The organism is Methanocalculus taiwanensis, assembly GCF_024372745.1.
Taxonomy (GTDB): domain Archaea; phylum Halobacteriota; class Methanomicrobia; order Methanomicrobiales; family Methanocorpusculaceae; genus Methanocalculus; species Methanocalculus taiwanensis.
Genome location: NZ_VOTZ01000006.1, coordinates 1 through 57,671 on the forward strand (window position 1 = coordinate 1; position 57,671 = coordinate 57,671).

At 51.6% G+C, this 57,671-nt stretch carries 56 protein-coding genes; 32 read left to right on the forward strand and 24 right to left on the reverse strand.

All coding sequences use genetic code 11. The annotated features are described in order from the left end of the window. The 5 genes from FTO68_RS03800 to FTO68_RS03820 all read left to right on the forward strand — a co-directional run. Positions 1–332: DUF1670 domain-containing protein (locus FTO68_RS03800; protein ID WP_255332051.1), on the forward strand; the 332-nt coding region annotated here is incomplete at its 5' end. A 501-nt stretch (positions 333–833) separates the two neighbouring features. After that, complete coding sequence (locus tag FTO68_RS03805) at positions 834–1,838, forward strand: DUF4367 domain-containing protein (protein WP_255332052.1); 1,005 nt, start codon at positions 834–836, stop codon at positions 1,836–1,838. 122 nt (positions 1,839–1,960) lie between these two features. Further along, positions 1,961–2,923 carry an alpha/beta fold hydrolase gene (locus FTO68_RS03810; protein WP_255332053.1) on the forward strand — a complete coding sequence of 321 codons (963 nt, stop codon included), beginning with the start codon at positions 1,961–1,963 and terminating at the stop codon, positions 2,921–2,923. A gap of 472 nt (positions 2,924–3,395) precedes the next feature. Further along, the gene (locus FTO68_RS03815; RefSeq protein ID WP_255332054.1) at positions 3,396–4,286 is read left to right on the forward strand and encodes an alpha/beta fold hydrolase; all 891 of its coding nucleotides are present in this window, start codon (positions 3,396–3,398) and stop codon (positions 4,284–4,286) included. A gap of 231 nt (positions 4,287–4,517) precedes the next feature. Then, positions 4,518–5,042, forward strand: coding sequence for a shikimate kinase (locus FTO68_RS03820; protein ID WP_255332055.1), 525 nt, complete (start codon positions 4,518–4,520; stop codon positions 5,040–5,042). A gap of 128 nt (positions 5,043–5,170) precedes the next feature. Here the strand turns inward: FTO68_RS03820 and FTO68_RS03825 are convergent, their stop codons facing one another. Beyond that, the gene (locus FTO68_RS03825; RefSeq protein ID WP_255332056.1) at positions 5,171–5,812 is read right to left on the reverse strand and encodes a hypothetical protein; all 642 of its coding nucleotides are present in this window, start codon (positions 5,810–5,812) and stop codon (positions 5,171–5,173) included. Positions 5,813–6,090: 278 nt separating this feature from the next. Between FTO68_RS03825 and FTO68_RS03830 the strand changes: the two genes are divergently transcribed. Both FTO68_RS03830 and FTO68_RS03835 read left to right on the forward strand, forming a co-directional pair. Beyond that, positions 6,091–8,133, forward strand: a complete 2,043-nt coding sequence (locus FTO68_RS03830; RefSeq protein ID WP_255332057.1) for a sensor histidine kinase — start codon at positions 6,091–6,093, stop codon at positions 8,131–8,133. Positions 8,134–8,247: 114 nt separating this feature from the next. Continuing rightward, the gene (locus tag FTO68_RS03835) at positions 8,248–9,774 is read left to right on the forward strand and encodes a transglutaminase-like domain-containing protein (protein WP_255332058.1); all 1,527 of its coding nucleotides are present in this window, start codon (positions 8,248–8,250) and stop codon (positions 9,772–9,774) included. A gap of 28 nt (positions 9,775–9,802) precedes the next feature. Here FTO68_RS03835 and FTO68_RS03840 read toward each other — a convergent pair whose 3' ends face one another. The 4 genes from FTO68_RS03840 to wtpA (FTO68_RS03855) form a co-directional block, all read right to left on the reverse strand. After that, a complete protein-coding gene (locus FTO68_RS03840) occupies positions 9,803–10,384 on the reverse strand; it encodes an HD domain-containing protein (protein ID WP_255332059.1) in 582 nt (193 codons plus the stop codon). Between the two features lie 114 nt (positions 10,385–10,498). Then, positions 10,499–11,575: an ABC transporter ATP-binding protein gene (locus FTO68_RS03845; protein ID WP_255332060.1), complete on the reverse strand. Its 1,077-nt coding sequence runs from the start codon at positions 11,573–11,575 to the stop codon at positions 10,499–10,501. Beyond that, the gene (locus FTO68_RS03850) at positions 11,562–12,374 is read right to left on the reverse strand and encodes an ABC transporter permease (protein ID WP_255332061.1); all 813 of its coding nucleotides are present in this window, start codon (positions 12,372–12,374) and stop codon (positions 11,562–11,564) included. Before FTO68_RS03850 ends, FTO68_RS03845 begins: the two co-directional genes overlap by 14 nt. A 31-nt stretch (positions 12,375–12,405) precedes the next feature. Beyond that, positions 12,406–13,437, reverse strand: coding sequence for a tungstate ABC transporter substrate-binding protein WtpA (wtpA, locus tag FTO68_RS03855; protein WP_255332062.1), 1,032 nt, complete (start codon positions 13,435–13,437; stop codon positions 12,406–12,408). 399 nt (positions 13,438–13,836) lie between these two features. Between wtpA (FTO68_RS03855) and FTO68_RS03860 the strand changes: the two genes are divergently transcribed. Genes FTO68_RS03860 through wtpA (FTO68_RS03885) form a run of 6 tightly spaced genes read left to right on the forward strand, consistent with a single transcriptional unit; the run spans position 13,837 to position 24,312 of the window. After that, complete coding sequence (locus FTO68_RS03860) at positions 13,837–18,168, forward strand: molybdopterin-binding protein (protein WP_255332063.1); 4,332 nt, start codon at positions 13,837–13,839, stop codon at positions 18,166–18,168. 17 nt (positions 18,169–18,185) lie between these two features. Further along, the gene (locus FTO68_RS03865) at positions 18,186–19,553 is read left to right on the forward strand and encodes a hypothetical protein (protein ID WP_255332064.1); all 1,368 of its coding nucleotides are present in this window, start codon (positions 18,186–18,188) and stop codon (positions 19,551–19,553) included. Positions 19,554–19,611: 58 nt separating this feature from the next. After that, the gene (locus FTO68_RS03870; RefSeq protein WP_255332065.1) at positions 19,612–21,912 is read left to right on the forward strand and encodes a PEGA domain-containing protein; all 2,301 of its coding nucleotides are present in this window, start codon (positions 19,612–19,614) and stop codon (positions 21,910–21,912) included. A 20-nt stretch (positions 21,913–21,932) separates the two neighbouring features. Further along, positions 21,933–22,766 carry an argininosuccinate synthase gene (locus FTO68_RS03875; RefSeq protein WP_255332066.1) on the forward strand — a complete coding sequence of 278 codons (834 nt, stop codon included), beginning with the start codon at positions 21,933–21,935 and terminating at the stop codon, positions 22,764–22,766. Positions 22,767–22,770: 4 nt separating this feature from the next. Continuing rightward, complete coding sequence (locus FTO68_RS03880) at positions 22,771–23,328, forward strand: molybdopterin-dependent oxidoreductase (protein ID WP_255332067.1); 558 nt, start codon at positions 22,771–22,773, stop codon at positions 23,326–23,328. A gap of 54 nt (positions 23,329–23,382) precedes the next feature. Next, entirely contained in the window at positions 23,383–24,312 is a 930-nt protein-coding gene (gene wtpA, locus FTO68_RS03885) for a tungstate ABC transporter substrate-binding protein WtpA (protein WP_255332068.1), read from the forward strand. A gap of 208 nt (positions 24,313–24,520) precedes the next feature. Here wtpA (FTO68_RS03885) and FTO68_RS03890 read toward each other — a convergent pair whose 3' ends face one another. From FTO68_RS03890 to FTO68_RS03905, 4 genes are all read right to left on the reverse strand, one after another. Further along, on the reverse strand, positions 24,521–25,060 hold the full coding sequence (locus FTO68_RS03890) for a nitrite/sulfite reductase domain-containing protein (protein ID WP_255332069.1): 540 nt from the start codon (positions 25,058–25,060) through the stop codon (positions 24,521–24,523). A 6-nt stretch (positions 25,061–25,066) separates the two neighbouring features. After that, entirely contained in the window at positions 25,067–26,266 is a 1,200-nt protein-coding gene (locus FTO68_RS03895) for an RNA-guided endonuclease InsQ/TnpB family protein (RefSeq protein ID WP_255332070.1), read from the reverse strand. Then, positions 26,267–26,674: an IS200/IS605 family transposase gene (gene tnpA / locus FTO68_RS03900; RefSeq protein WP_255332071.1), complete on the reverse strand. Its 408-nt coding sequence runs from the start codon at positions 26,672–26,674 to the stop codon at positions 26,267–26,269. 151 nt (positions 26,675–26,825) lie between these two features. Further along, a complete protein-coding gene (locus tag FTO68_RS03905; protein WP_255332072.1) occupies positions 26,826–27,164 on the reverse strand; it encodes a J domain-containing protein in 339 nt (112 codons plus the stop codon). A gap of 29 nt (positions 27,165–27,193) precedes the next feature. On the opposite strand from FTO68_RS03905, the gene FTO68_RS03910 reads away from it, so the two are divergent. After that, complete coding sequence (locus FTO68_RS03910) at positions 27,194–27,772, forward strand: class I SAM-dependent methyltransferase (RefSeq protein WP_255332073.1); 579 nt, start codon at positions 27,194–27,196, stop codon at positions 27,770–27,772. 20 nt (positions 27,773–27,792) lie between these two features. Here the strand turns inward: FTO68_RS03910 and FTO68_RS03915 are convergent, their stop codons facing one another. After that, positions 27,793–28,134, reverse strand: coding sequence for a hypothetical protein (locus FTO68_RS03915; protein ID WP_255332074.1), 342 nt, complete (start codon positions 28,132–28,134; stop codon positions 27,793–27,795). A gap of 35 nt (positions 28,135–28,169) precedes the next feature. Next, positions 28,170–29,480, reverse strand: coding sequence for a condensation protein (locus tag FTO68_RS03920; RefSeq protein WP_255332075.1), 1,311 nt, complete (start codon positions 29,478–29,480; stop codon positions 28,170–28,172). 126 nt (positions 29,481–29,606) lie between these two features. Here FTO68_RS03920 and FTO68_RS03925 point away from each other — a divergent pair, with 126 nt between their 5' ends. After that, a complete protein-coding gene (locus FTO68_RS03925; RefSeq protein WP_255332076.1) occupies positions 29,607–30,257 on the forward strand; it encodes a ferredoxin family protein in 651 nt (216 codons plus the stop codon). Here FTO68_RS03925 and FTO68_RS03930 read toward each other — a convergent pair. After that, on the reverse strand, positions 30,254–30,736 hold the full coding sequence (locus FTO68_RS03930; RefSeq protein ID WP_255332077.1) for a peroxiredoxin: 483 nt from the start codon (positions 30,734–30,736) through the stop codon (positions 30,254–30,256). The two genes, FTO68_RS03925 and FTO68_RS03930, sit on opposite strands and share 4 nt — an antisense overlap. Positions 30,737–30,828: 92 nt before the next feature. On the opposite strand from FTO68_RS03930, the gene pth2 reads away from it, so the two are divergent. Then, complete coding sequence (gene pth2 / locus FTO68_RS03935; RefSeq protein WP_255332078.1) at positions 30,829–31,191, forward strand: peptidyl-tRNA hydrolase Pth2; 363 nt, start codon at positions 30,829–30,831, stop codon at positions 31,189–31,191. A 35-nt stretch (positions 31,192–31,226) separates the two neighbouring features. Beyond that, positions 31,227–32,453, forward strand: a complete 1,227-nt coding sequence (gene truD, locus FTO68_RS03940) for a tRNA pseudouridine(13) synthase TruD (RefSeq protein ID WP_255332079.1) — start codon at positions 31,227–31,229, stop codon at positions 32,451–32,453. A gap of 41 nt (positions 32,454–32,494) precedes the next feature. On the opposite strand, the gene sppA is transcribed toward truD, so the two are convergent. Both sppA and FTO68_RS03950 read right to left on the reverse strand, forming a co-directional pair. After that, positions 32,495–33,283, reverse strand: a complete 789-nt coding sequence (gene sppA / locus FTO68_RS03945; protein WP_255332080.1) for a signal peptide peptidase SppA — start codon at positions 33,281–33,283, stop codon at positions 32,495–32,497. Beyond that, complete coding sequence (locus FTO68_RS03950; RefSeq protein WP_255332081.1) at positions 33,280–33,969, reverse strand: dihydrofolate reductase family protein; 690 nt, start codon at positions 33,967–33,969, stop codon at positions 33,280–33,282. The genes sppA and FTO68_RS03950 overlap by 4 nt, the downstream gene beginning before the upstream one ends. Before the next feature lie 77 nt (positions 33,970–34,046). Here FTO68_RS03950 and FTO68_RS03955 point away from each other — a divergent pair, with 77 nt between their 5' ends. Continuing rightward, positions 34,047–34,679: a CDP-alcohol phosphatidyltransferase family protein gene (locus FTO68_RS03955; RefSeq protein WP_255332082.1), complete on the forward strand. Its 633-nt coding sequence runs from the start codon at positions 34,047–34,049 to the stop codon at positions 34,677–34,679. Here FTO68_RS03955 and artA read toward each other — a convergent pair. After that, positions 34,651–35,481, reverse strand: a complete 831-nt coding sequence (artA, locus tag FTO68_RS03960; protein WP_255332083.1) for an archaeosortase A — start codon at positions 35,479–35,481, stop codon at positions 34,651–34,653. The two genes, FTO68_RS03955 and artA, sit on opposite strands and share 29 nt — an antisense overlap. A 103-nt stretch (positions 35,482–35,584) precedes the next feature. Between artA and FTO68_RS03965 the strand changes: the two genes are divergently transcribed. The 4 genes from FTO68_RS03965 to mreA all read left to right on the forward strand — a co-directional run bounded on the left by FTO68_RS03965 (position 35,585) and on the right by mreA (position 39,046). Beyond that, complete coding sequence (locus tag FTO68_RS03965) at positions 35,585–35,899, forward strand: transcription factor S (RefSeq protein WP_255332084.1); 315 nt, start codon at positions 35,585–35,587, stop codon at positions 35,897–35,899. Between the two features lie 155 nt (positions 35,900–36,054). Next, entirely contained in the window at positions 36,055–37,941 is a 1,887-nt protein-coding gene (gene acs / locus FTO68_RS03970) for an acetate--CoA ligase (protein WP_255332085.1), read from the forward strand. A 58-nt stretch (positions 37,942–37,999) separates the two neighbouring features. Beyond that, a complete protein-coding gene (locus FTO68_RS03975) occupies positions 38,000–38,560 on the forward strand; it encodes a TATA-box-binding protein (protein ID WP_255332086.1) in 561 nt (186 codons plus the stop codon). Between the two features lie 108 nt (positions 38,561–38,668). Beyond that, the gene (mreA, locus tag FTO68_RS03980; protein ID WP_255332087.1) at positions 38,669–39,046 is read left to right on the forward strand and encodes an MreA family transcriptional regulator; all 378 of its coding nucleotides are present in this window, start codon (positions 38,669–38,671) and stop codon (positions 39,044–39,046) included. Here mreA and rpiA read toward each other — a convergent pair. Continuing rightward, entirely contained in the window at positions 39,043–39,705 is a 663-nt protein-coding gene (rpiA, locus tag FTO68_RS03985) for a ribose-5-phosphate isomerase RpiA (protein ID WP_255332088.1), read from the reverse strand. The genes mreA and rpiA overlap by 4 nt on opposite strands. A gap of 28 nt (positions 39,706–39,733) precedes the next feature. After that, entirely contained in the window at positions 39,734–40,525 is a 792-nt protein-coding gene (gene surE / locus FTO68_RS03990; protein ID WP_255332089.1) for a 5'/3'-nucleotidase SurE, read from the reverse strand. A 78-nt stretch (positions 40,526–40,603) separates the two neighbouring features. On the opposite strand from surE, the gene FTO68_RS03995 reads away from it, so the two are divergent. Then, on the forward strand, positions 40,604–41,488 hold the full coding sequence (locus FTO68_RS03995; RefSeq protein WP_255332090.1) for an ATP-grasp domain-containing protein: 885 nt from the start codon (positions 40,604–40,606) through the stop codon (positions 41,486–41,488). Beyond that, complete coding sequence (locus FTO68_RS04000) at positions 41,485–42,393, forward strand: hydantoinase/oxoprolinase family protein (protein WP_255332091.1); 909 nt, start codon at positions 41,485–41,487, stop codon at positions 42,391–42,393. The genes FTO68_RS03995 and FTO68_RS04000 overlap by 4 nt, the downstream gene beginning before the upstream one ends. A gap of 44 nt (positions 42,394–42,437) precedes the next feature. Here the strand turns inward: FTO68_RS04000 and FTO68_RS04005 are convergent, their stop codons facing one another. Next, on the reverse strand, positions 42,438–43,046 hold the full coding sequence (locus FTO68_RS04005) for a hypothetical protein (protein WP_255332092.1): 609 nt from the start codon (positions 43,044–43,046) through the stop codon (positions 42,438–42,440). Positions 43,047–43,399: 353 nt separating this feature from the next. On the opposite strand from FTO68_RS04005, the gene FTO68_RS04010 reads away from it, so the two are divergent. Then, positions 43,400–44,257 (forward strand): formate/nitrite transporter family protein, encoded by an 858-nt coding sequence (locus FTO68_RS04010; protein WP_255332093.1) that lies wholly within the window; start codon positions 43,400–43,402, stop codon positions 44,255–44,257. A gap of 20 nt (positions 44,258–44,277) precedes the next feature. Further along, positions 44,278–44,817, forward strand: a complete 540-nt coding sequence (locus FTO68_RS04015) for a nucleotide-binding protein (protein ID WP_255332094.1) — start codon at positions 44,278–44,280, stop codon at positions 44,815–44,817. A 1-nt stretch (position 44,818) separates the two neighbouring features. Here the strand turns inward: FTO68_RS04015 and FTO68_RS04020 are convergent, their stop codons facing one another. From FTO68_RS04020 to FTO68_RS04035, 4 genes are read right to left on the reverse strand one after another with little or no spacing between them, the layout of a single operon-like run. Then, entirely contained in the window at positions 44,819–46,417 is a 1,599-nt protein-coding gene (locus FTO68_RS04020; RefSeq protein ID WP_255332095.1) for an ATP-binding protein, read from the reverse strand. Continuing rightward, positions 46,395–47,369 carry a DNA double-strand break repair nuclease NurA gene (locus FTO68_RS04025; protein WP_255332096.1) on the reverse strand — a complete coding sequence of 325 codons (975 nt, stop codon included), beginning with the start codon at positions 47,367–47,369 and terminating at the stop codon, positions 46,395–46,397. The genes FTO68_RS04020 and FTO68_RS04025 overlap by 23 nt, the downstream gene beginning before the upstream one ends. Continuing rightward, the gene (locus FTO68_RS04030; protein ID WP_255332097.1) at positions 47,366–50,533 is read right to left on the reverse strand and encodes an AAA family ATPase; all 3,168 of its coding nucleotides are present in this window, start codon (positions 50,531–50,533) and stop codon (positions 47,366–47,368) included. Before FTO68_RS04030 ends, FTO68_RS04025 begins: the two co-directional genes overlap by 4 nt. Beyond that, positions 50,530–51,663 (reverse strand): metallophosphoesterase family protein, encoded by a 1,134-nt coding sequence (locus FTO68_RS04035; protein WP_255332098.1) that lies wholly within the window; start codon positions 51,661–51,663, stop codon positions 50,530–50,532. The genes FTO68_RS04030 and FTO68_RS04035 overlap by 4 nt, the downstream gene beginning before the upstream one ends. An 85-nt stretch (positions 51,664–51,748) precedes the next feature. Between FTO68_RS04035 and FTO68_RS04040 the strand changes: the two genes are divergently transcribed. Next, entirely contained in the window at positions 51,749–51,928 is a 180-nt protein-coding gene (locus tag FTO68_RS04040; RefSeq protein ID WP_255332099.1) for a hypothetical protein, read from the forward strand. Position 51,929: 1 nt separating this feature from the next. After that, entirely contained in the window at positions 51,930–53,111 is a 1,182-nt protein-coding gene (gene pscS / locus FTO68_RS04045) for an O-phospho-L-seryl-tRNA:Cys-tRNA synthase (protein ID WP_255332100.1), read from the forward strand. Here the strand turns inward: pscS and thiI are convergent. After that, positions 53,094–54,269 (reverse strand): tRNA uracil 4-sulfurtransferase ThiI, encoded by a 1,176-nt coding sequence (gene thiI / locus FTO68_RS04050; protein WP_255332101.1) that lies wholly within the window; start codon positions 54,267–54,269, stop codon positions 53,094–53,096. The genes pscS and thiI overlap by 18 nt on opposite strands. Positions 54,270–55,054: 785 nt before the next feature. On the opposite strand from thiI, the gene FTO68_RS04055 reads away from it, so the two are divergent. The 4 genes from FTO68_RS04055 (at position 55,055) to FTO68_RS04070 (ending at position 56,843) form a co-directional block, all read left to right on the forward strand. Continuing rightward, positions 55,055–55,291, forward strand: a complete 237-nt coding sequence (locus FTO68_RS04055; RefSeq protein ID WP_255332102.1) for a type II toxin-antitoxin system HicB family antitoxin — start codon at positions 55,055–55,057, stop codon at positions 55,289–55,291. Then, complete coding sequence (locus tag FTO68_RS04060) at positions 55,288–55,521, forward strand: type II toxin-antitoxin system HicA family toxin (RefSeq protein WP_255332103.1); 234 nt, start codon at positions 55,288–55,290, stop codon at positions 55,519–55,521. The genes FTO68_RS04055 and FTO68_RS04060 overlap by 4 nt, the downstream gene beginning before the upstream one ends. A 717-nt stretch (positions 55,522–56,238) precedes the next feature. Beyond that, positions 56,239–56,448 (forward strand): hypothetical protein, encoded by a 210-nt coding sequence (locus FTO68_RS04065; RefSeq protein WP_255332104.1) that lies wholly within the window; start codon positions 56,239–56,241, stop codon positions 56,446–56,448. Next, the gene (locus FTO68_RS04070) at positions 56,445–56,843 is read left to right on the forward strand and encodes a type II toxin-antitoxin system VapC family toxin (RefSeq protein WP_255332105.1); all 399 of its coding nucleotides are present in this window, start codon (positions 56,445–56,447) and stop codon (positions 56,841–56,843) included. The genes FTO68_RS04065 and FTO68_RS04070 overlap by 4 nt, the downstream gene beginning before the upstream one ends. A gap of 179 nt (positions 56,844–57,022) precedes the next feature. On the opposite strand, the gene FTO68_RS04075 is transcribed toward FTO68_RS04070, so the two are convergent. Next, positions 57,023–57,325: a hypothetical protein gene (locus FTO68_RS04075; protein WP_255332106.1), complete on the reverse strand. Its 303-nt coding sequence runs from the start codon at positions 57,323–57,325 to the stop codon at positions 57,023–57,025. Positions 57,326–57,671: the final 346 nt, after the last annotated feature.

A 57,671-nucleotide genomic window follows, 5' to 3' on the forward strand; every position in this document is an offset into this window, starting at 1 on the left:
ATATCCGGGAATATCAGGCTGAACATGGGGTTATCCTGCCCTATCGTGGGACAATCCATGATATCGGTCCATCGCTCACGCATAAGAAAGTGATTATCGAGAAGTTCCTCCAGAACATTCCAACACCCGATATTGCACGGATGACTCAACACACTGAGGAGGCCTGTGACCGATATATCAAGTCATTTAAGAAGGTGAGGATGTTGTATGGGAAGATGAAACAGGTAGAAATTGCTCGAACACTGGAAATGAGCGAGCGATTGGTTCAAGAGTACGTCCATCTCATTGAAGAGCAAGAGCATAAAAAGGAGGAAGTTAATCATGTTAGTTGAACAGATTTCAAGAGCCTCTGACATATGTCGTCATTTTTATTTGTGAATACCTCTTTTTATCATATCAACCCGCCCAAACCCCACCTCTCCCAAAAAAACCTTACCCAACAGAAAAAGATCTCTTGTACTAGTACTGCTCACAACAATAACACGATAACACCCGGATCGGAAAATCACTCACACCCTGCCGCTCTTACTTATATTCCCCTAAATCAAACAGAAGAGGCAGAAACGGAAAGAATGAAAGGACGGGGTTCTTTCCGGATGAGGGAGTGGAACCTCTTTTTCTATAACCTGCTGAATAACACTAATATCACGATAGGACCTGTTGTCCGGCAGTTCCATCCCCCCTCACCCCTTTTTTCCGGCAAACCCCATCAAACCCCATTCACCCAAAAGAACTATCGTATCTTTTCACCAATCCCCTGACATCTGATACTACTCACGAAAAAAAGCAATATGAAAACCCACAAAAAATAGCCAAAACCCGAGAATAACCACATGACCCGAAACCTCCTCACTACTTTCATCCTCATCCTCCTCACAGCCGCCTGCCTGCTGTCAGCGGGGTGCACCGTGCCTGCGGGGCACACTTCCGGAGACACCGCACCGGCAAATGTCCCCAACACACCAGATAACGGCACCGGGGCGGAGATCTCCCCCACCCCCACGGGACCCAATTTCAGGATCACACCGCTCTTCTTCACCTCCCTGCATACCATGCAGAGAACACTCGATCCTGAGATCTGCCTTTCCCTCCCCGGCTATCTCCCGGAGGGGTATCTCTTTTCAGACGGTGCCTGGGCGCCAACATCAGATACGGGCTGGCGCATCGTGGGGTACCAGCGTGGCAATGAAAGAATCGTGCTGAACCAGCAGCCTCTTGATAAGGGAACATTTCCGATTGGAAGCGCCTGGGCTTCCAGGGCTCCGGCAGAGATAACAATCGGCGGCGAACCAGCCACCCTGGTTGAAGGGAAGATGACGGAGATAATCTGGAGCCGGGATGATCTGGCATTCCGGCTGGTTGGAACACTTTCCGCAGAAGAGATGATCAGAATCGCAGAATCCATCCATCCTGCTCCCTATGATCCGGACACCCCGCCTCCCTACGAGTTCCTGCCTCCGGCAAACCCGATGGAGAAGAGATTTGAGATCGGCCAGACGGTCTCAGCGGATAACCGCACCGTCACCTTCGTATCGCTGGAATGCAACCAGAGAAAATGCGAGGCGGTATTCTTCGTCGATCTTGTCGCCTCGCCCACCTTCGATCCGCCTCCCGGTGGAACCAGCCCAACCGGATCACCCGATCCGGTCGCCGGGTTCCGGGTGGATAATGGTTTGTTCCTCAGGACAACGGAATCATATAGCTATCGGGATGAGGGAGACGGCACCCTCATCTTCTGGAAAACCGACCCCATCCCGGCTGATGCAGGCGTATTCCATGCAACCTTTACGCAGTTTAGGGAGCAGAAGGGGCTCTGGGAATTTAATGTGAGCCTGTAGGGAGAGAGAAAGAAAGAGGGAGGGGGATATCCGGACAGGTACCGGCGGATACGTGCAGTACCCATTGTATCAGGTTCCTGCTGTCATAAGTCCTTTATTTAATAAGCATCAATATCACGTCCATGGCAGAAGAACCATATGATTCGCTGTTCGCAACTGATTTCGATGCATGGGTAAAAGCAGAGGTCGCCCACCAGGACGAAATAGTCGCTAACCCCCACATTGCCAAGACCGCAAAAGGACCAATAGAGTACGCCCGTATCGGGGAAGGCCCGGTAGTGCTGGCTATCCATGGAGGGCCCGGGGGATACGACCAGGGTCTTCTCCTCTTCGAATGGGTGACAAAGTCCGGTTTCTCGCTCATCGCCCCAAGCCGTCCGGGATATCTGGGAACCCCCGTCACAAGCGGAAAATCACCCGCAGAACAGGCGGATCTCTATGCCGCACTCCTTGACACGCTCGGTATCGAAAAGGTCGCCATCATCTGCGGTTCAGCCGGCGGAGCCTCAAGTTACGAATTTGCAATCCGGCATCCAAAACGTGTCACCGCACTTGTTGCTGCCGATGCCGTTGTCTCAAAATACCTCATGCCGGCCAATGCCGGGCCAGTGGCCCAGGCTCTCTTCCTGAGCGGCCCGGGAGAGAAGCTCATCAACTACTTCACGAAACACTACCCCAGACAATCCATGCACGAGTTCCTCCAGCAGGAGTCCATGCTCCGGCCCGAACAGATCGATCTCCAGGTGGAGGCGGCATTAAAGGATCCCCTCCAGATCCGCCTCCTCCTGCGGTTTTCCCGTTCCATGTCGGAATACCCGAAACGGAAAGCCGGCGTCGACAACGACCTTGACGAGCTTTCAAAGCTTGATGATCTCCCGGTTGGGAAGATACAGTGCCCGGCCCTTGTCATCCACGGAACCCATGACAGTGACGTCCTCTTCTACCACGGTGTATACGCGTGGGAGAACATCCCGGGTGCCGGGAAGATGTGGGTGAGGGAGGGATCGCACCTCTGTGCCTGGATCTCGCCGCAGGTTCACGAGATACATGCAAAGATCCTCTCGTTCTTAAAGCAGCATACATAGGGCAATAAGACTTCATTTATATTTTGGTTCTTCTCCCCTTTTCTGAAGAGAAATATCATTTAAAAGAAATAATACAACCCCACCAATGAAACAATCAGGAGAGATATGCCTTCAGTCTCCAGATGAGGTAGAGCGGAATCTCCAGAACCTCACCATATTCATCTGAATGCCGGGCAATATTCCTGTAACTATCTATTATGTGTGCTCTGTACACATTTTTCCAACGTATTTTGTGGTAGAGGTACACATTTTCCTAACTTAACATCTGAAGAGCCATACTTTGAAAGATCCCGGGGAAAAGAGCCAAACACCCAGCCTGCTGGACACCGATACAGGAGTCTCAAGGGATCCATTTGGGAAACCGGGCGCCAATCGACGATAAACAGAGCATCGACGCAGGCGAAGAACGGAAAATATGAGAAAGAAGGTATTTTCCCAAATCAAAGAAGAAGAATAACAACGGAGAGAATGTATGAAGATACAAACGATTACAGCAGTAACCCTCGTGCTTGCACTCTGTCTCCTCTTCACGTGCGGATGCACCACGACGACGGAGACAAAACAGCTGCCGGCAGTAACAGCGCCCACGGCCATCTCGTATAATGATATCCCGGTTCAGTACGCCGAGGTGAACGGCATCACAATCGGGTATCGTGAATTCGGGGTGCAAAACACCGAACCGCTTCTCATGCTTGTAGGCTTTGGCGAGACGATGAATACCTGGAATGCAACGTTCATCAATATCCTTGCTGAAGACTTCCATGTGTATACCTATGACCACCGTGGCATGGGGGAGAGCACCGATGTCGACGCCCAGTATACCATTGCACAGCTTGGAGACGATGCAGCAGGGCTGATAATCGCACTCGGGTACGACAGCATGAACATCTACGGCGTCTCGATGGGATCGACCGTTTCGCAGCAGCTCCTGATCGATCACCCGGAGAAGGTGAGAAAGGCCATCCTCTCCTCTGCCACGTACAGCGCTTCAATACCGGAGACCAGTCTGCTGCACCAATTACTCGAGGCAAATGCGGGAGATATGAGTAAGCCTGACGGTGTCCGAAAGGAGGCCGTGGCAAACCTCGCATGGGAGGGTAGTTATGCCAATCTGTCGGAGATCACAAACCACGTCATGCTCATCACCGGAACCGCTGATATCCTGACTCCGCCAGCAGTCGCAATCGAGATGGCAGGCCAGATTGATGGATCATGGCTCATCCGTTTCAAAGATATCCCTCACGTAGGATCAAGGTATGCTCCCCTCGAATACGGGACTATCACGACGACATTCCTGAAGCTGGACGAATCTCCAGAATATTCTATTCGGGACATTCTCAACTCCACCAAAAACGCAGAATAGAAATTCAAATCAGATACGTATTCAGAGATCGATAGAAAGAACAAACTCCACTTCCCAATACACGGAAATACTGCTACTGAACTGATAGAGAATCGTGCAAGAATTCAGGGTCATACAGGACAGGCTGTATGAAAGCGATTTTGATCAAATGATTCAGGAAGCAGAAATAAAAGCTCCAAAGAAAAATCCATAAATAAGCGCTGGAGAGAAGAGGAATCAGGAGTAAACACGATGATCCACCCCCACAGAAACATCATCCTTATCGGCATGCCGGGTGCCGGGAAGAGCACTGTTGGCGTCCTCCTTGCAAAGGCGCTCGGCATGCAGTTCATCGACTGCGATATCCTGATCCAGCAGCAGACCGGGAGGAAGCTCCAGCAGATCCTCGACGAAGATGGCCCCGATGCATTCCGGCAGATCGAGGAGGAGGCAGTCCTCTCCCTTCATCCCCGCCATTGTGTGATCGCAACAGGCGGGAGCGTCGTCTGGAGCAGGGCGGCGATGGAGCACCTGAAATCACTTGGGTTGGTTGTGTACCTGGAGATCTTGTATCCAGAGATGGAGAAGAGGATCAGAAACATCACCACACGGGGAATCGTCCTCATGCCGGGCCAGACGCTACGGGGGATGTACAATCAGAGGGTGCCGCTCTATGAGCAGTATGCCGACCACACCATTCCGTGTTCCGGTAAAGACCTTGAGTCTGTTGTCGGGAGCATTCTGAGAATCAGCGAGGAAGCGTATATTCACCGCTGACATACTCCCACGACAAAAGTCGTGGGCTTTCTGCTGCTATGATCGAATAAAAGACGTGAAAAGACCGCACCATTGCGATCATAGTCTAAAGATTGGAATCAGAAGATCAGAAAACCGGAAGAAAGACGCTACTCAAAGTCGATTTCTGCCAGCAGAACCCACTCTCCCTCCTGTTCTTCCAGGCGGACCGTAAGCACCTCTCCTTCATGCACGCCATAATCAGAATACGGCTCATTTAAGAGGGTTCCCTGAAATGACATCCCATCCTCTGACTGGCTATTGAGGCGAACCCAGACCAGCTCGGGTTCGATGGCCATGTCGGTGGTGAAAAGCAGAAGCGATACATCATCGAAATACACAGGGGCCCTGAACCTGTCGATATCCACTCTCTTTCTCAATGCGTGTAGCATTTCCGGATCATAATAGAGCATCCATCTCTGCTCCTCATCAATTGAGAGGGCCAGTAATTCCTCTCCGGAGAGGATTGTATATGCCTCAACGTCTTCTGAAATAACGGTCAATCCCTCACCGTGATTATCAAAATGGCGAATAATCCCGGGCAGCGTATCAGGAACGCGCCGGCAGAGCGAATGGATACGGAAGTTTATCCCCTCCTCATGATCCACATAAAAATAGCCGATACAGCTGTCGGCATCCGGATGCAGCAATCCCTTCCCGGAGAGAAGATCGGAGATGACGGAGTTCATCTCCGCAACTGCCCACCTGTTGATGATCTTCCGATCCATTGTGCGTGAATGTGTCGTGTCCATAGTATCTGGTACATGCTCTTTATCCAAAGAGGTAAAGCGGTTTCGAATTGTTCAGGCAATTATATTGACTATTTGATTTGGATAACAAGAACCATCTGATGACAGGAACAATGGTGATAGATTTTCCCCGACAGATGCATCACCTGGTGCACTATCCCATGCCCCGGATAACGTAGGCAGATAATTATTCCAGTGAAGACTATGATATGCAGATAGAACAGGGCACCGGATCATCGGGTGCCGATTGATCATGTATACCAGATAGGGGGGTGGAGTTGATGAATGTCCGGAACCAGATTATTGTTATTATCGTCCTCGTGATCGCCTCTCTTGTGGTAGGACTTGGTTTTGCCACCCACACACTCATTCTTCAGGATTTTGCCGATCTTGAGGATAAACACCTCGAAGACACGATGGATAGAACCATCAGGTCAATTGAGAGGGAGCAGCAGTTCCTCTCTATAAGTGTCATGGACTGGTCAGACTGGGATGATACATACCTGTTTGTGCAGGGAATGGATCCGGAGTATGTGCAGAAGAACCTTGATGATTCGGTATTTCATTATTTCAATCTCAATGCAATGATCTTCACCGGACCGGATGGAGACGTAGTCTATGCACGTGGTTTTGACCCCGGTGTCGGTGAAGATAAAGAAATTCCCCCGCAATTGTATACACTCCACGACTCCCTCCTCAAATCTGATGCAAAAGAGCTCTCAGGGATCTATGAGACCAAAGGCGGACTGATGCTCGTTGCGGTACGGCCGATCCGAATGAGCTGGGGAGAGGGGCCAGTCATGGGCACTCTCCTCTTTGCACGAGTAATGGATGAAAGATGGGTTTTGGATCTCTCGGATCTCGCCGGAGTTCCGATCCGGATCACCGACATCCCGGAAGCGCCCCTTCCAGCCGTTGAACCATCTCTCGCCATTTCCAAGGACGGAGATACCATCACCGGATCGACTGTCATCTATGATCTCTTTGGAGAGCCGGTTATGATGCTCTCGATCACCCAGGAACGAACTATCTACAGGAAGGGGCTTCTCGCCTACGAGTCGGGAATGGTTGCGATTCTGATCTTCTCAGGCATCACTGCAATCCTCTTCTATCTGCTTGTTAACCATATCTTCCTCAGGAGAATTACCCGCCTGAACCGGGAGGTGCAGGATATCACCGGCAGCACTTCCACCACTGCATCTGTTGGAATCGACGGTGATGACGAGGTAGCCGAACTTGCAGCCTCGATAAACGGAATGCTCGATTCTCTCGAAAAAGATCAGCAGGTGATCCGTGAAAGCGAGGAGAAATACCGCCTTATTGCCGAGAATACCGCAGATATCATCTATATATGTGACATGAACCTCAATCTCACCTATGTCAGTCCTTCGGTTACAAAGGTGAAGGGTTTCACCATTGAGGAGGCGCTTGCAATGCCGATTGAAGAGAGGAATACTCCCGCTTCCATTAAAGAGATCATGGCGCTTTTTACTCTGGAGATGGAGAATGAAGCCACTGGTTCTGCTGATTCAGATAGAACCATCACGTTTGAGAGCGAAGAGTACTGCAAAAATGGATCTATCATTCTGGTAGAGAACTCTGTACGGTTCCTGAGGGATACTGAGGGTAAGCCGGTTGCGATTCTGGGTATCGGCCATGATTATACCGAACGCAAAAGAGCAGAAGATGCACTCCAGCTCACAAACGCAAAACTCCAGCTCCTCTCCTCCATTACCCGCCATGATATCCTGAATAAGGTGATGATTGCGAAGGGATACCTCGAGCTCGCAGAAGAGGCACAGGGCGAGGATGTGCAGGCAGATTACCTGAAAGAGGCACAAAAAGCCACCGAAGCAATCCAGAAACAGATCGAGTTCACGCGTGAGTACCAGCAGCTCGGGATACAAAGCCCGGCATGGCAGACCATCAGCAGCCTGATTGAATCGATTGATGATAGTGAACTCCCGCTCACCTCCGTATGCACAGGCATCCAAATCTATGCAGACCCGATGATCGAGCGAGCCTTCTTCAACCTCTATGAGAACACCCTCCGCCATGCAAAAGGGGCAACCCGGGTGCTGGTTTCGTGTGAAGAGACCGATTCCGGCCTCTTAATCACCTGGGAGGATGATGGATGCGGCATTCCTGATAATGAAAAGGAACATATTTTTCAGCGCGGGTTTGGCAAAAACACCGGTTTTGGATTATTCCTTGTCCGTGAGATCCTCGATATCACCAGGATTTCTATAACAGAGGATGGTCTGCCAGGAAAAGGTGCCCGTTTCAGGATGCTCGTGCGGGAAGGCGGGTACCGGATGGCTTAGAGCCGACACCAGAACTCTTCAGAGGCTATCCTGGCACTTTATTTTATATAAAAGAGCAGAACCGGCATCCTTCGATCCCAAAGCCCTTATATACATAACTATCTTTTAAGCATTATGAGAATTGCAATACAACTACCCGCACTCATCATCCTGATGTGTGCTCTGCTCGCTTTTGCAGGCTGCGTCTCCGATCACCCGGTGTACCAGGAATCAGGCATCGGCGAGATGGAATATAACAAAGGGCTTGCCGAATATGAAGCCGGGAACTACCGGGCCGCAGAAGCTGCGTTTGAAGGATCGGCGGCCTGGTATTTCGCCAATGGTTTCCCGGATGCCGGGATTGTCTCGCGGAATGCGATGTTTTCCGCAATCAGAACCTATGGTGAGTTTTCTCTGGATGATGCCGCTGCACGGGATGCCCTGAAAGAGGCAGTACCCGGCATCACCGAAGAAGAGATAGACGCATGGCTTGCAGATGAAGCCCAGATACTTGTCTCAGATGGCCAGACCCTCTATTTCTCTGATACCGCAAAGAACTACCTCTATGCCCATCAGGAAATCCTTCAGAAACAGAAGCTGGAATTCACCTTCGCCTTTATGTCGCGGTACGCACTGGCAGATGATGTCCGGGCAGGCAACCTGAAGGCAGAGGATCTCCCCTACAGAAACCCAATCCACTATGAAGGGACGATGCGTCTTGAGATCGCAGAAGCAGATCTCCCTGCAGGAGGTACCCTGAAGATATGGTACCCGCATCCCATAGAGACCGATATCCAGCGTGATGTCTCGGTCACAAACATGACATTCCCTGAGTATATCGTGAAGGGGCCGGATGTCAATCACGAGATAGGGATCATCTACTACGAGATTCCGGTTGAAGCAATACAAGGCGATCTGGTCATCACTGCTGATATCAGGTTCACCTCCTATGAGGGGATCTTTATTGTTGACCCTGAAAAAGTCGGCGAATATGATACAAGCGATCCCGAGTATATCCTCTATACCAGATCCGAGCGGAACATCGAGGTAAACGACGCGATCAGAAACAAAGCCCGTGAGATCGTCGGCAGCGAGACAAATCCGCACAAGCAGGCGCAGATGATCTATGAGCATATCATAACAACCTACCCCTACAGCCATGTCCCGCACATGTCACTTGATACGAAAACCCCGAAGGTTGCTGAGTCAACCCACATGTTCACCACCGGCCATGGCGACTGCGGCACGCAGAGTATGCTCTTCTCTGCATTCTGCCGCTCGCTCGGCATCCCCGCCCGGGCCACCGGCGGGTATCAGATGCTCCTCAAGGATGCGCCAAGCCCCCATTTCTGGGCTGAATACTATCTGCCAGAATACGGGTGGGTACCGGTTGACCCGACCGTTGCCGACGGAGGCGACTGGTTCGATATCCCAGAAGATGACCGGATAGCCTTTAGGAGATATTATGGAACCAATATCGACCCGACCCGGCTTGTGATCCAGAAGAATGTCGATGCAACAGTGATACCCGATTATCCCAAAGGCGCCGTGATCTTCAGGCTCTGCAGGCAGTATCCCGCGATTGTAAGCGATACATCCATGCAGGATATGGAGTTAATCGCAATGGGAAGCTTCAGAATCGATCTGGTGGAGAAGGACTGATTCTTCTTTTTTTAACCTTTCCAACCACCTAATGCCCGCCTTCCTCGCCCTCAAGCCCTTCGAGAAAAGCAACAAGGAATGCATGCCTCTCTTCGGCTATTTCACGGGCTGTATCTGTATACATCCGATCCTTCAGCTTCAGCAGCTTCTCATGAAAGTGAGCGACAGCACCGGGAATGCCGGTGCCATCCTCCCCCGCCTGCATGAAGGTACGTGCAATGCCGACTGCTCCCATCGCATCCAGCTTATCTGCATCCGAGAGGATCTCAGCTTCCAGTGTCGCAGGCGCAATCCCCGAGCTGTACCGATGGGAACGGATTGCGTGGCAGATTGAATGGATCATATCACCGGGATATCCGGCAGACCGGAGATACGCTTCTGCCATTTCTGCCCCCTGCTCTTCATGGCGAATACCGGTCTCCTCTTCAAGGGGGCGGGCGATATCATGGAAGAGGGCGGCAGGGATGATAACCGCCATATCTGCACCTTCGCTGAGGCCGATTCTCCGGCAGAGGCGGGTAACACGGGCAGTGTGATCGAACCCGTGGGAACCGGACTCCTGAAGAAATGCCTGTACATGCTGTCTGATCAGATCTATCCCGCCATCCATGGGATATGGTTCACTGTACAGCGGGAAAAGGATCGCCTTTTATCACTGTTCCAGAAAGAGAGAGGGGAGAGATCAGTTCTCTTCACGGGGGAGGATCCCCCGATCTTCAACCAACTACCTGCTCGATTCATTCTCAATCACCCGGATCACACTCGCCTTGATAGCGGCAACCACATCCATACCGGGGGACAGAGCAAGATCTTCTGCCGAGCGGCTCGTGACAAGGGCAATGATCGGAAAGCCTGCGTTCAGATGCACCTGGGTAAGGGGGCCGCCAAGAGGGATAACAGCAGTGATTGTTGCTGTGAAACGATTTTGCGCTGAACTTGCATGGCCATCACCAACATGGAGCGTCACATCAGCTGCCCGGAAGGCAATCGAGACATCTTTTCCGGGAGAAACCTTTGAAACGGCAATTACACTCATCCCTTCAATTTCAATTGAGGCAAGACTCGATGTCCCTGCTCCCACAACACCAGAGAGAATATTCTCCATACCGATAAAACGGGCAACAGCTGTACTCTCTGGTGTTTCAAATACCGAATCAACCGGCCCTTCCTGCATCCGGACACCATCAATAATCACCGCACAACGATTTGCCATCCGAAGGATCTCTTCCCGGGCATGTGTCACCTGAACAATCGTGAGATGCTCTTCCCGGTGGATCCTGAGGAGATCAGCAATGATCTGTTCGCGGGTAATTGGATCAAGTGCAGCAAAGGGTTCATCAAGCAGGAGAATTTCCGGATCTGAGGCAAGAGCACGTGCAATAGCCACGCGTTGCTGCTCCCCTCCACTCAGGGTTCCCGGATACCGGTTTCTCAGATGGGAGATCCCAAACTGCATGAGAAGCTCATCAACCCGGCGATCAATCTCATCACGGGGACGTTTCTGCATCTTCATGCCAAACCCGATATTCTTCTCAACCACCATATGAGGGAAGAGAGAGTAATCCTGGTATACAAGAGAGATACGGCGTTTCTCCGGTGGTATCAACGTTGTATTCGAGCCATTTATCAGAACTTCCCCTTTATCCGGGAAGTGTAGCCCCGCAATCGCCTCCAGGATAACGGTCTTGCCTGCACCGGATGGACCGATGATAAAATAATAATCTCCCCTGTTGATCGTGAGACTCACATCACGGAGGGCAAACTCTCCAAGTGTAAGGGATAAATGCCTAAACTCGATCATCGTGCCTCCCGATAAAGTGTGACAGGTACCGGAGTACCAGAAAGACGGAAAAGCACGCGATTATCATAATAAACGCAATGGTGCTGCTCTCTTTGAGACCTCCGGTTGTGAAACGGTAATAGAGCAATGTTGAGATCACCATCGGATAATAGGCGATCATAATGATAGCTGCAAATTCCCCGATCGCCCGCCCCCAGGAAAATATTGCCCCATTATAGATGTATCGTGCAGAGAGCGGGAGGACAACATGCAGGAATGCCGAAAACCGGGATGCACCAAGAGTTCTCGCGACGTTCTCAAGATGCACCGGAACCTTCTCAAAACCTTCCCGTGCCGAATTGATGAAATACGGGGAGGAGACAAAGAGCATCGCAACAACAATCCCGGGATACGCATCCTCGAATGAAAACCCGATATCATAGAGTGGTCCCCCGATTAAACCCCGTTTCATAAAGAGGATATACACAAGAATTCCCGCAACCGTGTGGGGAAGCATCAGGGGGATATCAACAATCGTCTCGACAATTCTTTTTCCCCGGAAATCTGTCCTGGCAAGCACATAGGCAAGCGGAATACCAAGGATCATCAGAATGACAATAGCGTTTGCACCTGCTGCCATGGTGAGTATGATCGAGTCGATCACCTTTGAGTCGGCTGCCACCCGCAGCAGGTGTGGAATATCCGAGAGTTCCCGGACCGTCATATTCATGAGGGCAAGTACGGTGAGCGCAAGAATGAGACCCCCGAGGAGGGAGAAAGATATGAGGCAGCGATCACGGAGAACTGGGATTTGAGCCATAGGAATCAGGCAGAAAAAGAGTTTGGGGGTTTCAGGCTGTAAGCGCCTTTATTGCTGAAGGTACAGTCCCGAATCCACCTGCGGGGACAACCGGAGGCTGGCCCTGGCCATCCATAATAGCCTGCCCGGTTGGGCCGATTAACAACTCGACAAATGCAAGACCCGCATCAGGATTCTCTGCATTCTTCGGAACAGTCGCACCATAGACAATTGGCAGGCCCTTCATCATGCCGCCTTCAGTTTCAATGAGAACAGTGGCATAGTCAGATTCATACTGGATGGATGAGAGGTCGATTGCCTCGGGGAGTACGATGAATTTGAGATCGTGCTGGACTGCAACCGACTGGTATTCCCACGCATAGTCAAGGCCGCCACTCTGGAGCATCTGGACGAGTTCAACAGATTTCGGACGGATCTGGATGTTGCCTTTTGGCTCGGGCGATTTTGCATGGACGGTAAAGATGCCATTCTCCTCTGTCACTGTGATCGCAGAGTTTGCTCCAACGAGCCGGTCAAAGATGGTATCATCGCCATAGTGTGCTTCTGCGAGCTGTACGGTCATCAGAGAGCGGTATCCACAGGGGTCGAGATTGGGGTCAGAGAATGCCCATGCCACATCGGATTTCTCAAGGATGGTGTACCAGTTATCGGCATTGATCTCATCCACATACAGGCTGTCATCTGTATAGCAGAGCACCATCCGGTTCTTGGCAAATGTAACATACCAGTCGGCATGCGATGGAACCAGCAGTCCCGGGATGAGCGTGTAGTCTGCTGAAGCAAAGACATCGGCGCTCTTATCGAGGTCGGAAATATCCTTGGCAAGTTTCGTTGACCCGGCAGGAACGAGCTGTACAGTGGTACCGGGATACTTCGCTTCAAATGCAGCCGCAAGCTCCTCGAAGGGAACCGTCAGGCTTCCGGCATGGAAGACCGTTACAATACCGGAGATTTCCGGAGCAGTTACTGTCGGTGCAGGTTCATTCTGGCCTACGCACCCGCAGAGGAATACTGCGGCCACAACAAGAGCCAGAGCGATGAGAATACTCTTCATCTCTTTCATATCAGGAGATTGATGATTATATACATTAAATATACCCATTTGTTTTTGGATTAATTGGGTTTACTTAACTTTATTGATGAAGATCGATAAGGATGAATATATTTCCATCTACAATGAGCAGAATGAACACGGGCATTTCAATAGAAGATGAGAGATAAATCAAATTCTGAAAAGAAATGATAAAGTTTGATGAAAGTCGCAGATCATCTCCAAAGATTCTTCAGTATAATGAGTTAATTTAATTTAGTTAATTAAGTTGAAAAAAGTTATTTATTTTCTTCTATCAACCTCATATCATCTGGTCTTTTCCGGAGATACAACCCCATTACTCGCTTAATGGGAAAATGGTGATGTTTTGTGACCTTATTGAAGAAGACTGCAGTATTATTGTGCATGCTGATGGCGCTCCTGCTCCTCATCATGCCAGCAGCAGGAGCCACTACTGAGCTCCATATTGTAAAGTATGCATCAGACGGTGAAACCGTTCTGAATGAAACAACAAAAGAGTATACCTGGCTTGAAACAAACCTGGACGTCCTTGGAGACGGGACAACGCATTATTCTCTCCAGGGTCCGGTCTTTGAGGGAGATCCATGGAATCCCGAAGAAGATACAAATCTCAAAGATCAGGGTGCTGTAAAAGGGACTGATCTGGCGGATATCTGCGATCTGGTCGGCGGAATGTCAGCTGGTGAAACGGTAAAAGTCATCGCTGACGATACATTTTCAAAGACGTTCCCCTATTCAGTTGTGTATAATCCGGCGACCAGACAGGGGCCAATCGGAATCACATGGTACCTCGCAGGTGACGGATATGTCCCGGACTATTCCAGCGGAATGAAAGTGATCTTTTTTGCAGATGACGGCGTCTTTGGCGTCAATGATATGAAACAGACTTTCCCGGAGGAGTACTGGTACTACTATGAGCCAGGCATCCCGACCACAACAGGCCTCTCAGTCAAATACATTGAAAAGATTGCTATCATGAGCAATGAAGATGCACCAGAAGACGAGAAGGAGACACTCTTTGATGACACCCTTGAGCTTCAGGATGAGACCTTCCCACTTGAGGCAACATCCGAAACCTCATACGATGTCGGTCGCCTCACCCCCCTTGGTGCACTCGATGCAGCAGGCCTCAACCTCACTGTAAACGACAAGTCATTTGCCACAAAGGGAATTCTTCTGCTGGATGGAATCGAGGAATACCTCTTTAGCAAAGCGGACGGTACAACATGGATCTGCAATGTCAATGGACAGACCCTTGATGACTTTGGCAACTATGAAACTGAGGGACTCAATGTCTATCAGCTGAATGATGGAGATGTCGTCGAATGTTTCTTTGGTGTAAAACCAGTCACAGCTGAGAATGCAACCGCCTATGTCCGCATTGAAGTATCAGTTGGTGCTGGAGCATCTGACACACTCTTTGATGACACCCTTGAGCTTCAGAATGAGACCTTCCCACTTGAGGCAACATCCGAAACCTCATACGATGTCGAACGTCTTACCCCCCTTGGTGCACTCGATGCAGCAGGCCTCAACCTCACTGTAAACGACAAGTCATTTGCCACAAAGGGAATCCTTCTGCTGGATGGGATCGAGGAATACCTCTATGATAAAACCGCTGGGACAACATGGATCTGCAATGTCAATGGACAGACCCTCGATGACTTTGGCAACTATGAAACTGAGGGACTCAATATCTATCAGCTGAATGATGGGGATGTCGTCGAATGTTTCTTTGGTGTAAAACCGATCACCCCCGAGACTGCAACCGCTTATGTCCGCATTGAAGTATCAGTTGACGGTGGATCTGCTCCCGGAGACTGGACCCTTGAGCTGGATGGTGCATTAAATGAACTGATTCATCAATCCTACTTCGAACAGGGGATAAAATGCGGCCATGGTGCAACCTATGAAGATGATGATGGAAATGTCTGGAGCGGAATGCCGCTCTGGTGGCTTGTCGGCTATGTGGATGACGGCAACAAACATGGCAGCGAAGCATTCAATGACGCACTTGCAGAACAGGGTTATTCAATAAAGGTAACCGCCGGAGATGGGTACAGCATTAATTTCCAGAGTGCGGCAGTAGCTCGAAATGACAACATCATTGTTGCAAACACACTCAACGGAGAACCACTTCCGGCAACCATCGGGGAGAAGGAGAAACCCTGTTTCCCGCTCCAGATGATCGGATCAGATGTTTCCAGCGGACAGAAGGTTGGAAATGTTGTGAAAATTGAACTCATCGGGCTTCCAGAACCACAGACAGAGTGGGCTATCTCACTCGATGGTGCATTCAAAAGGACTTTCACACAATCTGAATTTGAAGAGGGGGTTGGATGTGGCCATTCCAATCACTGGACAGACGCTGATGACAATGTCTGGACCGGCATGCCGCTTTGGTACCTGATCGCTGTTGTTGATGATATCAATGCAGACAATCACTGGAAATTCAATAACACACGGGCAGCGGACGGCTATACCGTTTCTGTTACTGCTGAGGATGGTTACACAAGAAGCTTTGCAAGTGCCGATATCGCCAGAAATAACGATTATATCATCGCAAACAAGATGAATTCAGCCCCACTGGATGATAACTATCCACTCAGGCTGGTTGGATCTGCACTAACAAGTGGAGGCCAGCGTGTTGGTAATATTGCATCAATTTCGATCTCCGGTCTTCCGGAGGAGCCACAGGAAGGCGAATGGATACTTACGCTGAAAGGCAGACAGATCACTGCCAATATCAGCCAGAGCCTCTTTGAAGAGGAAGCTGCCCGGAATGCTGTAACCTACGACGATGGCGTCAGCGTCTGGACCGGGATACCTCTCTGGCGTCTTGCAGGGCTTGTCGATGATGACAGGATGATAGGGCCGGACTTCTTCAATGAAGAGCTTGCCGGGATCGGATACACGGTTATCGTCTCATCAGGCGGCGACTCACCCTATAGCAAGGATTTCACCAGCCAGGAGATGGCAGAATCCAAAAACAACTATATTGTTGCAAACACAGTCAATGGAACAGCAATACCTGGCGATGCGTTCCCACTCCGTCTTGTTGGAGATGGAGCAAAGGGGAGCAAGAGCGTCGGTAATATCGAGACCATTGAACTGACTGAATTCGATACACCTACCGAAGCACCAGCTATACGGGTTGTCAAATACGCAGCCGATGGAGTAACGATCATCCAGGAAGTGACAAAGGACTACCTCTGGATGAAGGAGAATCTCCCCGTCATTGGTGGCGAAAACGGAGTCCGGCTCCGCTTCCAGGGACCAACCTTCGACCCGGATGATCTCTGGAACCCTGATGAGACGAAAAATCCAAACAAAGTCGATGAGGTAGTAAGGGGCACAGCGATAAAAGACCTCTGTGATCTGGTCGGCGGAGCCCCCGAAGGCAGTGAGATCATCCTGAAAGCAAAAGATGGATTTAAAACAACACTCAACTATACCAACCTGTATTCACCACTGGATCGCCAGGGTGAAGCGATTGTCGCATGGTGGACCGAACGCCAGGGATACGTCCCTGAATACTCAGATGGATACCGCAACTTCTTTAATACGCCTGATGGGATCTTCGGTGCCGATGATATGCGTACCACAATGAAGCAGGATTACTGGCACTACTATTGGGCAGATGGCATACAGTATCCCTCAGCTGCCGGTGTCTCCACAAAAACCATCGCTACAATCGAAATTCGAACAGGAACCCGGGAGAACTGGGAATTACTGTTGACTGGTGCTATATCAGATACCATTGACAGGGCATACTTTGAATCTGCGAAATCCTGTGCAATGGCCGGGCAAAGCCATCATGCCACATGGACTGATGGAGATGATGAATGGTCAGGATTGCCGCTCTGGACACTTGTCGGGTGGGTTGACGATGAGAACAAACATGATTTCGGCAGCAACCCCTTCAGAGATGATCTGGCAGAACTTGGCTATAATATCACTGTCATCGATTATGGCCCTGATGGAACCAAGGGAACAGATGACGATTTCTCAGCCACATTCCACAGTACAGTCGTTGCACGGAACCAGAATATCATCGTGGCCAATGAATTAAATGGCCAGCCACTTCCATCAGATGGTGAGAAACCAACATGGCCACTCAGGCTGGTTGGATCTGATCTCACCTCTGGTAAACAGCGTGTCGGCAGTATTGATGAGATTGCGTTAACCGACCTCCCCGCAGAGATCGATGCAGATGATATCATTCAGCTCAAAGAAGGCTGGAACTTCATATCAGTACCAAAGAGACTTTCAATTGGAAATAATACCGCTCAGATCTTCTCTTCCGTCGACACAATGGACCGAAGTATCTGGGAGTATAATTCTGCACTGAAGCTCTGGAAAGCGCTCAAACTCACTGATGTTGTACTACCCCTCAACGGGTTCTGGATCTACTCGGCCGAGGATTGTGAGATCGCTCTTCAATACGATGATAACCCTGTTCAGACCCCACCAACCAGGGAACTCAACAAAGGATGGAATGCAATCGGCTTCTCAGGACTGGAACCTGCATCAGCACGGGACACACTCCTTTCACTTGGAGATCTATGGACGCAGGCCATTGGCTATGATCCTGTGAACCAGAAGTATGAGACTGCTATCATCCGGGGCGGATCAGGCAGTTTCAGTGATACACAGGAGATGTATCCAACACATGGATATTGGATCTACCTGACCGGGAATGGAGAGCTTGCAAGCCTCTGAAAGGTGATAGGTGTAGTATGAAATCCAGAAAACTCATTTTTTTACTTCTTTTCAGTATTATCATCGGAGCAGCATCAGCAATTCCTCCTCTTCCAGCTGAGTTTTATGGAAGCGTAACAATCGATGGAATTGGTGCACCGCCGGGAACTGTCATCACGGCCAAGGTCAATTTCAATGAACGTGGTTCATTTACCCTTACCAGATACGGATTCTACGGAGATACAGGTATAGCGGGCTCCAGGCTGGCAGTACAGGCAACTGAAGAGGATATGGTATCAGGTTCACCGATGGTCAGCTTCTGGATTGGAAACCAAAAAGCCGATCAGGAAATCCCGTTTGAAAGCGGGACCTCACAACAGCTTGATCTTACATTTTCAGGTTCGGGAGAGCCGGATGATCAAACACCGGTTGCATCAGGTGAATCATCGTTTGCTTCAGGTGGCATTGTGGTTAATGAATTTGGAGATGAACAACAGATAACCATCAACCTGCAGGAGACAAATGCGAATGTTACGATCGATGGTAACAGCATCAGAATGCAGAATGTCGGAAATGGCTGGGAGCAGATAACAGTCAGGACAAACAGCACCCCAACAGGCGGAGCTCAATCAGTCACCGGGCTTGTTACAGGAATAACTGCAACCACGACTCCACTCACCGCATCGATAGATAATACCGTTGGAACAGTCGAAGCTGAGATCGAGATGGAGCTCGGCAGAATGCCAGAGTCCGATGCAAAAATATCCTCCACCATCACAAAGGAGCCTGATTTAAATGCACGAAGTGGCTTTCTCCTGACAGCCCAGCAATCCGGACATGGAATCCTTGATGTCGCATATGTCCTGAACATTCAGAAGACCAATGTAGCAAATGCCGGAGATGGTGGACTTATTCAATCCGCAAAGATACGAATGGCGGTAAGCCCTGCCTGGGTTACTGCAATGGGAGGTATTGATCGTGTCGTTATCATGCGCCGGGCTGATGATGGAAGTACCACGTCACTCGCAACCACCATGATCGGCACCAATAGTGCCGGGGATTTGATCTTTGAAGCCGATTCTCCGGTAGGTCTCTCTTCATTTGCCCTTATGGGCCTTTCCGTTCCTGGAGGGGGGGGGAGTTCAGGTGGTGGAGGTAGCAAATCATCAACGCCTTCTTCTTCATTTGTATATGAAACACAACCTGTAACACCGACACCAACGGAGCCGGTGAGTACTCAGGCGCCGGTAAGTGAGCAGCCCTCAGGGCAGGTAAACCCGGCACTATCAGAGCAAACAGCAGCTCCGACACAAACCTCTGGATCAACCCCCGCACACTACCTGCCAGTATCCCCTCTCATCCCGATAATGGCCCTGGGATTGCTCTTTCTTGTACGGAGGAGGTAAGGATTCATTCATCCTTTTTTAAACTGCCAGGTACCTGGCATACGTTACAGGTGTTTTCATGACAAAAACCATTAAAACACTATTATTCTGCCTGATTCTTATAACCGGGCTTTGTATTTCGGTTTGTTCTGCCTCCACCACCGAGGTTCGACTCGTCAGATATGCAGCAGATGGAGTGACAATTCTCAATGAAAGACTGGTGGATTACAAATGGATGGAATCAAATCTCCCGGTTCTCGGGGACGGATCTACACACTATTTCCATCAGGGGCCAATATTTGAAGGAGATATCTGGAATCCTGCTGAAGATGAAAATCTAAGAGACATGGGTGCTGTGAAAGGAACAGATCTGCGGGATCTCTGTGAACTTGTCGGAGGGATGTCGGAAGGAGAGACCGTTACACTACGGGCATCTGATGGGATGAGACGGACATTCCCCTATGGAAATGTGTATCATCCGGAATCCCGCCAGGGACCGATGGGAATTACATGGTATCACCACGAGGACGGATATGTGCCTGATTATCAGACGGGTATGCGTCTGATCTTTTTTGCAGACACCTCAACCAACCCGGAAGGAAAGAATGTTTTTGGTGTCTCAGATAAAAAGGCAACCTTCCCCGAGGAATACTGGTATTTTTATAATGGACAATACCCAACAACAACCGGGCTTTCGGTTCAGTTCGTCCGTGAGATAATCATCAACAGCGAAGCCGAGCCAACCGGATCCATTCAGATTGATAGTGATCCAATAGGAGCATCAGTCTATCTTGATGATCAGGATACAGGGCGATACACTCCCTGTACACTGACAGATATTGAGACAGGAATGTATACCATTTCTGTTCGTCTCAAGGGATATGAGATCCCGGATGAGAAATGGATAACGATCAAACATAAAGAAGTTGAAATGGTGAATTTCAACCTGACAAAGATTGGCGGTACTGTTGAAATATCATCGATTCCAACCGGCGCACAGATCTTTCTTGATGATGAAGATACGACTCTCCTTACAGATGCAGTGTTGGAATTGGTTGATCCTGGCGAGCGAACCATCACTCTTGTCATGGAAGGGTATGAAAACGAAACCATCATTATCGATGTAATGGAAGATGAAACGGTTTTCATCGATGCTATCTTCATCCCACGATCCGAAAAAAAAGAAAAAGATACTGCCATCACTTCAAATGAAACCGCGATCCAGAAACCACCTATTACGGGTATTTCCGGCGAGGAATCTGATATAACCAGTCAGAAAAATGGCAGTCAGGAGACTGAAGATAGCATAGCAAAAGAGCAGATAGAAGATCAGGGTTTTTTCGGCCCGATAATGTCATTTTTGGATTCATTGTGGAGCAGCATACTCTCCATTATTGGTTTTGAAACAGGGACTGAAGAAAAAACTGTTACAAATCCCCGGATAGAAGTTGAGGAGGTCACAATCGAAACTGAAAAGGAGACGGAATCTGATTCAATTGAAAAAGTCAACCGGAACCGTTCCGGAGGTCTCTCTATAGAATCGTATCCTCAGGGCAGAGAGATTGTACTTGATAATCGCAATACGGTATACAATACACCCAGCGTCCTCTATGGTATCCGTGAAGGATTGCACAGCATCCGGTTTGAAGCAAACAGCAAGTACGATGCCACTCCAAACCAGAGAGTATGGGTTCATGCTGATGCCATAATGCCTGTCAGGATCGACACGATCGGACACAGGCATCTGAGGAGCATTATGATAGAATCCAATGATTTTGCCGGGGAGAAATTCACGGTAAACGGCATATATCCTTTATATACCCTACCCGAAACTGTTGAATCTGAAGGAGATGGCGGATGGATTACCATTCATTGCGATAATGCATACTACTCCTTTTCCATACCTGATCGGATACGGGACGGTGAGACACTTACAATTCAGATGGATGAGAGAGCAGAGGCATATCTGCTGATTGAATCGGATCCCCCGGATGCTTCTGTCTTCATCAATGGCTTCCCTGTTGAGGGGGATACTCCTGTAATTATTGAAAATGTCAGCCCGGGAAAACACCGTATCGTGGTTTCAAAGCCAGGATACCTTCCGGCAAGTGATGAGATTACCATTCTCCCCAAAACCACTGGATCTGCTGGCACGATCAGAACACGCCTCACTCCATATGAGAGCGGTTCACTCCTGGTAAATAGCACCCCAACAGGACAGAGAATCTACCTTTACGAGAGATATACCGGAGAGACGACTCCGCATGTCTTTGAGCATATGCGGATTGGAACCTATGAAGTTAAGATTCAGGGTCCGGATGAAACGATATCACGAATGATGACTGTTATTCCAGACGGATTAACAGAATGTATGGTATAAAACCAAGTGAGTGATTTTTTATGATACAACACCTAAAAAAAGCAACTCTGCTCATAGTGCTCCTGCTTTTAACGGCTGGAGTAGTTCATGCAGCCCCCACAACAAGTGTGTATGTGGCAAAGATTGCCCCCGATCAGACGACGATACTTGATGATACAACCATTGATTATCAATGGATGGAAGCACATCTACCGGTTCTTGGCGATGGAGAGACTCGATACTATCACCAGGGCCCTGTCTTTGATGGAGATAAATGGGATCCTGAAGAGACGACAAACTTCAAGGATCGTGGAGCTGTGAAAGGAACCAATGTCCGTGATCTCTGTGACCTTGTCGGGGGTGCAGAATCCGGGGACGACATTATGATCCGGGCAACCGATGGTTACCATGTGGTGTATCCATATGCCAACATCTATACACCGGATCCCCGTCAGGGACCAATTGGTATCTGCTGGTATAATGGAGCTGATTCCGGAGCTGGTGAAAGGCAGGGGACAGGATACGTTCCTGACTACTATATGGGGATGCGGGTTGTCTTCTTTGCGGACAATTCAACAAATGACGAGGGACTGCATGTGTATGGAAATTATGATATGCATGAGACTCTCCCTGATTCAGCACAGCATTTCTATGATCTCCTCCCGTCAACCAGTGGGCTTTCTATCAAATGGGTCGATGAAATCCGGGTGTACCAGGGAGGTTTCACCGGCGATCGCGGGAGCCTTGCATCATCGCTGATTGAGAAGCCGGTTCCAATAGCGGCAACTCCCGCCCCGACAGAGACTCCCCTCTCAATGATTGTGGTCTTTGGAGGAGTCTGTATCGGACTCTGCATTGCATTGCGCAGGACGTGAAACAATGCAAAATCGCACTTTTTTCATGTGTGCCGTACTGATCGCAGCATTGTTCATCTGTGGTTGCGTGAGCGCACCGGGTGAACAGACCGATGATCGAATCTGGAATCTGACCCTCATTGGCGATACTGAAGAGGTGCTCACTCTTCAGGAGCTTAGATCGCTTCTATCTGTCGAAGGATATGGATATGGCATCTCCACCGTAGGGATCAAAGTGGGTCCAAATACCTATCGTGGAGTGTTAATCTCTGATCTTATCGAGAGGGTTGGAGGCATGGGACAAAATGATCTCGTCTATATTTCAGCAGATGATGGGTACCTCTGGGTATTTGGTGCAGACCAGATCAATGGAGAAGGTTTCATGACCCTGAATGAAGATCTCAAAGAGATCCCGTCCCCCGGTCTTTCAGTGATCTGTGCATATGAGAGGGATGGCGAGATCATTGATGAAGAGTGGGGAGGTCCCCTCAGGGTGATTATCATCTCGAATCAGGAGAATACCATCGTCGAGGCAAGTTCATGGGTAAAATGGGTTGATACCATTGAGGTTAAGCGGCGGTGAATAATGCGGGTCCTGCTGGTTTTTACTGTGTTTCTCCTGCTTTGTGCCGGATGTATGGATAGATCAGAGGAACAGATGACTGTCAGGGTTGTATCAGCAGGCAGTATGCTTGTTCCTCTTGAGGCTATTGAAGAGGCATACGAGGATCTACACCCTGATGTTGACATTCAGGTTGAAGGTCATGGGAGCATCCAGGCAATCAGGCAGGTAACCGATTTAAACCGCAGGTTTGATCTGGTGTTAGTAGCGGACCAGGCTCTCATCCCGGATATGATGTATAGGAAGAGGGATAGTGGAGAAGGACAGTATGCAGATTCATTTGTTCCTTTTGCGACCAATCAGATCGTGATCGCATATACTGACAAGAGCAGGTATGCCGATGAGATTACCGCGGATAACTGGTACCAGATTCTTGCAAGGCCGGAGGTTCACATCGGTTTTTCAAATCCCATGCTCGATGCGTGCGGATACCGGGCGCTGATGGTAACAGCGCTTGCCGGGGAGTATTATGGAGATGATGAACTCTTTGACACGATGATCGGAGACCATATTAATCCCAGGGCATCTGTAGAGAGATCGGAGAATGGTATCTCAATCGTTCTTCCGGAACTCCTGCTCCCGGAGGGTGACAAAGTAAGCATACGATCAGGAAGCATCTACCTCTTGGCACTCCTTGATGCAGGAGGTATCGATTATGCATTTGAATACAGGAGTGTGGCACGCGATCACGGCCTTCACTGGATAGATCTGCCTCCTGAAATCGATCTCTCGGATCCAGACTTTCAGGATAATTATAAAAGAGTCCAGGTAAATCTCGGATATCAACGTTTTGAATCGATTGACAATATCCGGGTTGGGGAGCTGATCGTCTATGCTGCGACAATTCCAAATAATGCAGAGAATCCAGAGCACGCTGAACAGTTTATGGATTTCATGCTCAAAGCCATTCAAAACAGGGAGTATGGCGGTCCGGAACCGGTGTGAGGAGGAGGGTTTTCATAGGATCGCGTTACCTGCACGCCGGCATGGGCATGTTATTTTGTCCCCATACTTTCTCTTTGATGACGGGGAACACGAGTATTTTTTCCGGGTAATACTCTGAAGATGGCATCAGGCAGATACAAAGCCATCGCCATTACCCAGAACAAGAGTTCTGGTTATTTAATAAAGGAAAGATTTCTTCTGAACGACACTACAGGTCTTTTAAGGAGATATAGGGGATCAAAGAGAGGACATCCTGTTTTATTGCATCAAAACCGACACGCTCAACAAATCGCGCCGTTCGCTCACCCGGCTTCCCATTTGACCTGTAATACTGAACAAGCCTCTGCACAAGGTCGATCACCTCCCCTTTTGAAAGGTTTTTTGCGACCACGTTCCCGATTCGCGGGCGACCACCGGAATTTCCACCGAAGATGACTGTCCATCCTTTGGAATCTCCAACAACCCCGACATCCCGGAGATAGCTCTCACCGCAACACCGTGGACACCCGGAAACCCCCATCTTCAGTTTCGCCGGGAGCTGCTGATCCAGGTACAGCCCTTCAAGCTCAATTCCAAGTCCGAGAGAATCCTGCTTTCCGTACCTGCATACAGCGGTTCCGGGACAGGCCTGAACATAATGGACACAAGGTGCTGTCGCCTGCCCGACCGTCATCCCAAGCTCATTCCAGACACCCTCGACATTCTCTTCCTCTATCCCGACAAGCACCATCCGCTGGCCTGAAGTCATTGTGAACTACCCCACCCTGAAGGATGGGGCTTCCTGCTTCATGGACAATACTTGCATCACAGAGATGTGACGTAGAGGTATCGACTCCACAGGCTCAAAGGGATGTTCCATCCCCACGCGGTGAATATTCACCGCAGCATTGTAATCTCTATCGGCAACATACCCACAGTACGGGCATTCATGGACTCTCTCAGAAAGGGTCTTTTTCACGATGCTTCCACAATTCGCGCAAATTTGTGATGTATTTCGGGGATCGACTTTGATCACTTGTGTACCAGCACTCTCAGCCTTGTAACCAAGATATAAATAGAATCGTCCCCATGAAACATCGTGAATGCTCCTGTGCAGCCCTTTCGAACTCCTTTTCTCCTTCAGACCTTTGATATCCAGGTCTTCGATGCAGATCGTTGTATACCTGTCAACGTAGCTCCGGGAGAGTTTGTGAAGAAAATCTCTCTTCTGGTTCGTGACATGATCATACGCCTTCTCCAGTTTACTTTTTGCCTTCGTCCAGTTCTTCGAGAATCGCTGTTTTCGCGCAACGCTTCTTTGTAACTTCCTGATTGTATTCAGCGAGCGCTCATAGAACCGGGGATTCTCGATCACTGTACCATCACTATCAACGGCAAACGAGTTCAGACCAACATCAATGCCAACAGATCGCCCTTCACGCATTGACTCGGAGACTGCCTCTGCTTCTGCCTGCTCTGCCTGGATGATCACAAACCACTTATCACCGGACCGGGTGATGAGGACACCTTTCACCGATCCGGTGTATGGCCGGTACATCGTAAAGGGAACGGTTCCGATCTTAGAGAACGTGATCGTGCTCTGCTCTGAGTCGATCCAAAACCCGGACTGATTATAGTTGAGGGTCCGAAATCGAGATGCGCTCTTGAATCGAAGTTTCCCAATCTTTCGTCCTCTCTTTTTCATCTGCGAGAGTGCGGCGATGTTACTCCAGAGAGAATAGTTCACCATCTGAAGCACTTTCGAGTACACACCTTTGAGAAACGGATGCTCCTGTTTCAGCGTGACGATCCGTGCCTGCGTTCCTCGCATGGTTGGCCGGATCCCGTTCTCCCGCATGGCATTACATTCTTCGAGAAGTCTGTTATAGAGCCACCTGCACGTATCGAGTGCGGCATTCAGCTCTGCCTCAGTGGCCGCATCAGGATATGCCCGATACTTGTAGGAGATAATCATTCACTTCTCCAGTTGAGAGTCAACATACTCTTTCAGAGCATCAAGGCTTACCTGTCCCGATGTTGCAAGGAAATACGACGGGGACCAGAATGAGTCGCCCCATAGAAGATTCTTTGTTTCAGGGAACTCCTGACGTAGTCTTCGGGATGATACGCCCTTGATCACGTTCGCAACATTGACGAGGTTTGTTTTCGGGGTTGCCCTGAACAGAAGGTGATAGTGATCTTCTGCGGGTTCATGAGCAACCACCTCTATACCCAATTCTTCCGACAGGTTCCACACAATATCTTTCAAACGTTCCCGAATATCGTCTGAATATAACGCTTTTTGGCGATACTTCACGACCATCACCAGATGATAGTAGAGAGCATAGACAGAATGTGCAGATTTATCGAGTTTATACTTCATATGGGATATGAAATAATAGTACATCCAAGATGATATATCTATCGTAGAGAGGAAGGGCGGCTCCGCTTTCATCCCCGGCCTGAAGACCGGGGACTTCCCGCTCCACCCCCTTCACCCCCGCGAGTTAAAAAAAAAGGAGAGAAATCCGTTATTATCGCGGACTATAGCGTGATTCCCCATGCCCCCAGATCGGATCATGTCCGTACTGATCCATCCAGTCGCGATCATATCCTTTATCTGCCCCAGGCACCTGTTCTTCATCAGATAACGGAATCTCATACCGCATACAGTACTCAATCAGTACCTCATATGCCTCATTCAGGCGGACCATGCCATTATGTGTCTCTTCAGATTCATATTCCGAGACATCCGGATGCCACTGCCGAACCAGGGTATGATACCGGATGCGTATCTGGCTGATACTCGCCGCATCACCGATACCCAGAATATCGGCAGCCTCCCTGAGGGAAAGGGACTTCCGTGCTGCCATACGATACCATGTGACCAGAGGACAATTAAATGAACCCATTGCAACAGGCCTTTACAGACCATGCGGATGATTATGACCGCTGGTTCGACGATCATCCCAAAATCTATTCCGCCCAGCTCTCTATACTGCGGGATGCGGTGCCGGCAGAAGGGCTGATGCTCGAGATAGGCGTTGGTTCAGGGCGGTTTGCAGCGCCTCTCTGCATAACCCTGGGAATCGATCCCTCGCATTCTCTTGCGAAAATTGCGAAAAGAAGGGGGATTGAGACTGTTATCGGCGTTGGAGAGCATACCCCGTTTCGTGACAATACCTGTGATGCCATCCTGATGATGACCGTCATCTGCTTTCTGGATGATCCCCTGCCCGTCTTTTGGGAGGCACACCGGCTCCTGAAACCAGACGGAACCCTCGTGCTGGGCTTCATTGAGAAGGATGGGGAGATCGCACGCAGATACCAGGGTGAGAAGGTAAAAGGGCGATTTCTCCGGTATGTCACCTATTACTCAGTCGATGAGATCGCCGCATTCTTTCAGGATGCAGGGTTTTTGGAGGTTGCAATCGCACATAGGAGAAAAGGGTTTACAATAATGACCGGAAAGAAGCGGTAAGGGGAAAAATCTCCCTCCGGCTACTCACAATCTTTATCTCTGCAGATCCGCCTGAATGCATAGAAAACAGCTCCGGCAGCAAGCAGCAACAGAACTCCTGCGAGATAATAGAGAAGAGACGGGTGATATGCCACTGAAAAGGTGGATCCTGCTCCCGGTCCGATATAGGGAACCGTATCTCCGGTTTCTGGTACGTCAGGCAGATGCCCACGTTCATTCTCTTCAGTAATTCCTCTCTCAGATCCATCGGTTTCCATTTCTAGTATATCCCCGGCACTCTGCGAGGCGCCGGCACCCATACAACAGGCGATACCGCACAGAAGGAGGGTGAACCAGAAGATACTGTTTCTTTGTAGAGTCATGTCAGATCATCCCTCATTCCACCCAACCGATCAGTTCACACCTGCAGGTACCCATCCATATACTCCAGGAAACGCTCCACTGTCTCGGTTGAGTACGGCCCCTCCTCATATGCTGTTATCAGGGTAAGCGCTCCCCTGAATGTGTAGGCCGTGACCAGGAACCCGTACGGCCAGCAGATGCAGGGGATGAAATTGAACCGTTCAAGGGAGAGAGCAGTTCCGTCTTTTCCAGGCATCGGAAGATAATCATCCGGATTGATAACACCCAGGTTGGCAAAGACCGGGTTCTTCTCGCCATCTGTTCTATATCGCTCGATCATCCCGTCAAAGAAGGCATTCACGGCCTCCATCCCGCCTGCATAGATCTCCTCATAGAAGTGAATGCAGCCGGGCCCGATTCTGCCGTCCTTTTTGCTTTTCATGAATGCCGTCACTTCAGGGAGGATATCAGGAAGTGTTGCACGAAAATCCACTGAAAGCGTCAGTTCAAAGGCAACCGAGAGGTTCATCGGCGGCAGGCGTTCATTCCCCGGCAGGAGCCGCCGCATATCAGCGGATGTCAGAATGCCACGGGGAGCGCCACGATCTGCGGGATCATCCCGGATCGCTAAAAACGCCAAAAAGAACGCGGCAATCAGGACATCATTGACGGTGGCTCCATACTCCTTCCCAATTGCCTTCATCCTGGCAAGCCGCTCCTCCGGAAGTGTCCGGTATGCGGCCTTTTGGATGCCATACCCAAACCTCTCAGCCGGGAAATGCCAGCGGTCGACGAACGGCTCTTCTTCTGCAATCGCCAGCCTGCACTCCTCATCGGTATAGAGAGAGAGGATGCGGTCTGTTGTCCGGTCATAGAGGCCGGTGGAGGGGGGGCGGCACCCTGGATCCTGCATGACCCCCCGATATGCCGAACAGAGATCCTCAGCCATCGTGAGGAGACCCTTTGCATCGCAGAAGCCATGGTGGCATGTGACACATACGGTATCACCACCCGATCCGCGGTACACCGTTACGCGGATCTGCGGGCCTGCCCGGACATCGGGTGCTGGAGGAAGAACGGCAGGCGGAGGAGCGTCATCCTCCCCGGAATGAAGAAGAGCAAATGCCCTCTCCCACTCATCTTCCGGAATCTCCTCCCAGACCGGCTGTCCATCCACAACCGCAAATTTCGATCTGATATAGGGATTTGATCCGATCAGCCTCATCGTCGCCGTCTTCAGCACATCCTCATAGACATGCCCCCCAAAGGAGAGGACGACCGTCATCGCCGGGTCATAGATCTGCTCGAAGAGGACATTGAAGAGATCAAATGCGGGCACGGGATAGCGGTGGGGAGGAGCAGTCATCACCTGAATACTTCTCCCCTAAATGTTATTGCTCTTTTCACCGGGGCAGCTTATGATAGAACACCCGGGAAACGCCATCAATAAACGACCGGATCATTTTTCACCATTCAATTCCATCCCTTGCAGATGAAGAATGGCATGGAGATTACTGAGGAGATAGTCGGGCATGCACTCATGCTCGGAGCAGATGTGGGAGGCAGCCTCCCGGCAGCCCTGCTCACAGACTGCCCCTCTGCGAGGGCAGACAACGGCCAGGGATCAGTGAGAGATCAGGGAACCTACATCATCATCGGCCTCTTCCATGATCCCGCCACGCCTGAAATGGATTACTGGGAAGAGGGGCGTGGCACACCGGGGGATCGGCAGCTTGGAGCGATCGGCAGACGGCTCGCCGGATGGCTCCACGAAACATACGCGATCAACGCAGAACTTATCCCCTACCAGCTCTATGACGGCGGGATCTACCTCAAGGATGCAGCAGTATTGGCCAAAATCGGTAGCATCGGAAGAAACAACCTTGTGCTGGTGCCGGGCTATGGGCCCAGAATCAGGTTCCGGGCAGTCTGGGCGGATATCGAATCCGTTTTGCCAGCACCGGTCGATCACACAAATCCCTGCATGAAATGCCCGGGGTACTGCCAAAACGCCTGCCCGATGAGGGCATTTGAAACCGGAATATACAGCCGGGAGCGGTGTCTGGAGCGGATGGATGCAGATAAAATGAGAGGAAAAGAGAGAATCGATTACTGCCGGAGATGCGAGCTTGCCTGCCCCTAACGTCCCTGTGCTCTCAGCTCTTCAAGCCGTGCGAGTACTTCATCCACATGCCCCTTCACCTTCACCTTACGCCAGATATGAGCGATCATCCCTTCGGGATCGATGATGAAGGTGCTCCGTTCAACCCCCATATACTCCCTGCCGTACATCTTCTTCTGTTTCCAGACGCCATACGCCTCGATCGCCTGAAGTGTGGGATCTGAGAGGAGATTGACAGTGAGGTGCTGCTTCTCAGAGAAACGCCTGTGGCTTGCGATCGAATCCGGGCTTATCCCATAGACGGGCGTATTATCACGGGCAAACGTCTCTATTGCATCCGAGAAAGCTCGTGCCTCATGGGTACATCCTGAAGAGTTGTCTTTTGGATAGAAATAGACCACCACATAGATGCCCCGCTGCTCAGCAAGGCAGATTAGCTGTTCATCACTATCAGGGAGGCAGAAATCCGGTGCTTTCATTCCGACAGTAAGTTCAGTCATAAGAGAATCTGGCATCGTTCAGACGATAAGAATATCGCCGGATCATCCACAGGGTCATATATTTCATCCATCCAGCCCAATGTATACCCACGATGAGAGATCCGCCCGAATTTGCCTGGAAACAGTGCCTGATCATCAGGGACGATGTGAAGATGAGCTGCGGGAAAAAATGCGCCCAGATCGCCCATGCAGCCGTTGGAGCCTATGAGAAGGCCAGTGCTGCATCGAAACGTGCCTGGATGGATGAGGGGCAGAAGAAGGTCGCACTGAAGGTGAGCGGGGAGCGGGCGCTCTATGAGCTGAAGGTGGTTGCTGAGGCAAACGGTATCCCCGCATGCATCATCCAGGATGCCGGGCTCACCGAGATCCCCCCGGGAACCGTCACCGCCCTTGGACTTGGACCCGCCAAATCCGAACTCCTTGACCGGGTCACCTCGGACCTCAAACTCCTATGATCCCAAGTCCCTATCCCCTGGAACACGAGTTGCAGATGCGGTACTATGGAGATGATCATCCCGGTATCGGCGGAAAGCTGAGGACGGTTCCAGAAGACTTTGTTGTCGAAGAGCTCCCAAAGCCGTTCACCGGGAGCGGGCCGTTTCTGATCTGCAGAGTCACCCGCCGCTCATGGGAGCACCAGCACGCGATCCAGGAGATCGCTAAAAGGCTTGGGATCAGCAGGAAACGGATCGGCTGGGCTGGCACAAAGGACAGAAACGCTGTTGCTACCCACTACATCTCGCTGTATAAGGTCGAAGCAGACCAGGTCAGGGCGCTCTCATTTAAGGATATGGCGGTCGAGCCGGTCGGGCAGCACCAGTTCGGCCTCTCGCTTGGAGATCTTGAAGGAAACAGGTTTGGAATCAGGATTCGGGGATGTGAGAGAGAGAACCTCGCCTCGCTTCAGGAGATTGCCGAAACCGTGAAGGAAGGTATCCCGAACTATTTCGGCCTCCAGCGGTTTGGCGCCCAGAAGCCGGTAACCCACAGGGTCGGAGCAGCAATTCTTCGGGGAGAATACCAGGAGGCGGTTACTATCTACATCGGCGATCCCTTCCCGAATGAAGATGAGGAGGTAAAGGCGGCTCGGGCGGCATTCAGGGATACAGGCGATGCAGCAGCGGCATTGTATGCACTCCCGGTAAGGCTTGGATTTGAGCGGGCGATGCTCGATTTCCTCTCAAAACACAAAGGCGATTACAGGGGGGCGCTCAAAGCCCTGGCCCCGAAACTCCTCACCATGTTCGTCTCAGGATGGCAGTCCTACCTCTTCAATGCCGCCATCTCAGATCGCTTCGACCGAGGCATCCCACTGGATGAACCGGAAGCGGGAGACACGCTCATCTACTTAAACGGCAGAACCGACCGGGCCACAGAGAAGAACCTCCCGACAGCCCGCCAGCATATCAGACGGGGCAGGGCAATGATCGCTGCATGCATGCCTGGAGCAACCCCCCTTCCAAACCCCGGCCCGATGGAGGAGCATATGATCCGCCTCTCATCTGAAGCCGGGATCACCCATGAAGCGTTCCGGAATGCGGCACAGTACCTGGAGAGCGCATTTGACGGAGCGAACCGGCCGATTGTCCTGAGAACAGAGATAGTGGCAGAGATCGAAGACGATGCTGCCCTGCTGAATTTTACCCTGCCTCCCGGCCACTATGCAACATCAGTCTGCCGGGAATGTATGAAGGGAGATCCAATCTCCCTCGTCTGATTCTCTATGCGCGGTGTAGAGGAGTAGCCCATACACTGCAATCAGCGTAGCCTGGCCATCTCCCGTGCCCCGTCGATTGCATCCTGGAGATTGCCGATCTCGTCAACAAGCCCGATCAGAAGAGCCTGTTCACCCCGGATCAGGCGGGCATCTTCGATCAACTCCCTGCTGACATTCCGCTGGGTGCTGATATCTGTATAGAACCGGTTAAAGCTCGCATCAACCAGATCCTGGGCCATACCTTCCTCTTCTGAAGTGAGCCCGCGATAGGAATAGGTCATATCCTTCATCTCACCGGATTTTACGACATCGATCGCAAGGCCATCTTTTTCAAGCTGATCGCTTGTATCATAGAAGATCCATATCACCCCGAGGCCCCCGGTCATGGTGTCATAGCTCGAATAGATCCGATCGGCATACGCGGCGACATAGTATGCGCCCGATGTCGCAGTATCGCCCATCGAGACCACAACCGGCTTCTTCATTTTCGCATAGAGGATATCCCTGATGATCTCCTGCGCAGCTGCCGGGGTGCCGCCGCCTGAATCTATCCTGAGCACAATGGCCCGCGTCAGGGGGTCGTCTGCGGCTTTCCTGATCCGGGCGCCAACATATTCACTCCCGATATAGCCGCCTGAGTGTGCTTCTCCGGTGATTATCGTCCCTTCAATCCGGATCACGGAGACATCGGCTCCGGCAATCGGGTCGAAGAGGCTGAAGATTCCGAGGATAGCAAAGCCAAGAAGAACAATGAGGAGAAGTACAAAAGCTCCTTTTTTAATCAGCTTTTTCCTCCTCTGCTGCGTTATCTGGCGTTCAATATAATTCATAATGTCGCGGGATAGAGTACATCGTATTCAGTGACAAGGTTTGTGCCGCAGAGGTAATGGGTGCGGAGCTCAAGCCTGATCATCTCGTCTTCGCTCTCTATATGCATGCCACCGACAAGCGAAGGGGTATCATCACCCCCGACGATGAACGGAAGGTGGATGAGCCGTATCTCATCGACAAGCCGGTGATGCAGCATATGGTAGTTCAGGGTCGGGCCCCCTTCCACCATCATCTTACGGACTCCGTACTGTTCGTACAGTGTTTCAAGGAGAAGAGGGAGATCCACATCCTCTTCTCCACACACGACCACCCCGGCACCGGTTGCACGGATCGCCTCAACGCGGTCGCGAGAGGCGATCTCAGAGACCGCAATCACCGTCTTTGCATCAGGTCTGAAGATATTGGCTGTAAGAGGGAGATCTCCCCTGCTGTTTGGAATCACACGGATCGGGCTTTTCCCAGGGACTTTCCTGACAGTCAGAAACGAGTTGTCGATCCTGATGGTGCGGGAGCCGACCATGATCGCATCGCACTCTGCCCTTGTGGTATGGAGAAGGGTCTCGGTCTCTTCCGCCATATATTTCATCAGGATCTTGCTTGATGCATCCTTCTTTAATGTCAGCTTACCATCTGCTGTAATCTCGGACATCATCAAAACATGGGGTTTCTTCGGATGCGTTCTCATACTGATCCTCTCGATTGATATATCTCTTTGAATACCTTAAGAATATAGGGTTTATACAAAGCCGGGTTGAGGAGATTATGAATATAACTGCACTACGTCCACACTGCATCAGGTATCTTGAACCAATTGCAGACCTCTGTGTTCGTCTTGGCTTATCTCCCAACCAGATCACCATCCTCTCCCTCGTCTTCGGGATCGGGTGTGCGGTCTCATTCACCTTCCAGCAGTTCCTTCTTGGCTCACTGCTCCTTTTCATATCCGCAATCCTCGATCTCGTAGACGGGAGCGTCGCGCGTAAGACTGACAGAGACAGCAATTTCGGCGCGGTTCTCGACTGGATTATTGACAAGTATATCGATGTACTTGCCCTTCTCGGCGTCGGCCTCTCCGGGATCGCCATCATCTCAGGAATTGCAGCCCTCCCGCCGATAGCCGACTTCGGGGTTGTTGCGCTCGCCATCATCGGCTCCATGATGAACACCTTCATTAAGCCGGTCGTCTATGCCGAGGTCGGTTATTCAGACCGGGTATGCGGCAAGATCGACGATCCGCTCGAAGGAGTGGGATTTTTTGGAAGGCCCGAAACCCTCCTTGTGCTGATCCTCGGCGGCGTAACCGGATTCATATGGGCCTCGGTCATCATCATCGCGATCTGCACGAACCTCTCTGCAATCCAGCGGATCATCTATCTCTCAGGAAGACTTGCCTGAAATCCCCTATATACTGGCTGACCAGCTTCTCTGCCAGCAGCCCGAGATCGGGGATCAGCCGGAAGAGGCCATAGGCAATTGCGATTAAAATAGCAAGTGCCAGCAGTTCGCAGAAGACATTGTGCGCCCAGAAGAAGCTTGCATACCCGTAGTTTCCATTATCGACAAGATCCGGGAACCAGGGATACCACTGGCCGGTATATGCCATGATCACGTAGGCATTCCTGAATATATTCAGAATATAAATGGAGGGTGCGATCAGGAGGAATGAGAGGATCTTCTGTTTTGTTGTGGTCGGTACCATATTCGCAACCGCAAGCATGATCGCGATACTGGTGATGCCGGTGCAGCCGAGGATGATCTCGACACGGAACCCCATATCAATTCCGGGGATCGAGCCGCCCATGATGGTATTCCATTCATACAGGGTCACCGGATACCCAAACATCTCCAGCACCCAGACGGTCTGGCTAACGACAACGCCGATCAGCCAGTTCTTCAGAGGCTCAAAAAAGCCAAATGGTGCATAGATCAGGAAAGAGAATGCAGCCGCCCTCGTCAGGCTGCCTGTAACAGTATCCTCTTCGATCAGCCTCCGGGCTGTTACATAGACAAATGGAACAGAAAGAACCCCGATGATCGGATAGAGGAAATTACCAATCTCCAGGTATCCCGGCAAACCTACGAGGAGAATTAAGGATATTGATGCCCATCCGACAATACCGGCATACCAGCGAAACCTGTTTGGCACTAAAAAAAGGAGAAAGCCAATGCAGGAGATGAGTACCAGATATTCACTCATTGTACTGAGTATTGATCTTTTGATCTGAAAAAGGATGAGGGAGCCGCCATTTACGGGTACTGGATGGCGGAGTCTTTAAAGATCCACAACATATAGTATGGTCATGCGTTTCTGCCCTGAATGTAAGAGCCTTATGATCGCCAGATCCGGACGTATGCACTGCCGGAGATGTGACTATTCTGAAGAGATAATCGACTCTGAATCCCTCAAAGTGACAAATGCACGAGTTGAGAAAGAGATTGTCATTGTGGATGAAGAGGATGCAGTTGCAACCAAGCCGACCTGTGCTGTCCGATGCCCTGAGTGCGGTCACAACCTTGCATACTGGTGGCTCAGGCAGCTGCGATCCGCTGATGAGAGTGAAGTCCGGTTCTTCAGGTGTGTTGCCTGCTCGCACACCTGGAGAGAATATGACTGATTAACATCCATCGCTTCCCCTTTTGCCCGGGAAGAATCAAACCCGATTTATCATTTTGATTTCTGTTGGATATCAAAATACCATGTTTTTATACGATTACGGAGAAACCGATCTATCATTCTACACAATTAATCATGTCAATTTGGAGGAACCACATGTCCAATAAGCAGGTGACATTGAGCACAAAGAAATACATGCCCGATCCAAACTATCGGAAAGAGGCGTGGTGCAAAGATGCAGAACACGCCTACCAGGGATATATCACCGATCCAGATGGATTCTGGGCACGAATTAGCCATGAGCTCGAATGGTTCCAGCCCTGGGAGACGGTGAAGGAGTGGCAGTACCCCTTTGCCCGATGGTTTATCAACGGAAAGACCAATGTCAGCTATAACTGCCTTGATCGGCATATCGCCGGACACCGCAGGAATAAGGTAGCCATCTTCTGGCAGGGCGACGATGGTTCGACACGAAGCCTGACATACTGGCAGCTGCTCCGTGAGGTTGAGCGGTTTGCAAACGGCTTAAAAAGCCTCGGTGTTGGAAAGGGCGATACCGTCTGTATCTATATGCCGAATGTTCCCGAGCAGATCATCGCAATGCTTGCCTGTGCACGTATCGGGGCTGTTCATTCCGTTGTCTTTGCAGGATTTGGATCCGATGCCCTCCATGCACGGATCACCGGTGCCGGCGCCAAGGTCGTAATCACCGCCGATGCAAGTATCAGGCGTGGAAAGACAATCCCTCTCAAACCGATCCTTGAAGAGGCGCTGATCAATGCGACAAGTGTTGATCATGTCGTTGTGCTCAGGACCCAGACTCCAAAAATCAGCCTCCTCTCAGACTTTGAGAGAGATTTCTATGAGCTGATGGAGGAGAGCGATAAGAACTGTGCACCCGAATCGATGGATGCAGAAGATCCGCTCTTCATCCTCTATACCTCCGGGACAACCGGACAGCCAAAGGGAATTGTCCATACAACCGGCGGGTACATGGTCGGAACCTACTACACAAGCAAGTATGTCCTCGACATAAAAGACTCCGATGTCTACTGGTGTACAGCTGATCCGGGCTGGATCACCGGCCATTCCTATATCGTCTATGGGCCGCTCCTGATGGGTGCAACCATCTTCATCACCGAAGGGACCCCGGACTACCCGGATGCAGGGATCTGGTGGAAGTATATTGAAAAATTCGGGATATCCATCATGTACACCGCCCCGACCGCTATCCGGATGTTCATGCGTTTTGGAGAGGAGTACCCGAACAGATATGACCTTTCCAGCCTCCGGCTCCTTGGTTCGGTCGGCGAGCCATTAAATCCCGAGGCATTTGAGTGGTTCTACCATACAATCGGGAAAGGCAAACTCCCGATTGTGGATACCTGGTGGCAGACCGAGACCGGGATGCATATGATCACCACGATGATCGGCGAGCCGATGAAGCCCGGATTTGCCGGGAAGCCGATCCCGGGCATTCTCATCGATATCGTTGACAAAGAAGGAAAACCAGTACCGCCGGGGATATCCGGGCAGCTGATCATCAAAGAGCCATGGCCATCGATGGTGCGTATGGTGCACCAGAACGAGGAGCGCTACCGGCTATACTGGAGCGGCCCTGAGAACAGCTTCACTGCAAGCGATCTCGCGGTCCGTGACGAAGAGGGGTATGTCATGATCCTGGGCAGATCTGATGACCTGATCATCGTCTCCGGGCATAATATCGGAACAGCTGAGGTCGAGAGCGCCCTTGTGGCTCACAAAGCTGTTGCCGAAGCAGCGGTCGTCGGCATCCCTGATGAGATGAAAGGCAACAGGATACTGGCATTTGTGCTTCTGAGAGAAGGGTTCATCGAGACACCGAAACTAAAGCAGGATCTTCTCTACCATGTGAGGATCACACTTGGCCCGATTGCGGTCCCCTCCGAGATCAGGGTAGTCGACTCACTCCCAAAGACCCGTTCTGGCAAAATTATGAGAAGGGTGCTCCGTGCAACTGAGCTCGGCGAAGATCCAGGCGATCTCTCGACCATCGAAGAGTAAGCAGATCACCCTACTTTTTTCAGAATAGTTTATATAGTGAATAGTAATAGTTATAAACATGACATTCAATCCCGAGGATTCGCTCAAGATTGAAAATATCGTAGCATCAGCCAAGGTGACTGAATCTCTTGATCTTCCCTCACTCGCAGCCGAGATAAAGGGTGCCGAATACAATAAGAAACGGTTCCCCGGAGTTGTGCTCAGGATGCAGGATCCAAAGATCGCCGCCCTCGTCTTTGGATCAGGAAAAGTGGTTCTGACAGGTGCAAAAAGTATCGAGAGCTTAAACCGTGGCCTTGAGATCCTCGGAGGCCTTCTCAGGGACCTCAAAATCGATATACCTGACGAGCTGACCTATAAGATCCAGAATATCGTCACCTCCGCTGATCTTGGAACACCGATCAACTTAAACAAGATTGCTGTCGGTTTTAATCTCGACCGGATCGAGTATGAGCCTGAGCAGTTTCCAGGTCTTGTGTACCGGCTTGAGGAGCCAAAAGTCGTTGTCCTCCTCTTTGGATCGGGGAAACTGATCATCACCGGCGGAAAACAACCAGAAGATGCAAAAGGCGCAGTGAAGAAGATCCTAAACGATCTCTCGAATCTCGGGATGCTCTGAATCCTAAAATCCTTATTTTTCACATTGCTCACCAGCTATAAGCGGGAGAGTATTAGGAGATCTTTTATATTATCAATAATAAATAATGATGTATACGGAGTTATTACAATGGAACCTGGAGTATTCGGAACGCTTACACCAAAACAGGAAGAGCTCGTCAACCTGCTGAATGGGATCGGGATGAAGAGAAATGTGGCAAAAGTCCTCGTTTTTCTCTCAGATCTGCCTGAGGCAAGCTCACGGGAGATCGAACGCGGCACTGATCTCAGGCAGCCAGAAGTAAGTATCGCTATGCGTGACTTAAAAGAGCATGAATGGGTGAACTGCCGGGAGAGCAAGACTGAAAATAAGGGGCGGCCGGTTAAGATCTATTCCATTGCCCTTGGGTTAAATGAGATAACCAATATCCTGGAAGAGAAGAAACGGCAGGAAGCCGAATCCCAGATAACAATGATCAACCGGATGCGCGAATGCATCGAATCCTAATATTCCTTTTTACCGACAATCAGTTTTGTCTTTTTGATATACCGGGTGAATAGTCCGGATTCGACGATCCCGGGAATACATGCGAGTGTTCTTTCGAGCTTTGCAGGCGACGGGATCTCCCTGAAGGTGCAGTCAATGATGATGTTCCCGTTATCAGAGATGACCGGGCCGTCTTTTCCGGATCCTGTCCTGATCTCCCCTTTGCCACCAATATCGGTCAGCCTCCGGAGAACCGGCATACATGCAAACGGCAGCACCTCGACTGGAACCGCACCGCTGAGGGCCTGGACGCACTTTGACTCATCAACAATCACGATGAAGGTATCTGCTGCATCTGCAACGCACTTCTCCCTGAGATGAGCACCGCCACGGCCTTTGATCATCATCAGCCCGGGATCGACCTGATCAGCGCCATCGATCGCCAGATTGAGGCGTGGATGTGCATCAAGAGTGGTGAGAGGTATATCCATTTCGACTGCCCTGTATGCAGCCTGGTGGGATGTCGGGACTCCCAGGATATTCAGGCCTTCTTCTACAATCCGTTCCTGGATGCGTTCCATCGCATACAGTACAGTGGAGCCGGTTCCGATACCGATCACATCACCGTCACGGACACAGTCTGCTGCCCTGTATCCTGCTTCCTGCTTGGCTCTATCCATATGAACAGGTATGATGTGCGTGGGGTATCTATCTTGTTATGTACGGGAACTGTTTCTGTACCTGATCGAATGCGGCAGGTGCGGTGCAGTCCAGTGTCACGGGAGTCAGCGAGATCCTGCCCTGCCGGACCGCATGGACATCGGTTCCCTCTTCGGCATCCTCGACAAAAGGACCATCGATCCAGTAGTACGGCCTCCCCCTCGGGTCGAACCGCTCCTCGACCCCGGTATGGAAGAGCTTATGTGCAAGCCGGGTCACCTCGTACCCGCCACGGATTTCGGACGGAATGTTGACGTTTAAGACATTGCACTCTTGCGGGAATCCCTGATCCAGGATTCGGGAACAGACATCCGTGACGATATGACCGATCGATTCATCTTCAAGAAGAGCTGATCGCGGATCATCGAACTTTCTCCCCTGATCGCTCACCTGGAGGGAGAAGGCAACCGCGGGCGTTCCCTGGTTTGCAGCCTCAAGTGCAGCACCGACGGTGCCCGAGGTCATGATCGACTCAAAACTGAGGTTCTCCCCGATATTGATCCCGGAGACGACGAGATCGGGTTTCAGCTTCAGGGCATACAGCCCGATGATCACAGCATCGGTCGGCTTTCCATCGACCGCGTAAGCAGGGGAGCCATTAATATTCACCTTATGCACCCGGATCGGCTCAAAGATGGAGATCGATCTCCCCACCGCGCTCTGCTGGGTGGAGGGGGCGACAACCGCCACATCAGCAATATCCGAGAGGGCTGTATATGCAGCCCATAACCCGGCTGATGAGACGCCATCGTCGTTTGTCAGCAGGACAGTCGGTTTCATGTTTATGAGTCGTCATCAGGGGGAGAAATACTCTCGTATCGGGAAACCTCTTCTCCGTATGGGATCAACCTTTTCCGCATGAAGGTACTCCTCGCAGAGTATACGCTGCACCATGATCCAGAGCTCGCACCAGAAGGCGAAGCGATGCTGAAGACGCTGAAGCGTAGTTTCGAACACCTGGGATACGAGGTTGTCTCTCCGGGAGATGGAGATTTCGGGAATGAGATCGAACGCCTTGCTCCCGACTGCCGGTATGGGCTCGTGATCGCACCCGATCATCTCCTTGCAGAATTCACCCGCAGAATGGAAGGATCCACCCATAATGTAGGAACAGACAGCACCAATGCAGCCGTCTGTGCCAATAAGCGGCTTACCGGGCGGCTTCTTGCCGAGCATGGCATCGATGTGCCACAGGAGGTATCATCCGGGATGAGGGTGATCAAGCCGATCAGGGGATCGGGATCGGTGAATGTCCGTATTGCTGATGAAGAGCCGTGTGAGGGAGAGTTTGGCCAGGAGATCCTCACAGGCGATCTTCTCTCCGTCTCGGTGATCGGATCCCGCGTTGTCGGTGATGCATGCAGCTTCTATTCCGGAGCGCCTCCATTTATTTTGGCGATCAACCGGCAGATGATCGGGAAGAATGGCAGCAGGATCATCTACTGCGGCGGAGAGACCCCGGTGGATCACCCCCGGGCAGAGGAGATTAAAGAGATAGCAAAGAAAGTGCTCACAACTCTCGGCTGCCAGGGATACATCGGCATCGATATGATTGTCGGGGACAGGATCACCGTGATCGATGTCAATCCCCGGATCACCACAAGCATGATCGGGATAGCCGAGGTGATGGAGGAGGAGATCGCTGATCTCCTGATCAAGGCATCCGAAGGCGTAGAGCTCGAGCCTGTCCATCTGAAGGGAACGGTCACTTTCGATACCCACGGAGGGATCACCAGGCAATGATCGGGATCGATATCGGAGGGGCAAACACCAAGATCGTAAACGGCGATGAGGTGATCATCCGGTACTGTCCGCTCTGGAAAGAGGCGCCTATCACTGAGATCCTCTCTGATTTTGATGGCGAGGCAGCTGTTGTGATGAGCGGAGAGCTTGCGGACTGTTTCCATTCGAAGGCTGAGGGGATTTCTTTCATCGTCAACGCGGTTCTCGATGTTCTTCCTGAGGCGCGGTTTTATGGTACAGACGGGCGGTTCCATACACATCCGGTGCCCGAACTTGCCGCTGCAAACTGGCTCGCGTCTGCCGATCTCCTCAGGGAGCGGTATGCCGGCTATGTGCTGATAGATTTTGGAAGTACAACTGCCGATATTATACCGCTCTCTCCCTTCGACGAGCTGCTGGGACAGACCGATCTCTCCCGCCTCAGGAAGGGCTATCTCATCTACTGCGGGATGCTCAGGACACCGGTTGCCTCGCTTCTTCGTTCGGTTGTAATCGAGGGGGAGGATACTCCCCTCTCGACCGAGTACTTTGCATCTGCTGGTGATGCACATCTGGCTCTCGGCCATATCACCCCTCTGGAGTATACGGTTCCGACACCGGATGGAAAAGAGGCGACCCGTGAGCTGAGCCTTGCACGCCTCGCCCGCTCCGTCTGTGCAGACCCCGACGAGATCGGTGAGGCAGGGGCAGTGGCGATTGCAGAGGCTTTCTGGAAGGCTGAGCAAAGCCTTATTGAAAAGTCGCTGAAGAGGATCGGGAAGCGGCCGCTGCTTGCCGGGGGGATCGGATCACGCCTTATACGCGATACATTCGGGGGTATTGATCTCTTCGATGAGATGGGACACTTTGCAGACGCACTCCCGGCATATGCGGTGAGAGAAGTGGCAGAACGAAAGGGCACCTGATCCCGCTCCTCCTCCCTGCCGGATTGGCTGCGATCACGGCACCCTCATCTCTCCTCAGGTATCAGTTCTTCTTCTATTCTTTCCCTATCATCTTTTTTCAGGGGGCGGGGAAATGCCCCCTTTGCGTATGGAAGGCCAAGGGCGGCGAGCAGTTCTGCCCCTTTGACAGAACGCCCCTCTGCGATGAGGCCTGAGAGGGAGAGGATCCGGGTTGGAACCGGGATACCATACATTTCTGTAGAATGGACAGAGAAGCGTGGCGCATAATTCCTGACAGTGCCCCGGTCGATCCTGATGCCAAGCGCCTGAAGCAGGCGGGCGGTTTTATTGTAGGGGTGTTTTTGGGCGATAGCAACAGCCAGATCGACGATTACAACTCCATGGCGGGTATCGGGATAGAACGGCTCATCCGCATACCAGAGTCTCCCGCACCCGGTGCAGCGGTACCGTGCCACCTTCACATATACCGGTTTTAAGGCTTCATTTTCAAGAAGGGTTGCAAACCGTTTCTGTTTGAGATCGTGCCGCCGGAGAGGGGAGGCACATACCCTGCATTGTGGGGATATGTGGGTGAATTCAACTCCATCAAAGAGGGTTATTGCCGACTGCACCATCTGTGACAGAAAGGGGGGAATCATCTGTTTCCGGACCATCAGCAGCTCACGTACCAAAGCATAGGGCACAGGGGTAGATAATCTGTGTTATAGAAAGGAGGTATTCTGCGCGCAAGCGGAAATATGCCTGAAATGGCGATCGGAATGATCGAAATCGGGGAGGCTAACTGTACGCAATATAAACAAAATGGTTAAGGTTTTCAATACAACTCACGGAACTATTTATAGTTTGCCTAAAACAGCCATTATCATTCGTCTGAATACAAACTGCTACCAGAAACTATTTAGAAATGTTTTAATATCTTACCTTAAAATCATCAACTATGCCTATTCCGAAATGATCAGTTCGTTTCGGGGGATAGGTAGGACATTTAAAAGAGGTGTGTAGAAATATGGTATTTCATCCTCCAGTGCAGATTGTTGCAAAGGCGGGAGATGCAGGCAAGTATAAGGTAGGCCTGCCCGCCTGGAACATGATCATGCGTGGATTTATGTCCGGGGCATATATCGCTATGGGAGCAGGTCTTGCTACAGTCACTAGCACAGGCGTTGCAGATTTCCTTGGCCCCGGCTTTGCAGCACTCGTTCGTGGTGCTGTCTTCCCTGTCGGACTTATTATCACAATCCTGACAGGTGCAGAGCTGTTTACCGGCGACGCAATGCTCGCTCCAATGGCTGCCTTTATCCATAAGATCAGCTGGATGCAGGTTCTGAATCTCTGGGTCTGGGTCTATATTGGAAACTTTATTGGATCTGTCGTTTATGCGTATATTATGGCATACGGCCCGTACACAAGCTGGGATGCAGCTGGTGCAGTCACCGTAAACGCCTTTGGTATGACGGCGTTAGGAATAGCCAAAGGAAAGGTATCCTATGTCGGTGGAGCCGCGATGTGGTCACTCTTCCTGAAGGCTATCGGTTGTAACTGGCTTGTCAACCTGGCTGTTCTGCTCGGTATATGCGCAGACGACGCTGTCGGCAAGTTCTTCGGAATCTGGTTCCCGATCATGGCTTTCGTCTCCAGCGGACTCGAACACAGTATCGCGAATATGATGTTCATCCCTGCAGGGATATTCGTGAATGGGCTCTTAGGTCCCGAACACGCATCCTATGTCGCTAATCTGTCCTGGGTCACCATGTGGACGAACAACGTCATACTTGTCACAATAGGCAACATTGTTGGCGGTTTATTATTCGTTGGTGTCATCTACTGGGTAGCATTCCGCAAAGAGATCGCGGCACTGAAGTAAGTAGCTGGTAGTGTTATCACATGAAGATTGGAAATATAACGGTTAGAGTGACGATCGTCCATCTGGGCGTCTTCCTCTTCTTCACCGCTATTTTCCTCTTCTCAATTTTTACATCAGGTGACTTTCGGATGCTCCTCTGGGGCATCCCGACACTGATACTCATTCTCACCATTCCAATGGCAATGAATTACATGAGCCAGAGCCATTACCGAAGCCTGCGGCCAATGTATGAGGCAGAAGCAAAGCCGATCCGGGCAAACCAGATCAGCGAGGCGATGATGGGGAAGGTCGTTCGGTATGAAGGTCTCATTGAACATGTTCACTTCAAATTCCTCAACAGACCACAGTACGTCATTGCAGATCGGACCGGAGAGGCATCTGTGAAGATGTTCACGTCCCCTGAGGAAGATGTTGGGAAGGGGGATGTGGTGGAAGTGCTTGGGTCAATTATGCGCAGGTACATCATCACCGGTGATCCGGTCATCAATTGCGTTTCCATTCGAAAGAAAGTGAAGGAAACACAGGCTGAACCGGAGAAGAAAGAGAAGAAGAAGAGATAATCTACGAAAAACTATTCTTCAGCCCTTTTCGTATCAGGTCAGTCTTCTTCATATCAGGCTGTCTGATATACCGATCAAACGCATGGATGCGGCAGCTGATCGGGAACGGGACCGAGAGGGTGCTGATCACCGCTTCTCCCCGTTCCAGGGTCTGAATCTCGCCATCCAGAGGGGTTAGATCCTGTTTGGCGCTTGATGCGATCATCTGCCGATCTGTTTTATCTGAGAGTCCGAGGACGACATAGGTGTTGATCTGGGCAAGAATCCGTGGATCGATATTCTTCGGCTGCTGGGTGATCACACAGAGGCCGATCCCAAACTTCCTGCCTTCCATCGCACATTCCCGGAAGACGGCGGTTCCCCTGCCCGGCCCAAGCACACGCTGTGCCTCCTCGATTGCAATTAAGATCTGGCCTGCCGGCTCGGTTTCATCAGCCCCAAACCCGTCATTTCTCCGCTCATTTAAGAATGTCCGCGTGAGGAGGGAGAGGATAAAGAGTTCAGACTGTTCACGCATGCCTGGGATGTCGATTAAGACCACCTTCTGTTCCTCAAGGGCTCGCCTGATCTCATTGATGGTTGATCCCGATCTCCTGAAGAAGGTGTTGTGCCGGGTCAGGATCTCAAGTTTCCGCTTGATGGACCTGAGGGAAGCCTCATGGAACTCCTTTAAGCGGCGGGCGAGCTGAGTGTTTGTACCGCTATAGCTGTCATACCAGTCTTCGGTAAAGTCGGTTGCCTGGAAAAAATCGATCATGGATGACCCTTTGATATCGCTCACCGTTTCGAGGATCTCGCTCTGCGCCTCCGAGAACTCAAAGATGGGATACAGATCGGATGGCCTGAAATCATCATATGCAATGCTAAGGGAGGAAGCCCCATACCGCCTGATCGATTCTTCGTTTCGTGTGGAGAAGATGGCAAGGCCATCTCTTCCTTCTTTGTAATGCGTGAGGCCGGGATTCTCCCCACCACCCGGTGCCGGGCGGCCCTTGAGGTATTCGCCATGCGGATCGACCATCAGGAGTCCAAATGGCCGCTCTTTCATGCAGGATGCTGAGAAGACCTTCATGAAGTTGCTCTTTCCCATCCCGGTGGTTGCAAAGACACCCATATGCTGGTTTAAGTCATGCGGATGAAGCCCGACTTTCGCAGTTGCAATGGTGCCGGTTCCGTTCCTGACCAGCCCGACCTCAATCTTCCCCATATACTGCTCCAGGAAGGCAAAATCCTCCTCTTCTGCAATCCTGACACCGGAAAACTTGGTGGGAACGGTCTTTGGGCGGCGGAAGTTGCCGTTTGGATCGAGATAGCCAAGCGGGGTTGCTTCGAGGAGGAGGAAGACATCTTCGCCGAGGTTATAGAAATGGGAAGTATGGGGGCGGGTATCCCAGTTGGCATCGGCAAAGTTGCTTGCATGCTGCATGCCGGTCACTTTTGCATAGAAGGTAAATTGCTTCTGGTGATCATGGATTGCCAGCAGATCGCCTAAGAAGATCTCGCTTGTGTAGGGGACCGCACATCGGTAGCTTGAGTGCGTCTGGCCAATCAGGCGGAATTTTGCTGCATCGGCTGTATCAATATCGATTAAGTTCGTCATGGTAATCTCCAAGGATCTCTTCGTATCCAACAGAATTGATCGACTGGGTCGAACATCCGGCGATGATATCGTGCCTGATCCGCTGCACCTGGTCAGAGCGGATCACCGCCTGGCGATGGGCATCCATCAGGGGGTAGGGATACCCGACCACCCGCCCGTCACCTGCATAGGAGGCGAGTGCCGAAAAGACGGCGGCAACCTCTTGTTCTGAATAGTCATCCGGGACCGTCACCAGGAACGCCCGCTTTGCACGGGGATGGAGGCAGGCGACATAGCCCTCCTCTACCTTCAGGTACCAGGGCGGCCTGATGCCAAGCTCTCCTGCAGCTCTCATCGCCGAAGGGACAATCGGATGCACCCCGTCCCAGGTGGCGCCTGCGTTCTTCGTCACGGCGGCAAGGAGGAGGCCGCGTTCCCGGCAGGTCTGTTGAATCTCCGCAAGGATCGCGGTGTGTGAGGGGTGTTCCGCATAGAGGGCGCCATCAAGGAGGAGGAGGGTGCCGGGCTCGGATGTGCGGGCGGCGATTGCGGCGAGTCCGTACTCGATGGTGTCACGGAATGCCGCCTCTGCTGCCAGGGTGTTTCCTTTTTCAAGAGATGCATCCGGGATTCTCCCGAAATATTCCGAATAGAGCTCGGCATAATCCTCATCCTGCCCCTCGCCGATCCTAAAGATCCGCCAGGAGGTGAGTTTCAGACTATGCCTCTCCTGGTTTTCATAAGCGGGCATTGCTCCCCGGCATGCGATCAGGTTGAAGAAAGGGGTTGAATAGACGGTTGCATTGCTCCCGTCAATTGCGGTAATGGGGCGATCTCCGGCGGGTTCGATCGGGATGAAGTCAGTTCTCAGGATATGTTTTTCAGAGAGAAACGATTCGCCATCACTCTCTCCACCCCGCCGCCTGATCTCGGCAACTACCCGGATTAGATCCTGGATATAGCTGCCGTTCACTGCTCAACCTCCACTGCAAGACTGGTAAGATCGGGCTGTTCTTCCACCCTGATAACGGTCTGGCACTCTTCCTGCACCCCTTCGATATGGGAGATCAACAGGATCTGTGGGAAGTATGGCTCCTGTTTCCTGAGGGCTGTCACCAGGTTCCTCCTCCGCTCCTCGTCCTGGCTCCCGAAGATCTCATCAAAGATCAGGACAGTCGCATCCCGGATACGATGGGTTGCCGCGATATGGCGCGAGAGGGCGATCCTGAGTGCAACGGCGATATCATCCTGTTCTCCACCTGAGAACCGGGATGCAGGATAATCTTCGCCTGCCTCATGTACCCGGATTGAGAAGTCGTCATCGATGGTGACATACTCGTACCTCCCGTCTGTGATGAGGGAGAGGATCTCCCCCACCTCGCCTTCGATCCTGCCCCGGACAGAGCCGATCAGGTGCTCGGCAAACTGTTTCATGATCGTGCCTGTTGTTTCGAGGAGGGCTTTTTCAGAGAGGAGCCGGGACTGTTCCTTCTCATATGCTGCTGCTTTTGCGATTGATTCCCTGATCCTCTCCCTTTTCACCCGGACACCACCCAGAAGACCGGTGATCTCGCGTATCCGAAGATTGCACCCCTTCTTCTCTTCCTGAAGCGATTCCAATCTCCGCCTTATCGCCTCAAGCTCCTGCGGGGCAGATCCATACCCTGCAATCTTCTCTTCGATTGTGGCGATCGCGGTCTCCTGAAGCGACTTCTCTTCCGAGATCCGCCGTATATCAGCTTCAATGAATGGTATCCTCTCGATCCTCCCTTTCAGGGAGAGGTACCGCTCATGGTTTTCGGTTGCGCATTCCAGCTCATCCTCGGCTTTCCGATACCCCGGTTCATCAAAACCGATGCCGTTGATCTCCTCCTGGATTGCAGCAGACTGCCGTTGTATCTTCCCGATCGCTTCTGCATCAGCTGTGAGGTTCTCTTCAAGCGCCTCTCTCCCCCGGGCAATAACCGAGGCTTCCCGGAACTCCTCATAGAGTGGTTCAAGCGCCTTCTGAAGAGAGTCGATCTCCCGGAGAGCATCTTCTGAATATCCGGATTGTGTGCGGAGGAGAGAGACCTCTTCCATCCGTCCGAAGAGGCACTCAGCACGGACCGCAAGCGCTTTCTGTTCTGCCTCAATCTCAGGTACCCGCCTGAGTACGCCTGCGATCTCATCCCTTTTGCGGGTGAGTGACTGATACTCCTCAACCAGGCTGTTGATCTCATCGGCACTGATTTCAGCAACATTCAGTGCGGCGATCGCCTCACGTTTTTCAAGGACGAGCGAGTCGAGGCGTTCCATCTCCTTTGTGCGCTCCTGTATCTGCGCCTCGATCCCGGCAAGGGTTCGTTCCGCTTCGATACAGCGGGTGATCTGATCGTCCTTCTCTTTGATTGCCAGATCGGTCTCTTTGATCCGGAGTTCGCATGAGGCGAGTGTGGTTCTCTTCGATTCCAGATCAGCTGCACATCCCGCTATCTGATCGAGGAGGCGGGTGCGGGCATCGCCATACCGTTCCTTTAATGGCTGGCCGCAGGTCGGGCAGCTGCTCTCCTCCCCGGCAGCGTCGAGTTCCGTAAGATGCCGTTCTGATTCGCAGTAGGCGGCCTCTGTATGCTGAATTCCTGATCTGAGTGTGGCAATCTCGCCGCGGATCAGTTCAGCGGTCTTCCGTGCTGCTGCCAGATCCCCGGCTGCTGCCTCCTTCTGCTCTACGCGAAAGAGAAGGGGGGCGGCTTTCTCTCGCAGAACTCGTATATCCGTATCAATTCCCTGGATCTGATCCTGCAGGAGCAGACACTCCTTCTTCAACCGCTCACCCTCATTGAAACGCTCAGATAGCGCCAGGACTCCGTTTTTGGATCTGATCTCATCATTGATCCGGGTGCATTCGGCTTCGAGTGCTGCGAGCTTCTCCTGCTCTGCCTTCAGCGCCTGCACCTGCTCCTTCAGCACACGGATCTCTGATTCAATCGATGCAAGCTCCTCTCCTGTTCTGTGATATGCTGCCTGTGCCTCTTCAAGTGACCGGCGGCGGGCAAGCAGCTGCTCCCGCTCTGCCGGGACATGGGCATGGCGTGAGAGAACTTCTTCTGCATCCCTGGCACGGGCAAGCTGCTCTTTTAGCCGGGACTGTGAACGCGAGAGCTCCAGAAGCCGTGCACTGGCTTCATTGAGGCGGGTTATGGCATCCCGGTGCGCCTCCCGTGCCTTCCGAAACGCAAGAGCACGGGTTTTGATCTCTTCATAGTGGCCCTCCTGCACCCTGGCTGCCTCGAAATGCACCAGATCATCCCTAAGCAACAAGAGTTCTTTCTCAGCTTCTGCCAGCTGGCGGCAGAGTTTCAGAAGCGCCTCCTCTCTCCCAGCTCTATCTGAAGTGAGTGTGGAGAGCTCCTGCATCTTCTTCTGGAGCATCTCTTTTTCTGCGGCATCTGCCATCTCAGCCGACTGGAGCGCCTCGAGTGCGGCAGTTGCGTCTGCAAGGGCAGCAGTATACTTCTTCTCCTTCTCCTCCTCCAAAACATCAGTCTCCTGGAGGTGATCGGAGTCGATCTCCTCAAGCCTCCCGGAGAGGGTTGCAATCCGATCTTCGAGTCCCCGGATCTCTGTCCGGATAATCTCCCATGATGTCTCACGGATCCGCTCGATCCCAAGCGCCCGCATGAACCAGCGTTTCCGTTCGACAGGATTCTTATCGAGAAGCGCGAGCAGATCCCGCTGCGGGGCATAGATGGTGGTCCTGAAGTCAGAGGGGCCCATCCTCAGGATCTGCTGCACAGCTTCCCGCACAGGGCTGACGCCGGTTGCGATCAGCCGCCCGTCCCCGAAATGGAGCTGCGCATCATGGTGGGTCGTCTGCCCTTTCCGGAAAGACCGGACGATCGTATAGGCATCCCCCCCTGTCTGGAAGGAGAGCCGGACCTCGCACTTCTCTTTGGGTCCGGCACCGGCGCTCACCACATAGTCGGCATCAATCCCTGAGCCGGAGATCCCGTAGAGTGCAAAGACGATCGCCTCCATGATCGTACTTTTTCCGGCTCCGTTGCTCCCGACGATGGCAGTGATCCCATCCCTGAAGGTGAAGGCCTGGTGCAGGTACCGCTTGAAGTTCTTCAGTGTCAGCTCGTCGAGGATCATTCGGTATCTGCCTCCTCAACAATCGAGGAGAGGATGCCCAATCCCTTCCCCAGGATGAATGACTCGGTCTTCTCAGAAAGCCCCCGGCCTTTCACAAATGCCCTGAATTCTTCCTGGATATTAAACGCCGAATCGCTCTGCCTCCGTTCCGGGACAATCTCGCCGGGGGAGAGGGTTTTGATCCTGAGATCGAGGACGGTCTCCCGGATGCGTGCCATCTCCCGGCCTGACAGGGCGCGGGCTGTTTCCTTTCTTATCCCCTCAATGGTGATCTGTGCCATCGGGGGGGTGTGTGAGGTGATTGCTTCTATACGCGCCTCGATCTCCCCGATGATCTCACCGGCGGAGAGCTCTTCTGCCTGCAGGGAACCGAGATCGATCATCGGGGTCTTTGGGAGAGGGAGAGGGTCTACTGTCCTGCGTCCGGTATTGACAATGAGCCCGCCTTTCTTCTCATGGATCTCGCCGTAGGTTACGTGCTCGATTGATCCCGAGTACCAGGCATAGGGCCCCACCTGGCACTGGTTATGGTAATGTCCAAGGGCGATATAGTCGAAATCGGCTGTCGTCATGGTGGCATCGATCTCATGCTCGGCTACTGTTGCCAGCCTTTTTTCGCTGATGCTGCTTGCAAGGCCATGGGTGACCAGCACGTTATTGTGAGCAGGGGAGCGTTTTACCTCATTGTATGCCTCCCGGTACTGATCCGGGTTGAGCATGTTCGGGATTAAGTGAAAGATCGTATCCCCGCACTCGACGGACTCATACCGGAACCGGTATGCCATATGGACGGTGCCGGGATGGTACTCAAAGAGGGAGAATGGCGCGCGGGTATACCGGGTCTTTGGGATACTGTGGTTCCCTGCGATCATGATCAGGGGGATGCCGGCATCCGAGAGGAGTTCCAGCGCCTCGAAGGCGGTGACATAGGCCTGTGTCCGCGGCTTCACCGAGTCGAAGAGATCGCCTGCGTGGAGGAGGGCATCGGGGCGTTTTTTGCAGATCTCCTCGATTGACTGGAGAAAATTATCATAAATCTGCGTCTCCCGGAGGTTCATGCCGGTCTCTGGATCAACACGGGAGAAGGCGGCGACACCGAGATGGGTATCGGCGATATGGATGATCTTCATTGATCGTATCTTGAACCTCCAGAGAATTAAGTGCTGGGAGTGGAGGGTGAAAGTAAAAGGGAAGGCGGCACAATGATCCTGTACCATGTCACAACGTGCAACAGATGCACTCTTTCAGTCACTCTTTCTCCTGACCGATATCAGGGTGATGCTCCGGGAGACAGCACCCCTCCATCAGCTGAGTGCTGAAGAGAAGGAAAAAGCCGGGAAACTGCTGAAAAGCGTAACCCGCCAGATCGAGATCCTTAAAGAGGAGCTGATCTGAGATGCGGTGTGCAGGTGATATCGATGCCCGGCAGGTGGATGAGACCGCAATCAACATCGATCCGATCCAGGTGGGCGGGCGGCTCACGGCAGATGCAATGAAGGCGGTGATCGCCTATGGCGATGGCTATTCGGTCTGTGATAACTGCCGCAAGCCTTTCCGGCTCGACTATATCAAAAAACCGCCGATTGCAGATTTCCATGCCGATCTCGCCTCCTGGCTTGGGATGGATGCCTGCCGGGTTGTTCCCGGTGCACGGCGCGGGTTCCAGGCGGTCTGCCAGGGGTTGGTGCAGAAGGGCGATCCGGTGATCCTGACCGCACTCTCCCACTATACCGAGTTCATTGCAGCCGAGTCTGTGGGAGCAGTACCGCGTGAGATACCAAAGGATGGGAAGAACCATATCACTGCGGATGCTGCCGCAGAGACGATCGAGCGGGTTATAAAAACGGAGGGGAAGACCCCTGCACTCCTCTTTGTCGAGGGGGTGGACTACCAGTTCGGGAACCACCATGATATCCGGGGTATCGCCAAAGTTGCCCACAGCTATGATATCCCCGTCCTCTATAACGGCGCCTATACCGTCGGTATCCTGCCGGTGTCAGGCAAAGAGCTCGGGGTGGATTTTGTGATCGGTTCAGGCCACAAGTCGATGGCAGCACCCGCACCCTCCGGTCTCGTTGCGACGAATGCAGAGTATGCGGAGAGGATCTTTGCCACAACCGCGGTGAAGGGGGATCAGACCGGCAGGACATTTGGGATCAAGGAGGTCGCAATGATGGGCTGCACCTTAATGGGCGTCACCGTGATGGGTATGATGGCGTCCTTCCCCCATGTGAAGGAGCGGGTGCTCGCCTGGGATGAGGAGCTCCGGAAGGGGAAGATTGTGATAGATTCCCTCCTCTCAATCGAAGGGACAAAAATCCTCTCGGATATGCCACGGGAGCATACCCTGACCAGAATCGATACGCGGGAGTCATTTGACAGGGTGGCAGAGACCCATAAGAAGCGCGGGTTCTATTTTACGAGTGCGCTTGGAAAGAGGGGGATTGCCGGAGTGATTCCGGGGGCGACAAAGATCTGGAAGTTCAACACCTACGGGATGACAGAGAGCCAGGCAGACTATACTGCGAACGCCTTCCTCGATATCGCACGCGAGAACGGCTTAGCCGTCAATGACTGAGCCGGAGAGCGCGGTCCTTCTGACTGCGCTTTCCACTGCTTTTTGTATCAGATCAGCTATCGGAAGTTTTGCCTCCTCTTCTTCGATCTGGCGGATGGTTGCGGCAGTGGCGGGCTTCTTCGGTACCATCCGGCAGGCGTGATCGCCAGGGCGGGGGATGAAGGTCTGAATCTTCTTTGCGAGGGTGACGATCTCCTCCTTGTCATAGGTGATGAGAGGACGAAGTACGGGGAGCGTGGCAGCCGGGGTTACGGTAGCCAGGTTCTCAAGTGTCTGGGATGCAACCTGCCCGAGATTATCCCCGTTTACAATGGCAGAGCATCTGTGTTCTTCCCCGATCCGGCTCGCTACACGGTGCATGAACCGCTTGCAGAGGATACAGCGAAACCGGGATTCCTTTAATGTGAGCAGTGCAGAGAAGAAGGGCTCCATATCGACCTCGATGATTCCGATCTCTGTTCCCATGCAGTGTGTCGAGAGGGTTTCTGCATGGGCAAAGGCATCATCCCGCGTGGCGGCGCCTGCGTGCCTCCCGCCATTCATATGGAGGAGGAGGAGATCAGTCCCCCTGCGCATCATCAGCCACGCGGCAACCGGCGAGTCAATTCCTGCTGAGATGAGGCAGACTGCCCGTCCCTGTGTGCCGAGCGGGAGTCCGCCCGGACCAGGATAGAAGGAGTCGGTGACAAATCCTCCGTAATGGCGGGCCTCGACAAAGACCTCGTACTCCGGGTTCGTGAGATCGACCGTAAAGTCCGGGTACCGGTCAAGGATCGCTGATCCGACAAATGCCCCGAGCTCCTGGCTGGTGAAGCCCTTCACCGCCTCCCGCCGTGCCCGTACCGCAAATGAACCGTTGTTTTTGCCTGATCCGGCTACTATCTCCACTGCGGCAGCTGCAATCGCCTCCATCGTGGGTTCTGTACGGGTGACGACTGACGTGTCCACGACACCAAAGACACGGGCGGCAACTGCTGCTTGTTTTGGATCATCGCAGTTGATATAGAGCCGCCCCCGGTGCTCCTCGATTGTATGGGCAAGACCTTCTGCTTCAAGTGCCCGTCCGATGTTCCGGGTGAGAATCCTGATGTAGTGGTGCATCACCGATTCGCTCTTCAGGAAGAGTTCTCCGTACCGCACCATCACCTGCTGCTGCATGGGGTACTAGTGGAACGCAATAGGAGATGGGTTCTTCTACAATTTTCTGAAAGGGGGGGGGCGTTGAGGAGAGGGGTCACAGGCCAGCAGATGTTTTCAGGACGATAGAAGTGGCCGGTAAGCGCTTGTGGCTGCATGACAATCCTGCCTGAAGATTTCAGGTATTGACCCCTCGTTCCTCCGGGGGGGCACTCCTCAATCCCCCTCCGGTTCTCGGGGTGGGCGGCCTTCGGCCACCGAGCGGGGCTGATCGCCCCGCCGAGAGGATGGGAGCGCTTTCAGCGCTTATGTGGTTGTACTGGTTCTCAGAAGATGCACACAACACTCTGTTGTGCCGCGCCCTGCCGCGCCCATTTGAAAAAAGGAACATAAGCTACCTGCTGGTCGCGTCCGTACTATCCCGTGCACCGCATCTCCATGGGCTTACCCTCCACCCGAACCGGGTACCGGAGCTCCCCGCGATTGCCCGGACCCCCCTGCTATCCTTACACCCCCCTTCAGGTGAAGGGGGGGCAGGGGGGATTGCCTAAAGGAGGGGTGTCACAGTACAGCAGATACATACCTGAAATGCATCTGTCTGTAAGCGCTTGTGGCTACATGACAATCCTGCCTGCTGATTTCAGGTATTGACCCCTCGTTCCCGAGGGTAGGGAGTCTCCCTGCCCATCTTTGATGAACGGATCCTTCCATCTCCTATGGGGCACAACTCCGGTTCCAGGAGACCGCCAAACCTGTACTTTATCGTAGGTTAGAGAGTAACCATAGAGGTAATCAGGGATAAGATCATGAGGAAAATACAATTAACTGTTATGATCTGGGAGGAAGAGGGATTATATGTCTCAAAGTGCCCTGAAATCGAGGTTAGCAGTTGCGGAAATTCTCCACAGGAAGCCCTTGACAATATCCATGAAGCGATCACTCTTTACCTGGATAATGCCCGGGCTCTTGACATGATGGAAGAGATTGAATTAGCTCTACGAGCTCGCCATAAATTTACCTCGATGATCGAGGTCGAGGCATGAGAAAACTCCCCCTTCTTTCTTCAGAGGTAATAATCAAAAAGTTGAAGAAAGCAGGGTTTACAGATGCGCCATTTCAGGGGAAAGGGAGCCATTCTGCACTATACAAAGTACGGGATGATGGTAGAAAACTATTGGTTATTATCCCAAAGAACAATCCGGTTCCTCGTGGCACCCTCATATCTATTATAAAACAGGCCGATCTTACAAAAGAAGAATTCAATGTACTTTGAATTTCAACGACCGAACACGATTCTCTTCTTTCTTCCTTCCTTTCAGATTACACAAAATGATCGGGGAACTTCTGTGTCTGCCGCGCCCATTAGAAAAGAGGAACTAAAGCAGCCTGCAATCGCGTCCGTACTATCCCGTGCACCGCATCTCCATGGGCTTACCCCCGCCCGGTGCGGCTGCCGGCGCTCCCCGCGATTGCTCAGACCCCTCTGCTATCCTCACTCCCCCCTTCAGGTGAAGGGGGGCAGGGGGGATTGCCTGTGAGGAGAATGTCACAATACAGCAGATGCTTTCAGGAAGATAGAGTGGCCTGTAAGCGCTTGTCGAAAAAGGTCGATGAGGTATGCTACCTTGAACGTGACCCCTCGCCCCTCCGGGGGGGCACCCCTCAATCTACCTCAATCTCCCTCCGGTTCTCGAGGTGGGCGATCTATCGGCCACCGAGCGGGGCTGATCGCCCCGCCGAGAGGAGGGAGGGGGGCTCCCGTGCCCACCTCTTGTCACTGGTCTCTCCTTCCTTCTCAACTACGTTTCTCATTCGCTGTCACTTATGTAGAAAGGGATCTTCAGTGAGGATGACACCACACTATCCAGCTGGTATTTGCTCAGGAATCAGGGTATGTATCAATTAGAAATTTGGAGAAGAGTCTTATGTGTATTTTTTGGAAAACATAATCTGCTTAAAAGACACACATCAGGATAAAAGGGGTGCAACAATGAGTGTACAGTATATCTATGATTCTGCAGGAAAGAAGACAGGAGTTATCATTCCCATTGATCTCTGGGAGACGCTGCAAGATAAGCGGTTAGCAGAAGAGCCGGTTGGCATTTCAGATCCAGGGAAATACAGGGGTATATACCGGGATCTGAAGGTTGATCTGAAGACAGAAATCCGGAAACTGCGTGATGAATGGACGCGAATATGAAGCGGTATCTCCTTGATACAAATATTCTCATCTACTATCTTGCTGATGAGATTCCCTTATTACAGCTACCTGAGATAGAAAAAATGCTCAATCACTCTTTTCGAATATCTATAATCACAAAGATTGAGTTACTTGGCTGGAAGAAACAATCTCCGGAAGAATATATAAAAGCAGATGAATTTATTCATTCTGCTGAAGTTTATCCCCTTAATGACAGTATTGCTGATTGCGCAATTAACATCCGGCGATCATATGGGGTATCTCTTCCAGATGCTGTCATTGCAGGAACCGCTCTTGTTCACGACTGTATACTGGTCACCCGAAATGTACGTGACTTTTCAAAAATCCATTCACTCAGCCTGCTGAATCCATTTGATAATGACAGGATGGTATAGTACACTGACCCCTCACGCCTCCCGGTTCTCGGGGTGGGCGATCTATCAGCCACCGAGCGGGGCTGATCGCCTCGCCGAGAGGATGAGTAGCTTTTTTTCAAATATCTCTTGTGACCGAGAATCTGGAGAATAGTCACCTTTTTTCGTCATCTATTGAGAACATTGTGCTCTCTGATCTGTCAATTGGATTGTGGAGAGAGATCAGCATCATGTCTACCTGGCAATCGTCTATCCTGACGAATGTGACGCTGCCAGGTAACGGGATCATCAATCTCGCCAAATACATTCATTTTTGACAATGTATTCAGCGCAGCAGCCATTCGCTTACCCCGTTGTGCATGACTATCTTCAACAGAAGGAATCTGATCATCCACTATTGTGATCAAAACAGGGACCGGTGAATGCGTTGGAATGAGCCTCTCTGTATCATTATCCCATTCGACATGATTATCTTTGATCAATGCTCTGAATGTCCGAAGCATGCTCTCTTCACCCGTGAAAAACTGTTATTGACTTAAGCCCGAAATAGCACTACGTGATGTAGACGTACACTCTTCTATGAACTATATAATTTCAGGAATATAAATTTCTTCTGCCATTCTATAATGAGGAAATACCAAAAAATGGAATCTCGGTTCCTCTCATATTTCCATTGCCAGCCCTCTCGTTTTCACTCAGTAAATACAGGTGTAGTATCCCCCTGCTATCCTCACCCCCCCTTCAGGTGAAAGGGGGCAGGGGGGTTTGCCTAAAGGAGGGGTGTCACAGTACAGCAGATGTATAATTGAAATGCATCTGTCTGTAAGCGCTTGTGATTGTATGGCAATC

Coding starts and splice junctions, on each gene's coding strand:
- FTO68_RS03805 (WP_255332052.1), top strand. CDS start 834: ATGACCCGAAACCTCCTCACTACTTTCATCCTCATCCTCCTCACAGCC.
- FTO68_RS03810 (WP_255332053.1), top strand. CDS start 1,961: ATGGCAGAAGAACCATATGATTCGCTGTTCGCAACTGATTTCGATGCA.
- FTO68_RS03815 (WP_255332054.1), top strand. CDS start 3,396: ATGAAGATACAAACGATTACAGCAGTAACCCTCGTGCTTGCACTCTGT.
- FTO68_RS03820 (WP_255332055.1), top strand. CDS start 4,518: ATGATCCACCCCCACAGAAACATCATCCTTATCGGCATGCCGGGTGCC.
- FTO68_RS03825 (WP_255332056.1), bottom strand. CDS start 5,812: ATGGACACGACACATTCACGCACAATGGATCGGAAGATCATCAACAGG.
- FTO68_RS03830 (WP_255332057.1), top strand. CDS start 6,091: ATGAATGTCCGGAACCAGATTATTGTTATTATCGTCCTCGTGATCGCC.
- FTO68_RS03835 (WP_255332058.1), top strand. CDS start 8,248: ATGAGAATTGCAATACAACTACCCGCACTCATCATCCTGATGTGTGCT.
- FTO68_RS03840 (WP_255332059.1), bottom strand. CDS start 10,384: ATGGATGGCGGGATAGATCTGATCAGACAGCATGTACAGGCATTTCTT.
- FTO68_RS03845 (WP_255332060.1), bottom strand. CDS start 11,575: ATGATCGAGTTTAGGCATTTATCCCTTACACTTGGAGAGTTTGCCCTC.
- FTO68_RS03850 (WP_255332061.1), bottom strand. CDS start 12,374: ATGGCTCAAATCCCAGTTCTCCGTGATCGCTGCCTCATATCTTTCTCC.
- wtpA (WP_255332062.1), bottom strand. CDS start 13,437: ATGAAAGAGATGAAGAGTATTCTCATCGCTCTGGCTCTTGTTGTGGCC.
- FTO68_RS03860 (WP_255332063.1), top strand. CDS start 13,837: ATGGCGCTCCTGCTCCTCATCATGCCAGCAGCAGGAGCCACTACTGAG.
- FTO68_RS03865 (WP_255332064.1), top strand. CDS start 18,186: ATGAAATCCAGAAAACTCATTTTTTTACTTCTTTTCAGTATTATCATC.
- FTO68_RS03870 (WP_255332065.1), top strand. CDS start 19,612: ATGACAAAAACCATTAAAACACTATTATTCTGCCTGATTCTTATAACC.
- FTO68_RS03875 (WP_255332066.1), top strand. CDS start 21,933: ATGATACAACACCTAAAAAAAGCAACTCTGCTCATAGTGCTCCTGCTT.
- FTO68_RS03880 (WP_255332067.1), top strand. CDS start 22,771: ATGCAAAATCGCACTTTTTTCATGTGTGCCGTACTGATCGCAGCATTG.
- wtpA (WP_255332068.1), top strand. CDS start 23,383: ATGGATAGATCAGAGGAACAGATGACTGTCAGGGTTGTATCAGCAGGC.
- FTO68_RS03890 (WP_255332069.1), bottom strand. CDS start 25,060: ATGACTTCAGGCCAGCGGATGGTGCTTGTCGGGATAGAGGAAGAGAAT.
- FTO68_RS03895 (WP_255332070.1), bottom strand. CDS start 26,266: ATGATTATCTCCTACAAGTATCGGGCATATCCTGATGCGGCCACTGAG.
- tnpA (WP_255332071.1), bottom strand. CDS start 26,674: ATGAAGTATAAACTCGATAAATCTGCACATTCTGTCTATGCTCTCTAC.
- FTO68_RS03905 (WP_255332072.1), bottom strand. CDS start 27,164: ATGGCAGCACGGAAGTCCCTTTCCCTCAGGGAGGCTGCCGATATTCTG.
- FTO68_RS03910 (WP_255332073.1), top strand. CDS start 27,194: ATGAACCCATTGCAACAGGCCTTTACAGACCATGCGGATGATTATGAC.
- FTO68_RS03915 (WP_255332074.1), bottom strand. CDS start 28,134: ATGACTCTACAAAGAAACAGTATCTTCTGGTTCACCCTCCTTCTGTGC.
- FTO68_RS03920 (WP_255332075.1), bottom strand. CDS start 29,480: ATGACTGCTCCTCCCCACCGCTATCCCGTGCCCGCATTTGATCTCTTC.
- FTO68_RS03925 (WP_255332076.1), top strand. CDS start 29,607: ATGAAGAATGGCATGGAGATTACTGAGGAGATAGTCGGGCATGCACTC.
- FTO68_RS03930 (WP_255332077.1), bottom strand. CDS start 30,736: ATGACTGAACTTACTGTCGGAATGAAAGCACCGGATTTCTGCCTCCCT.
- pth2 (WP_255332078.1), top strand. CDS start 30,829: ATGAGAGATCCGCCCGAATTTGCCTGGAAACAGTGCCTGATCATCAGG.
- truD (WP_255332079.1), top strand. CDS start 31,227: ATGCGGTACTATGGAGATGATCATCCCGGTATCGGCGGAAAGCTGAGG.
- sppA (WP_255332080.1), bottom strand. CDS start 33,283: ATGAATTATATTGAACGCCAGATAACGCAGCAGAGGAGGAAAAAGCTG.
- FTO68_RS03950 (WP_255332081.1), bottom strand. CDS start 33,969: ATGAGAACGCATCCGAAGAAACCCCATGTTTTGATGATGTCCGAGATT.
- FTO68_RS03955 (WP_255332082.1), top strand. CDS start 34,047: ATGAATATAACTGCACTACGTCCACACTGCATCAGGTATCTTGAACCA.
- artA (WP_255332083.1), bottom strand. CDS start 35,481: ATGAGTGAATATCTGGTACTCATCTCCTGCATTGGCTTTCTCCTTTTT.
- FTO68_RS03965 (WP_255332084.1), top strand. CDS start 35,585: ATGCGTTTCTGCCCTGAATGTAAGAGCCTTATGATCGCCAGATCCGGA.
- acs (WP_255332085.1), top strand. CDS start 36,055: ATGTCCAATAAGCAGGTGACATTGAGCACAAAGAAATACATGCCCGAT.
- FTO68_RS03975 (WP_255332086.1), top strand. CDS start 38,000: ATGACATTCAATCCCGAGGATTCGCTCAAGATTGAAAATATCGTAGCA.
- mreA (WP_255332087.1), top strand. CDS start 38,669: ATGGAACCTGGAGTATTCGGAACGCTTACACCAAAACAGGAAGAGCTC.
- rpiA (WP_255332088.1), bottom strand. CDS start 39,705: ATGGATAGAGCCAAGCAGGAAGCAGGATACAGGGCAGCAGACTGTGTC.
- surE (WP_255332089.1), bottom strand. CDS start 40,525: ATGAAACCGACTGTCCTGCTGACAAACGACGATGGCGTCTCATCAGCC.
- FTO68_RS03995 (WP_255332090.1), top strand. CDS start 40,604: ATGAAGGTACTCCTCGCAGAGTATACGCTGCACCATGATCCAGAGCTC.
- FTO68_RS04000 (WP_255332091.1), top strand. CDS start 41,485: ATGATCGGGATCGATATCGGAGGGGCAAACACCAAGATCGTAAACGGC.
- FTO68_RS04005 (WP_255332092.1), bottom strand. CDS start 43,046: ATGGTCCGGAAACAGATGATTCCCCCCTTTCTGTCACAGATGGTGCAG.
- FTO68_RS04010 (WP_255332093.1), top strand. CDS start 43,400: ATGGTATTTCATCCTCCAGTGCAGATTGTTGCAAAGGCGGGAGATGCA.
- FTO68_RS04015 (WP_255332094.1), top strand. CDS start 44,278: ATGAAGATTGGAAATATAACGGTTAGAGTGACGATCGTCCATCTGGGC.
- FTO68_RS04020 (WP_255332095.1), bottom strand. CDS start 46,417: ATGACGAACTTAATCGATATTGATACAGCCGATGCAGCAAAATTCCGC.
- FTO68_RS04030 (WP_255332097.1), bottom strand. CDS start 50,533: ATGATCCTCGACGAGCTGACACTGAAGAACTTCAAGCGGTACCTGCAC.
- FTO68_RS04035 (WP_255332098.1), bottom strand. CDS start 51,663: ATGAAGATCATCCATATCGCCGATACCCATCTCGGTGTCGCCGCCTTC.
- FTO68_RS04040 (WP_255332099.1), top strand. CDS start 51,749: ATGTCACAACGTGCAACAGATGCACTCTTTCAGTCACTCTTTCTCCTG.
- pscS (WP_255332100.1), top strand. CDS start 51,930: ATGCGGTGTGCAGGTGATATCGATGCCCGGCAGGTGGATGAGACCGCA.
- thiI (WP_255332101.1), bottom strand. CDS start 54,269: ATGCAGCAGCAGGTGATGGTGCGGTACGGAGAACTCTTCCTGAAGAGC.
- FTO68_RS04055 (WP_255332102.1), top strand. CDS start 55,055: ATGAGGAAAATACAATTAACTGTTATGATCTGGGAGGAAGAGGGATTA.
- FTO68_RS04060 (WP_255332103.1), top strand. CDS start 55,288: ATGAGAAAACTCCCCCTTCTTTCTTCAGAGGTAATAATCAAAAAGTTG.
- FTO68_RS04065 (WP_255332104.1), top strand. CDS start 56,239: ATGAGTGTACAGTATATCTATGATTCTGCAGGAAAGAAGACAGGAGTT.
- FTO68_RS04070 (WP_255332105.1), top strand. CDS start 56,445: ATGAAGCGGTATCTCCTTGATACAAATATTCTCATCTACTATCTTGCT.
- FTO68_RS04075 (WP_255332106.1), bottom strand. CDS start 57,325: ATGCTTCGGACATTCAGAGCATTGATCAAAGATAATCATGTCGAATGG.